The sequence below is a fragment of the Xanthomonas sp. 3058 genome (assembly GCF_014199765.1).
GTDB lineage: Bacteria > Pseudomonadota > Gammaproteobacteria > Xanthomonadales > Xanthomonadaceae > Xanthomonas > Xanthomonas campestris_B.
Genome location: NZ_JACHOF010000024.1, coordinates 1 through 57,671, shown reverse-complemented (window position 1 = coordinate 57,671; position 57,671 = coordinate 1). Strand labels below are relative to the sequence as shown.

General features: G+C 63.9%; 42 protein-coding genes, 1 other RNA gene and 3 pseudogenes (1 of these 46 running past the window's edge). 23 read left to right on the top strand and 23 right to left on the bottom strand.

Annotated features, from left to right (window positions below):
• The 3 genes from GGR61_RS19065 to GGR61_RS19055 form a co-directional block, all read right to left on the bottom strand.
• Nucleotides 1-277: the 5' portion of an acetyl-CoA C-acyltransferase gene (locus GGR61_RS19065; protein ID WP_184408520.1), read on the bottom strand. The gene continues 929 nt to the left of window position 1, outside the view; the window shows 277 of its 1,206 coding nt (coding positions 1-277); the start codon lies at nucleotides 275-277; its stop codon lies beyond the left edge, outside the window.
• A 163-nt stretch (nucleotides 278-440) separates the two neighbouring features.
• Nucleotides 441-2,813, bottom strand: a complete 2,373-nt coding sequence (locus GGR61_RS19060; protein ID WP_184623341.1) for a 3-hydroxyacyl-CoA dehydrogenase/enoyl-CoA hydratase family protein — start codon at nucleotides 2,811-2,813, stop codon at nucleotides 441-443.
• A gap of 25 nt (nucleotides 2,814-2,838) precedes the next feature.
• A complete protein-coding gene (locus GGR61_RS19055; RefSeq protein WP_184408578.1) occupies nucleotides 2,839-3,471 on the bottom strand; it encodes a TetR/AcrR family transcriptional regulator in 633 nt (210 codons plus the stop codon).
• Between the two features lie 216 nt (nucleotides 3,472-3,687).
• Between GGR61_RS19055 and ndk the strand changes: the two genes are divergently transcribed.
• The 8 genes from ndk (at nucleotide 3,688) to glp (ending at nucleotide 11,717) form a co-directional block, all read left to right on the top strand.
• Nucleotides 3,688-4,113 (top strand): nucleoside-diphosphate kinase, encoded by a 426-nt coding sequence (gene ndk, locus GGR61_RS19050; RefSeq protein ID WP_184408518.1) that lies wholly within the window; start codon nucleotides 3,688-3,690, stop codon nucleotides 4,111-4,113.
• An 18-nt stretch (nucleotides 4,114-4,131) separates the two neighbouring features.
• Nucleotides 4,132-5,337: a 23S rRNA (adenine(2503)-C(2))-methyltransferase RlmN gene (gene rlmN / locus GGR61_RS19045; RefSeq protein ID WP_184623339.1), complete on the top strand. Its 1,206-nt coding sequence runs from the start codon at nucleotides 4,132-4,134 to the stop codon at nucleotides 5,335-5,337.
• A gap of 10 nt (nucleotides 5,338-5,347) precedes the next feature.
• On the top strand, nucleotides 5,348-6,136 hold the full coding sequence (gene pilW / locus GGR61_RS19040; protein WP_184408577.1) for a type IV pilus biogenesis/stability protein PilW: 789 nt from the start codon (nucleotides 5,348-5,350) through the stop codon (nucleotides 6,134-6,136).
• On the top strand, nucleotides 6,133-6,993 hold the full coding sequence (locus GGR61_RS19035) for a RodZ domain-containing protein (RefSeq protein WP_184408516.1): 861 nt from the start codon (nucleotides 6,133-6,135) through the stop codon (nucleotides 6,991-6,993). Before pilW ends, GGR61_RS19035 begins: the two co-directional genes overlap by 4 nt.
• A gap of 70 nt (nucleotides 6,994-7,063) precedes the next feature.
• The gene (locus GGR61_RS19030) at nucleotides 7,064-7,702 is read left to right on the top strand and encodes a tetratricopeptide repeat protein (protein ID WP_184623337.1); all 639 of its coding nucleotides are present in this window, start codon (nucleotides 7,064-7,066) and stop codon (nucleotides 7,700-7,702) included.
• Nucleotides 7,702-8,919, top strand: coding sequence for an outer membrane protein assembly factor BamB (gene bamB / locus GGR61_RS19025; protein WP_184408514.1), 1,218 nt, complete (start codon nucleotides 7,702-7,704; stop codon nucleotides 8,917-8,919). Before GGR61_RS19030 ends, bamB begins: the two co-directional genes overlap by 1 nt.
• 10 nt (nucleotides 8,920-8,929) lie before the next feature.
• Nucleotides 8,930-10,327 (top strand): ribosome biogenesis GTPase Der, encoded by a 1,398-nt coding sequence (gene der / locus GGR61_RS19020; RefSeq protein WP_184408513.1) that lies wholly within the window; start codon nucleotides 8,930-8,932, stop codon nucleotides 10,325-10,327.
• 169 nt (nucleotides 10,328-10,496) lie between these two features.
• Nucleotides 10,497-11,717 (top strand): gephyrin-like molybdotransferase Glp, encoded by a 1,221-nt coding sequence (gene glp, locus GGR61_RS19015; RefSeq protein WP_184623335.1) that lies wholly within the window; start codon nucleotides 10,497-10,499, stop codon nucleotides 11,715-11,717.
• Between the two features lie 114 nt (nucleotides 11,718-11,831).
• Here glp and moeB read toward each other — a convergent pair whose 3' ends face one another.
• The 4 genes from moeB to GGR61_RS18995 form a co-directional block, all read right to left on the bottom strand.
• The gene (moeB, locus tag GGR61_RS19010; RefSeq protein ID WP_184623333.1) at nucleotides 11,832-13,031 is read right to left on the bottom strand and encodes a molybdopterin-synthase adenylyltransferase MoeB; all 1,200 of its coding nucleotides are present in this window, start codon (nucleotides 13,029-13,031) and stop codon (nucleotides 11,832-11,834) included.
• A gap of 143 nt (nucleotides 13,032-13,174) precedes the next feature.
• A non-coding RNA gene (locus tag GGR61_RS19005) (sX9 sRNA) lies at nucleotides 13,175-13,249 on the bottom strand.
• A 90-nt stretch (nucleotides 13,250-13,339) separates the two neighbouring features.
• Nucleotides 13,340-14,197 carry a hypothetical protein gene (locus tag GGR61_RS19000; protein ID WP_221237458.1) on the bottom strand — a complete coding sequence of 286 codons (858 nt, stop codon included), beginning with the start codon at nucleotides 14,195-14,197 and terminating at the stop codon, nucleotides 13,340-13,342.
• Between the two features lie 17 nt (nucleotides 14,198-14,214).
• Nucleotides 14,215-14,451, bottom strand: coding sequence for a helix-turn-helix transcriptional regulator (locus GGR61_RS18995; protein ID WP_184623329.1), 237 nt, complete (start codon nucleotides 14,449-14,451; stop codon nucleotides 14,215-14,217).
• Nucleotides 14,452-14,507: 56 nt separating this feature from the next.
• On the opposite strand from GGR61_RS18995, the gene GGR61_RS18990 reads away from it, so the two are divergent.
• The 4 genes from GGR61_RS18990 (at nucleotide 14,508) to GGR61_RS18975 (ending at nucleotide 17,941) form a co-directional block, all read left to right on the top strand.
• Nucleotides 14,508-15,377: a Dam family site-specific DNA-(adenine-N6)-methyltransferase gene (locus tag GGR61_RS18990; protein WP_184623327.1), complete on the top strand. Its 870-nt coding sequence runs from the start codon at nucleotides 14,508-14,510 to the stop codon at nucleotides 15,375-15,377.
• A 357-nt stretch (nucleotides 15,378-15,734) separates the two neighbouring features.
• Entirely contained in the window at nucleotides 15,735-16,988 is a 1,254-nt protein-coding gene (locus GGR61_RS18985; RefSeq protein ID WP_184623325.1) for a molybdopterin molybdotransferase MoeA, read from the top strand.
• A 37-nt stretch (nucleotides 16,989-17,025) separates the two neighbouring features.
• Nucleotides 17,026-17,595 (top strand): molybdenum cofactor guanylyltransferase, encoded by a 570-nt coding sequence (locus tag GGR61_RS18980; RefSeq protein WP_184623323.1) that lies wholly within the window; start codon nucleotides 17,026-17,028, stop codon nucleotides 17,593-17,595.
• Nucleotides 17,579-17,941, top strand: a complete 363-nt coding sequence (locus tag GGR61_RS18975) for a hypothetical protein (protein ID WP_184408507.1) — start codon at nucleotides 17,579-17,581, stop codon at nucleotides 17,939-17,941. The genes GGR61_RS18980 and GGR61_RS18975 overlap by 17 nt, the downstream gene beginning before the upstream one ends.
• Before the next feature lie 38 nt (nucleotides 17,942-17,979).
• Here GGR61_RS18975 and GGR61_RS18970 read toward each other — a convergent pair whose 3' ends face one another.
• Entirely contained in the window at nucleotides 17,980-18,978 is a 999-nt protein-coding gene (locus GGR61_RS18970; RefSeq protein WP_184623321.1) for an NAD(P)-dependent oxidoreductase, read from the bottom strand.
• Between the two features lie 84 nt (nucleotides 18,979-19,062).
• Here GGR61_RS18970 and GGR61_RS21410 point away from each other — a divergent pair.
• From GGR61_RS21410 to GGR61_RS18945, 4 genes and pseudogenes are all read left to right on the top strand, one after another.
• Nucleotides 19,063-19,200 (top strand): annotated as a pseudogene (locus GGR61_RS21410) (response regulator); the annotation flags it as partial.
• 178 nt (nucleotides 19,201-19,378) lie between these two features.
• The gene (locus GGR61_RS18960) at nucleotides 19,379-19,636 is read left to right on the top strand and encodes a KGG domain-containing protein (RefSeq protein WP_184408504.1); all 258 of its coding nucleotides are present in this window, start codon (nucleotides 19,379-19,381) and stop codon (nucleotides 19,634-19,636) included.
• A 900-nt stretch (nucleotides 19,637-20,536) separates the two neighbouring features.
• On the top strand, nucleotides 20,537-21,457 hold the full coding sequence (locus GGR61_RS18950) for a M14 family metallocarboxypeptidase (protein WP_184623315.1): 921 nt from the start codon (nucleotides 20,537-20,539) through the stop codon (nucleotides 21,455-21,457).
• A 48-nt stretch (nucleotides 21,458-21,505) separates the two neighbouring features.
• Nucleotides 21,506-22,096 carry a DUF1349 domain-containing protein gene (locus tag GGR61_RS18945; protein ID WP_184623313.1) on the top strand — a complete coding sequence of 197 codons (591 nt, stop codon included), beginning with the start codon at nucleotides 21,506-21,508 and terminating at the stop codon, nucleotides 22,094-22,096.
• Between the two features lie 108 nt (nucleotides 22,097-22,204).
• Here GGR61_RS18945 and GGR61_RS18940 read toward each other — a convergent pair whose 3' ends face one another.
• A complete protein-coding gene (locus GGR61_RS18940) occupies nucleotides 22,205-24,016 on the bottom strand; it encodes a GGDEF domain-containing phosphodiesterase (protein WP_184623351.1) in 1,812 nt (603 codons plus the stop codon).
• A gap of 708 nt (nucleotides 24,017-24,724) precedes the next feature.
• Between GGR61_RS18940 and GGR61_RS18935 the strand changes: the two genes are divergently transcribed.
• A complete protein-coding gene (locus GGR61_RS18935) occupies nucleotides 24,725-34,921 on the top strand; it encodes an autotransporter-associated beta strand repeat-containing protein (protein ID WP_184623311.1) in 10,197 nt (3,398 codons plus the stop codon).
• Between the two features lie 293 nt (nucleotides 34,922-35,214).
• On the opposite strand, the gene GGR61_RS18930 is transcribed toward GGR61_RS18935, so the two are convergent.
• From GGR61_RS18930 to GGR61_RS18880, 11 genes are all read right to left on the bottom strand, one after another.
• Nucleotides 35,215-35,826 carry a response regulator transcription factor gene (locus tag GGR61_RS18930; RefSeq protein ID WP_184408498.1) on the bottom strand — a complete coding sequence of 204 codons (612 nt, stop codon included), beginning with the start codon at nucleotides 35,824-35,826 and terminating at the stop codon, nucleotides 35,215-35,217.
• Nucleotides 35,823-36,845, bottom strand: coding sequence for a HAMP domain-containing sensor histidine kinase (locus tag GGR61_RS18925; protein WP_184623349.1), 1,023 nt, complete (start codon nucleotides 36,843-36,845; stop codon nucleotides 35,823-35,825). Before GGR61_RS18925 ends, GGR61_RS18930 begins: the two co-directional genes overlap by 4 nt.
• A 118-nt stretch (nucleotides 36,846-36,963) precedes the next feature.
• Nucleotides 36,964-38,442 (bottom strand): efflux transporter outer membrane subunit, encoded by a 1,479-nt coding sequence (locus GGR61_RS18920; RefSeq protein ID WP_184623310.1) that lies wholly within the window; start codon nucleotides 38,440-38,442, stop codon nucleotides 36,964-36,966.
• A complete protein-coding gene (locus GGR61_RS18915) occupies nucleotides 38,439-41,531 on the bottom strand; it encodes a CusA/CzcA family heavy metal efflux RND transporter (RefSeq protein ID WP_184623308.1) in 3,093 nt (1,030 codons plus the stop codon). The genes GGR61_RS18920 and GGR61_RS18915 overlap by 4 nt, the downstream gene beginning before the upstream one ends.
• Nucleotides 41,524-42,639 carry an efflux RND transporter periplasmic adaptor subunit gene (locus GGR61_RS18910; RefSeq protein WP_184623306.1) on the bottom strand — a complete coding sequence of 372 codons (1,116 nt, stop codon included), beginning with the start codon at nucleotides 42,637-42,639 and terminating at the stop codon, nucleotides 41,524-41,526. The genes GGR61_RS18915 and GGR61_RS18910 overlap by 8 nt, the downstream gene beginning before the upstream one ends.
• Nucleotides 42,640-43,094: 455 nt before the next feature.
• Nucleotides 43,095-45,842 carry a S8 family serine peptidase gene (locus GGR61_RS18905; protein WP_184623304.1) on the bottom strand — a complete coding sequence of 916 codons (2,748 nt, stop codon included), beginning with the start codon at nucleotides 45,840-45,842 and terminating at the stop codon, nucleotides 43,095-43,097.
• Nucleotides 45,843-46,951: 1,109 nt separating this feature from the next.
• A complete protein-coding gene (locus tag GGR61_RS18900; RefSeq protein WP_184623302.1) occupies nucleotides 46,952-47,638 on the bottom strand; it encodes a glycosyltransferase family A protein in 687 nt (228 codons plus the stop codon).
• Nucleotides 47,635-48,231: a class I SAM-dependent methyltransferase gene (locus GGR61_RS18895; RefSeq protein ID WP_184623300.1), complete on the bottom strand. Its 597-nt coding sequence runs from the start codon at nucleotides 48,229-48,231 to the stop codon at nucleotides 47,635-47,637. The genes GGR61_RS18900 and GGR61_RS18895 overlap by 4 nt, the downstream gene beginning before the upstream one ends.
• Nucleotides 48,228-48,989 (bottom strand): PIG-L deacetylase family protein, encoded by a 762-nt coding sequence (locus GGR61_RS18890; RefSeq protein ID WP_184623298.1) that lies wholly within the window; start codon nucleotides 48,987-48,989, stop codon nucleotides 48,228-48,230. Before GGR61_RS18890 ends, GGR61_RS18895 begins: the two co-directional genes overlap by 4 nt.
• A complete protein-coding gene (locus GGR61_RS18885; protein WP_260288760.1) occupies nucleotides 48,977-49,972 on the bottom strand; it encodes an acyl-CoA dehydrogenase in 996 nt (331 codons plus the stop codon). Before GGR61_RS18885 ends, GGR61_RS18890 begins: the two co-directional genes overlap by 13 nt.
• Before the next feature lie 9 nt (nucleotides 49,973-49,981).
• Complete coding sequence (locus GGR61_RS18880) at nucleotides 49,982-50,341, bottom strand: hypothetical protein (protein WP_184623296.1); 360 nt, start codon at nucleotides 50,339-50,341, stop codon at nucleotides 49,982-49,984.
• A gap of 226 nt (nucleotides 50,342-50,567) precedes the next feature.
• Between GGR61_RS18880 and GGR61_RS18875 the strand changes: the two genes are divergently transcribed.
• From GGR61_RS18875 to GGR61_RS18865, 3 genes are all read left to right on the top strand, one after another.
• A complete protein-coding gene (locus tag GGR61_RS18875) occupies nucleotides 50,568-50,984 on the top strand; it encodes a hypothetical protein (protein WP_184623347.1) in 417 nt (138 codons plus the stop codon).
• A complete protein-coding gene (locus GGR61_RS18870; RefSeq protein WP_184623294.1) occupies nucleotides 50,981-52,291 on the top strand; it encodes a sorbosone dehydrogenase family protein in 1,311 nt (436 codons plus the stop codon). Before GGR61_RS18875 ends, GGR61_RS18870 begins: the two co-directional genes overlap by 4 nt.
• Nucleotides 52,292-52,591: 300 nt before the next feature.
• The gene (locus GGR61_RS18865) at nucleotides 52,592-53,278 is read left to right on the top strand and encodes a thermonuclease family protein (RefSeq protein ID WP_184623292.1); all 687 of its coding nucleotides are present in this window, start codon (nucleotides 52,592-52,594) and stop codon (nucleotides 53,276-53,278) included.
• A gap of 175 nt (nucleotides 53,279-53,453) precedes the next feature.
• Here the strand turns inward: GGR61_RS18865 and GGR61_RS18860 are convergent, their stop codons facing one another.
• The 3 genes from GGR61_RS18860 to GGR61_RS18850 all read right to left on the bottom strand — a co-directional run bounded on the left by GGR61_RS18860 (nucleotide 53,454) and on the right by GGR61_RS18850 (nucleotide 55,048).
• Nucleotides 53,454-54,212, bottom strand: coding sequence for a hypothetical protein (locus tag GGR61_RS18860; protein ID WP_184623290.1), 759 nt, complete (start codon nucleotides 54,210-54,212; stop codon nucleotides 53,454-53,456).
• Between the two features lie 291 nt (nucleotides 54,213-54,503).
• Nucleotides 54,504-54,776, bottom strand: a complete 273-nt coding sequence (locus GGR61_RS18855; RefSeq protein ID WP_184408486.1) for a hypothetical protein — start codon at nucleotides 54,774-54,776, stop codon at nucleotides 54,504-54,506.
• Entirely contained in the window at nucleotides 54,773-55,048 is a 276-nt protein-coding gene (locus tag GGR61_RS18850; RefSeq protein ID WP_184623288.1) for a hypothetical protein, read from the bottom strand. The genes GGR61_RS18855 and GGR61_RS18850 overlap by 4 nt, the downstream gene beginning before the upstream one ends.
• A 329-nt stretch (nucleotides 55,049-55,377) precedes the next feature.
• Between GGR61_RS18850 and GGR61_RS18845 the strand changes: the two genes are divergently transcribed.
• The 3 genes and pseudogenes from GGR61_RS18845 to GGR61_RS18835 form a co-directional block, all read left to right on the top strand.
• The gene (locus GGR61_RS18845; RefSeq protein WP_260288737.1) at nucleotides 55,378-56,289 is read left to right on the top strand and encodes a type II CAAX endopeptidase family protein; all 912 of its coding nucleotides are present in this window, start codon (nucleotides 55,378-55,380) and stop codon (nucleotides 56,287-56,289) included.
• A 329-nt stretch (nucleotides 56,290-56,618) separates the two neighbouring features.
• Nucleotides 56,619-57,278 (top strand): annotated as a pseudogene (locus tag GGR61_RS18840) (IS3 family transposase); the annotation flags it as partial.
• Between the two features lie 60 nt (nucleotides 57,279-57,338).
• Nucleotides 57,339-57,671 (top strand): annotated as a pseudogene (locus tag GGR61_RS18835) (IS481 family transposase); the annotation flags it as partial.

Here is a 57,671-nt window from a genome sequence, read left to right as displayed (position 1 = left end):
GATTGATGGTCTGACCAGCCACGGTGTTGGGCAGGCCGGCCAGCAGCACGCCGATGCGCGCCACGTTCATGCCTTGCTCGCCCTCGGGCATCGCGCAGCCGATGATGGCATCGTCGATCCGCGACAGATCGATACCCGGCGCCTGCGCCACCACCGCGCGCAACACGTGCGCCAGCATGTCGTCGGGACGGGTATTGCGAAACACGCCCTTGGGCGCCTTGCCGACCGGCGTACGCGTGGCGGCAACGATGTAGGCTTCTTGAATCTGCTTGCTCATGGCTATCTCCGATAGCCGGGATTGGGGATTCGATATTGGGGATTCGTCAAAGCGAATCCCGATGCCCGAATGTGTCCTGCCCGGCGGATGAATTTGGTGGAGGCGAGAATGTTGGAGGGCAGGGGAGCCGCTGTTACGAATCCCCAATCCCGAATCCCGAATCTCAGTTCCTCAGCGGCTTACCCGTCTTGAGCATGTGCCCAATCCGCGCCTGGGTCTTTTCCTGCTGGGCCAGTTCGACGAAGTGCTTGCGCTCCAGCTTGAGCAGCCATTCCTCGTCGACCAGCGCGCCGCGATCGACTTCGCCGCCGCACATCACGGTGGCGATGCGGGTGGCGATTTCGTAGTCGTATTCGCTGATGAAGCGGCCTTCCAGCATGTTGACCAGCAGCATCTTGAAGGTGGCGATGCCGACGTCGCCGGCGACCTGGATGCGGCGTGCCGGCAGCGGGGCGCGGTAGCCGCCCTCGGCCAGCGCGCGCGCTTCGGCCTTGGCGATGTGCAGCGCCTCGAAGCTGTTGAACACCACCTTGTCGGTGCCGCGCAGCAGGCCCAGTTCCTGGGCGTTGACCGCCGAGTTGGAGACCTTGGCCATCGCGATGGTTTCGAAGGTCTTCTTCAGTTCGGCGAACACATCGCCGCCCGGACCCGCGGCTTGCGAGGCGCGCACGGCGATTTCCTTCAGTCCGCCGCCGGCCGGCAGCAGGCCGACGCCGGCCTCGACCAGACCGATGTAGCTTTCCAGCGAGGCCACGGTCTTGGCGCTGTGCATCTGGAACTCGCAACCGCCGCCCAGCGCCAGGCCGCGCACGGCCGAAATCACCGGGACCTGCGCGTACTTGATGCGCTGGCTGGTGGCCTGGAAGTTGGCGACCAAGGCTTCGAACGCATCCACCTTGCCGGCCTGCAGCAGGCCCAGCGCGCCAGCCAGATCGGCGCCGGCGGAGAAGGGTTCCTTCTGCTGCCAGATCACCAGCCCGGCGAAGTCCTTCTCGGCGCGGCCAACCACGTCCTGCAAGCCGTTGAGTACGTGATCGGACACGGTGTTCATCTTGGTCTTGAAGCTGACCACCGCGATGTCGTCGCCGTCGTGCCACATGCGCACGCCATCGTTTTCGAACACCGTCTCGCCCGGCGAGAACTGCTCGCCCAGGAGCGGATCGGGGAAGCGCTGGCGCTTGTAGACCGGCAGTGCCGAGCGCGGCAGCTTGGCGTCGCGCGCAGGGCTGTACGACCCTTCGGCCGCATGCACGCCATCGCGGCCATCGAACACCCAATTCGGCAGCGGTGCGCTGCTCATGCTCTTGCCGTTGGAGATATCTTCGGCAATCCACTGCGCCACCTGCTTCCAGCCGGCGGCCTGCCAGGTTTCGAACGGGCCAAGCGACCAGCCGTAGCCCCAGCGGATCGCCAGATCCACGTCGCGCGCAGTCTCGGCGATGTCGGCCAGATGGAAGGCGCTGTAGTGGAACAGGTCGCGGAAGCTGGCCCACAGGAACTGCGCCTGCGGATGCTGGCTTTCGCGCAGTTTGGCGAACTTTTCGGCCGGATTCTTGATCTTGAGGATCTCGATCACTTCCGGTGCAGCGCTGCGATCGGCGGTTCTGTAATCCTGTTTCTCCAGGTCCAGCACCACGATGTCCTTGCCGACCTTGCGGAAGATGCCGGCACCGACCTTCTGGCCGAGCGCGCCCTTGCCAATCAACGCCTCCAGCCACTTCGGCGACTTGAAATACTGATGCCACGGATCGTCCGGCAGGGTGTCGCCCATGGTCTTGATCACGTGCGCCATGGTGTCCAGGCCGACCACGTCCGAGGTGCGGTAGGTCGCCGACTTCGGGCGCCCGACCAGCGGACCGGTCAGCGCATCGACTTCATCGAAGCCCAGGCCGAACTCGGCGGTGTGGTGGATGGTGGACAGGATCGAGAACACGCCGATACGGTTGCCGATGAAGTTGGGGGTGTCCTTCGCATACACCACGCCCTTGCCGAGCGTGGTCACCAGGAAGCTTTCCAGCCCTTCCAGCACGGCCTTGTCGGTGCCCTTGGCCGGAATCAGCTCGGCCAGATGCATGTAACGCGGCGGGTTGAAGAAATGCACGCCGCAGAAGCGGTGGCGCAGTTGCTCGGGCAGCACGTCGGAGAGCTTGTTGATGCCCAGGCCCGAGGTGTTGGAGGCCAACACGGCGTGATCGGCCACGAACGGGGCGATCTTCTTGTACAGGTCCTGCTTCCAGTCCATGCGCTCGGCGATCGCTTCGATGATCAGGTCGCAATCGCGCAACTGCTCCAGGCCGCTTTCGTAGTTGGCCGGCGTGATCGCCTCGGCCAAGGCCTTGCTGGCGAGCGGGGCAGGGCTGAGCTTGCCGAGGTTGGCAATGGCCTTGAGCACGATGCCGTCGGCAGGACCTTCCTTGGCGGGCAGGTCGAACAGCACGGTGTCGACACCGGCGTTGGTGAGATGCGCGGCGATCTGCGCGCCCATGACGCCGGCACCGAGCACGGCGGCACGACGGACTAGCAACGGATTGGACATAGCAATTAGCCTCTTGGTCGAACGTTTACTGTGTGGAATGAGCGCGGAAACCGGGTTCCGCGAAACGAATGAGTTCGCGCGCGGCCCGCGCACGATGGTCGGCCTCGCTGACGCCGGCCGGGCGCTTGATCAGCCCGAAGTCGGCCATGGCGTAGGTGAGCGCACCGGCCAGAAAATCCAGCCGCCAGTACAGCTCTTCCTTGCTCAGGCCCGGCACGCATGCGGCAATGGCCTTGCCGAATTCACGCAGCACATGGCCGTAGTGGTCGGACAGGAACTTGCGCAGGTTGTCGTTCTTTTCGGCGTAGGCGCGTGCGATCACACGCACGAACGCACCACCGTTCTGGCGGTCCTGCGCCATCGCCAGGGCCGGCTCGACGAACGCGGCCAGCACCGGCGTCAGTTCGCCGGGGTGCAGGCGCTTGGCGGTCTCCAGCTGTTGCAAGCGGGCTGCGGTCATTTCGTCCATACGACGACGAAAGACCTCGTTGACCAGGTTTTCCTTGGAGCCGAAGTGGTAGTTGACCGCTGCGATATTGACGTCGGCCTGGGTGGTCAGCTGGCGCAGCGAGGTCCCGGCGAAGCCATGCTGGGCGAACAGCTCCTCGGCCGCGCCGAGGATGCGGTCCTTGGTGGAGAAGTGGGCGGGCTTGACCATGCGCTGGGTGGAACTCAATCAAACGATTGTTTGAGTCTACGGGCTGCCGGCAGGCGGGTCATGCGGCAACGCAGCACGATTCAGGGGGCGGTGTGCAAATCCAATGCCAAAGAGATAGAATTGACCATCGCAAAGAAGCCTAAGCCCGCGTTTTGACGCGGGTTTTTTTCATGTTAACCTCGGGTCTTCAGTGGCCCGCCCAACGGAGATCTTCCCATGGCGCTGGAGCGCACCCTGTCCATCATCAAGCCCGACGCCGTTGCCAAGAACGTCATCGGCGAAATCTACAGCCGCTTCGAGAAGGCTGGCCTGAAGGTCGTTGCCGCCAAGTACAAGCAGCTGTCGCGCCGCGAAGCCGAAGGCTTCTACGCGGTGCACCGCGAGCGTCCGTTCTTCAACGCGCTGGTCGAGTTCATGATCTCCGGCCCGGTGATGATCCAGGCGCTGGAAGGCGATAACGCCGTTGCCGCACACCGCGACCTGCTGGGCGCGACCAATCCCAAGGACGCTGCGCCGGGCACCATCCGCGCCGACTTCGCCGATTCGATCGATGCCAACGCCGCCCACGGCTCGGATTCGGTCGAGAACGCTGCCAACGAAGTCGCGTATTTCTTTGCCGCTACTGAAGTGGTCTCGCGCTGAGGCCGAGAGAGTCGAATCGTGAATGAGGTCGTGATCCCCTCCGTGCTGCAGGACGTTCCCGTCCGTGCCCCGGACCTGCGCAAGCAGAACCTGCTCGACCTCGATCGCGAGGGACTGGAGCGCTTCTTTGCCGACACGCTCGGCGAGGCGCGTTACCGTGCCCATCAGGTGATGAAGTGGATCCATCATCGCTACGTCACCGATTTCGACCAGATGACCGACCTCGGCAAGGCATTGCGTGCGAAGTTGCACCAGCATGCCGAGGTCCTCGTCCCGAATGTCGTGTTCGACAAGCCTTCTACCGACGGCACCCACAAATGGCTGCTGGCCATGGGCACCGACGGCAAGAATGCGATCGAAACCGTCTACATCCCCGACAAGGGTCGCGGCACGCTGTGCGTGTCCTCCCAGGTCGGTTGCGGCTTGAACTGCACCTTCTGTTCGACCGCCACCCAGGGCTTCAATCGCAACCTCACCACCGCCGAGATCGTCGGGCAGGTGTGGGTGGCCGCACGCCATCTGGGCAACGTGCCGCACCAGCAACGCCGTCTCACCAATGTGGTGATGATGGGCATGGGCGAGCCGCTGATGAATTTCGACAACGTCGTGCGCGCGATGAGCGTGATGCGCGACGATCTGGGCTATGGCCTGGCCAGCAAGCGGGTGACGCTGTCGACCTCTGGCCTGGTGCCGATGATCGACCGGCTCTCGACCGAGAGCGATGTGTCGCTGGCCGTTTCGCTGCATGCCGCCAACGACGCGCTGCGCGAGAGCCTGGTGCCGTTGAACAAGAAATACCCGATCGCCGAGTTGATGGAGTCGTGCGCGCGTTATCTGCGCGGCAACAAGAAGCGCGACTCGGTGACGTTCGAATACACCTTGATGAGGGGCATCAACGACCAGCCGGAGCATGCGCGCCAGTTGGCGCGGCTGATGCGCCAGTTCGACAATGCGGTGCAGTCCAAGGACGCCGGCAAGGTCAACCTGATTCCGTTCAACCCGTTCCCGGGCACGCGCTACGAGCGCTCGGGCGAAACGGAGATCCGCGCATTCCAGAAGATCCTGCTCGACGCGCAGGTGCTGACGATGGTCCGCCGCACGCGCGGCGACGACATCGACGCGGCATGCGGGCAGCTCAAGGGGCAGGTCATGGACCGTACCCGTCGCCAGGCGGAATTCCGCCGCACATTGGAAGGGCAGGCCGATCGAGATGCGGCAGCGTGATCTCGCGTTAATGGCGGCCGTGGCGATCGCGCTCAGTGCGGTCGGCTGCGGCGGTCGCAATGCCAAGGCCGGCTCGGTCAAGAGCGTGGAAGAAGTCGCGCCGATCTATTCGTTCCGCGACAGCAGCGCCACCAAAGACCGTCTGGCCGTGCAGGAAAAGCTCGGTCTGGCCGGCAACCGGCTGCAGACCGGCGATTACGTCGGCGCCGAACAGCAGGTACGCGCGGCCTTGAAGAAGGATCCGCAATCGGTAGATGCCATCGGCATGCTGGCCTTGATCCAGGGTGCCAGGGGCGATACGGCTGGCTCGGGCGCGTCGTATCGGCGGGCCGCAGAATTGGCCCCGCAACGTGGCGATGTGTTGAACAACTATGGTGCGTGGCTGTGCGCGAACGGTTCACCTGCCGAGGCGCTGACATGGTTCGATCGCGCCTTGGCCGACAGAAATTACGCATCTCCAGCCTCCGCGCTCGGCAACGCCGGTGGCTGCGCACTCAAGGCGGGCCAGCCCGAGCGCGCGGTCAGCGACCTGCGCAAAGCGCTCGAGCTGGATCCAACCAACGCGTATGCGCTCGAATCGATGGCGCGCTCCGAAGCGGGGCGTCGCAATTATTTTGAAGCGCGTGCATTTATCGAACGACGTCTGGCGGCTGCACCGGCAACTGCTTCCGTGTTACAACTCGCCATTCAGATTGAGCAAGGGCTCGGCGACAAGGTAGCTGCCGGCCGTTATCAACAGCGGTTGGTCAAGGAATTCCCTGACGCAGCGACCGCTAACTCCGGGGCCAATGCATTGTGACCAGTGATTCCAACCCGAACCTTTTCGAGCAGGAAAAGGGCTGTGGACAGCATTTGCGCGAAGCGCGCGAGGCAGCAGGCCTGAGTCTTGACGATGTCGCCGGCAAGCTGCACATGCCCACGCATGTGGTGCGTTCGCTGGAGCAGGAAGAATGGCAGCGCCTGGGCGCGCCGGTCTTCGTGCGCGGCCAGTTGCGCAGTTATGCCCGCTTGCTGCAGGTCGATCTGGCGCCATTGCTGCAACAGGCGACCATCGCGCCGATCGAGCCGGTCAAGCTGGTCAGCCACACCCATACCCCGCGTGCACGCCGCATTATTGAAAGCACCGCGCGCAAGGCGATGTATGTGGTCATCACCTGCGTGTTCGCGGTGCCGGTCTGGTATGCCACCCGTTCGCATCTGGACGGCGGCGCGCCCAGCACGGTCTCGCTGGACAGCATGCCGGAGACAACCAAGGCCGGAACGCCGGCGGATGCCGCAGCGCAACCGGCCGCCGTGCCGCGCGAACAGCCGGCGCCGTATATCGCGTCGATGACGCCGGTGCCGCGCGGCGACACCGCAACCGAAGTTCCTGCGGCCGATCCTGCCAAGCACGGCAGTCTCTCGCTGCGGTTCAGCGGCGACAGTTGGGTGCAGATCCTGGCACCGGATGGCACGGCGGTCGAAAAAGCCCTGATCCATGCCGGCGAGCAGCGTAGCTACACGCCCGGTCAGGTAGGGCGCATCGTGCTGGGCAATGCCTCGGCGGTAGAGGTTCAGCAAGGCGGCAGTATCGTCGATGTGAAACCTTTCCAGCGCGCTAATGTGGCGCGTTTTGCGGTATCCTCCGACGGCTCCGTGGTACCTGCTTCCGAGTGAAGCGGACTGCGGTTTTTCATTTTCCCCTTTTGATGTTCCGCGCCTCCGGGATGACGGAGCGAGAGTACGCATGGCGATCGACGATCTGCTGGACGAACACGAACAAGGCGAACGCGTTCGTTCCTGGTTGAGAAAGAATGGCGCAGGGCTGTTAGGCGGCGTCGTGGTGGGTCTGGCACTGATCCTGGGCTGGCAGTGGTGGCAGAAGCACACCAACACCGCACTGGTGGAAGCCAACACCCGTTACGAGTCAGTGGTGAAGTCGATCCAGGGCAAGGACCTGGACAAGGCGGCCAAGGACATCGTGGCACTCGACGACGGCAAGGGCGGCATCTACGCCGAGCTGGCGGCGCTGCGACTGGCCAAGGCGCAAGTGGACGCTGGCAAGCATTCCGAAGCGATCAAGACCCTGCGCGACGTACCGGCCGAAGGCGAGCTCAAGCAGATCGTGCAGCAGCGTCTGGCACGTGTGCTGACCGAAAGCGGCAAGCCCGACGAGGCGATCAAGCTGCTGGCCGATGCACAGGATCACAGCAGCCTGGAGATCCGCGCCGATGCGCTGGTCGTGCAGGGCAAGACCGATGAAGCGCGTGCGTTGTACGCCAAGGCATTGACCACGGTGGATGTGGCCTCGCCGCAGCGCCGGTTGCTGGAAACCAAGCTGATGGATGTGGGCGGCAAAGTGCCCGATCCGGCGGAGCAGATTTGATGAAGCAGGACACCATGTACAAGCGCATTGCGTTGATCGCCCTGATGGGCATGTCGTTAGCCGGTTGCAGCACGGTCAAGGGCTGGTTTGCCGGGAAGGACGCTGCAGCCAAGAAGGCGCAGGAACCTGCCGAGCTGGTCAAGTTCGAGCCGTCGGTCAAGGTCGACAAACTCTGGTCCACCGGCGTCGGCAAGGGCGAAGGTCATATCGGCGTGCGTCAGCGTCCGGCCGTGGCCGATGGCAAGGTGTATGCCTCGGCGATCACCGGCGGCGTGCAGGCATTGGACCTGCAGACCGGCAAGCGCGTGTGGGAATACAAGCCCAAGAAAGAAGAGCGTAACGATCGCAAGTTCAAGCAACGCCTGTCCGGTGGTCCCGGCGTAGGTGAAGGCCTGGTCGTGATCGGTACGCTGTCGGGCGACGTGATTGCGTTGAACCAGGCCGACGGCACTGAAAAATGGCGCGCCAAGGTGCCCAACGAAGTGATCGCCGCACCGGCCATTGCACAGAGCCTGGTGCTGGTGCGCAGCAACGATGGTCGCGTCAGTGCTTTCGACGCCGCAACCGGCGAGCGTCGCTGGTTCCATGCCGAAGAAGGCCCGACCCTGTCGGTGCGCGGCAATGCGCCGATCGTCACCGGCCCGGGCGTGGTGTTCGTCGGTAACGACAGCGGCACCTTGAGCGCCCTGGCGTTGCAGGACGGCCGCCCGTTGTGGGAACAGGCCATCGGCGTGCCGGAAGGTCGTACCGAGCTGGAGCGCATGTCCGATGTGGACGGCGCACCGGTGCTGGACGGCACCACGTTGTATGCGACCAGCTTCAAGAACGAGACCCTCGCACTGGAAGGCCCCAGCGGTCGTCCGCTGTGGACGCGCGACCACGGCGGCGCCGGCGGTGTCGGCGTGTCTTCCAGCATGGTGGTGGTTTCGGACAATGCCGGTTCGGTGTGGGGCCTGGACAAGAGCAGCGGTGCGGCGATGTGGTCGCAGGCTGCGCTGGCCCGCCGCTCGCTGACCGGAGTGGCCATCCAGGGCGATTACGCCGTGGTCGGCGATTACAAGGGTTATCTGCACTGGCTGAAACTCAGCGACGGTGCACTGGCCGCGCGCGCTCGCGCTGGACGCGACACGCTGCTGGCGCAGCCGGTGGTCGTCGATGGCATTCTGCTGGTACAAAACACCGACGGCGATCTCACCGCCTTCCGGTTGGCACAATAAGGACCTTGCGATGCTGCCCCTGGTCGCCCTGGTTGGACGGCCCAATGTCGGCAAGTCCACCATCTTCAATGCGCTGACGCGCACCCGTGACGCGCTGGTCCACGACCAGCCCGGCGTCACCCGCGACCGTAACTACGGGGTCTGTCGTCTCGACGAGGAGCGCCCCTTCATCGTCGTCGATACCGGCGGTATCGCCGGCGACGAGGAAGGCCTGGCCGGCGCCACCGCGCGTCAGGCACGCGCTGCCGCTGGCGAAGCCGATCTGGTGTTGTTCGTGGTCGATGGACGCGAAGGCGCTTCTTCGCTCGACGACGAGATCCTGGCCTGGCTGCGCAAGTTGGCGCGGCCGACCGTACTGGTCATCAACAAGATCGACGGCACCGACGAAGACACTGTGCGCTCGGAATTCGCGCGCTATGGCTTCTCCGATGTGGTGGCACTGTCTGCCGCGCATCGGCAGGGCATCGACGAACTACTCGAGGAAGTCGGCGCACGCCTGCCCGAGGAAGGTGCCGGCGAGCTGCTGGATACCGACCCGGCGCGCGTGCGCATCGCCTTCGTGGGCCGCCCGAATGTGGGCAAGTCGACGCTGGTCAATCGCCTGCTCGGCGAAGAGCGCATGATCGCCTCGGAAGTGCCGGGCACCACGCGCGATTCGATCGCGGTGGACATGGACCGCGATGGCCGCCAGTACCGCTTGATCGATACGGCCGGTCTGCGTCGCCGTGGCAAGGTCGAGGAAGCGGTGGAGAAATTCAGCGCGTTCAAGACGCTGCAGGCGATCGAGCAATGCCAGGTCGCGGTGCTGATGCTCGATGCCGGCGAAGGCGTGACCGATCAGGACGCGACCATTCTCGGTGCGATTCTGGATGCCGGTCGTGCACTGGTGGTGGCGATCAACAAGTGGGACGGGCAGAGCGATTATCAGCGGGCGCAGGCCGAAGACCTGCTGTCGCGCAAGCTGGGCTTCGTCAGCTGGGCCGAGGCGGTGCGGATTTCCGCGTTGCACGGCTCGGGCATGCGCGAGCTGTTCCAGGCGATCCATCGCGCGCACGCCTCGGCCACGCACGAATTCAGCACCAGCGAAGTCAACCAGGCGCTGGAAATCGCCTACGAGACCAATCCGCCGCCGAGCATCCGTGGCCATGTTTCCAAGCTGCGTTACGTGCATCCGGGTGGCGCCAATCCGCCGACCTTCATCGTGCACGGCACGCGCCTGAAGGTGCTGCCGGAGTCGTACAAGCGCTATCTGGAAAACTTCTTCCGCAAGCGCTTCAAGCTGGTTGGCACGCCGGTGCGTTTCATCTTCCGCGAAGGTGCCAACCCGTTCGAGGGCAAGAAGAACACGCTCTCCGAGCGTCAGGTCGCGCGCAAGCGGCGTTTGATGCGGCACGTCAAAGGCAAGTAGGCAGGAAGATCACGCCTGGCGAGCTATCGCCAGGTGCAGACCGGTGGTTGCGCCTGTAGTACTGCAGCGTGGTCGGGTCATCGATGATGGTTGCCTCTGTCTGATCACAGCGAGGCTGTTTGCGGGTCGTCGCTCGGGGCCACCGTGGCGCGCTGGTATCCTTCGCGCCATGAACGATTATCCCTCCCGCATTCCCTACGCGCAGGCGCTGCAGATCCTGCGAACCGTTGCGGCCAATAGCCGTCCGCCCGATGAGACCATCGCCACCTCGCGCGCCGATGGGAGGATTTCCGCTGCCGATCTGATTGCTCCGCTGGCCTTGCCGCCGTTCGCCAACAGCGCGATGGATGGCTTTGCGTTGCGGCATGCCGATGTCGCTGGCGGCGATGCGGCGTTGCAACTGGTCGGCGAACAATTCGCTGGCGAACGTTGGACCGGCACGTTGCGTGCGGGTCAGTGCCTGCGCATCACCACGGGCGCACCGCTGCCCGATGGCGCCGATACCGTGATTCCAAAGGAAGATGCCGATGCGCGCGACGGCGTGGTGCGCTTCAGTAGCACGCCTGTATCGGGTGCGGCTGTGCGCCTGGCCGGCAGCGATGTGCGTGCTGGTGATCTGGTAATACAGACCGGCCAGGTGCTGACGCCGGCGCGGATCGGGCTGGCGGCCGCGCTTGGTGTATCGCGGCTTGCGGTGGCGCCACGGCCCACGATTGCGGTGCTGGCCACCGGCGATGAGTTGGTGGAGCCGGGCATGCCGCTGGGGCCGGGGCAGATTTACAACAGCAACCGCGACATGCTGATGGCGCAGTTGCGCGCATTGGGATATGCGCCAACCGCATGGCCGACCTTGCCGGACGATCCGCAGCGCATTCGCACCATGCTGGAAGACGCGGCGGCGGCATTCGATGTGGTGATTACCTGTGGCGGCGTGTCGGCTGGCGAAAAGGACTATCTGCCGCAGCTGATCGGCGAACTCGGCCGCATCCATTTCTGGCGTGTGCGCATGCGCCCGGGCATGCCGGCGGTGCTGGGGCAGATCGGCCGCTGTCTGGTGCTTGGTCTTCCCGGTAATCCGGTCTCGGTGCTGGCGACGTTGATCGCCTACGGCGTGCCGTTGCTGGATGGCTTGCAAGGGCGTAGCGAGCCGCGTCCGGTATGGCATGCGGCGCTGGCGAGCGCTTGGGAAAAACGCCACGAACGCCTGGAGTTTCTGCGTGGGCGATTGCAATGCGGCGAAGACGGACGTCTGACTGCGCTGCCGCATCGTGGCGATGCATCGCATCTGCTGCGCGGTGCCGCCGACAGCAATGCCTTGATCGTGCTGCCGGAGCAGGCGCGGCGCTTCGAGGCAGGCGAGATCGTGCGCGTGATTCCCTATGCGCTTTGATCGCTGGTTGCGTTAGAGACAGATCTCGTCATGCGCTTGCCGTCTGCAGTGCCTGTGTGGGGCGATGCTGCGAGCGTCAACCATATCCACCGGCGCATGTGCAGATCGCCGCTCTCAGCCGATGGCGCTGCCGCAGAACACGGCGTAATCGGCATAACCGGGAAATGCAACGCCGGGCGCGCAGACCGGGCAATGCGGATCGGGTGGCAGGCGGATCTCGCGAAAACGCATCGCCAGCGCGTCGAAGCTGAGCAGGCGGCCGGCCAGGCTGTCGCCAACGCCCAGCAGCAACTTGATTGTTTCGGTGGCTTGCAACAGGCCAATCACCCCGGGCAACACACCGAGCACGCCGGCCTCGGCACAGCTGGGTGCAAATTCCGGCGGCGGCGGTTCGGGGAACAGGCAGCGATAACACGGCGCGTGGCCGCGATTGCGGCCGGCATCGAACACGCTCAACTGCCCTTCGAACTGCTGCACGGCGCCGTAGACCAGCGGCTTGCCGAGCTTGACGCAGGCATCGTTGAGTAGATAACGCGCAGGAAAGTTGTCGGCTCCATCGACCACCACATCCACGTCCTGCAGCAGTGCTTCGACATTGCTGGCGGTGACGCGTGTCTGCAGTGCTTCGACCTGCACGCGCGGATTGAGTGCGGCGATGCGCTGCGCCGCCGAGCTGACCTTCGCAACGCCGACACTGTCTTCGGTGTGCAGGATCTGGCGTTGCAGATTGCTGCGGTCCACCAGATCGTCATCGGCGATACGCAGATGGCCGACGCCAGCGGCGGCTAGATAAAAGGCAGTCGGCGAACCAAGCCCACCCGCGCCGATCAGTAGAACGCGCGAGCGTGCCAGCCGTTGCTGACCGGCGACCCCAACCTGTGGCAGGCGCAGATGGCGCGAATAACGTTCGAGAAAGTCCTGTTCGTCTGCGGGAAGCGTCGGGCGCACCAGCGGCAGGCCGTCGCTCGCCCATGCGGTGGTGCCGCCGATGACCGAAGACACCCGTGTGTAGCCCTGCGCCCGCAACAAATCGGCGGTGTGTGCCGAGCGTTTGCCGCTCTGGCAGATCAACACGATCGCGCGGGTCTGCTCGGGCAAGTGCTGCGCAGGCGCCAGTTCCAGATCGTTTTGCGCAATCGCCAACGCGCCCTCGGCCTGACCGCTGGCACGCTCGTGCAGCTGGCGGATGTCGATCAGCAAGGCGCCTTGCAGCGCAAGCGCGCGGGCGTCGGCGGCGGAGAGATGATGGCTGCTCATGGGCATATTGTCGCGCAAAGTCGAACGCCGGGCAGTGTGGTGCGCGGGCATTGGCATCAGGCTCGGCTTTGCCAGATTGGCGACGCCGGGCAGCTTGCTGCTGTCAGATCGTTGCAGGTGGTATGAAGGGCAGCAGAGCACGCTGAGGCAGCTCCGCAATGCTGGAAAACCGCGACGTCCCTCCAAGTCTGGTTTAGGGTAGCTAAAAAGCTTAGCCAGCAGTCGTCAGGCGGGTACGGACGGCCCCAAGGAGCCGGAAAGTACGGGGCGCACATTCCGGGCACCGAACGCGCCGGCATGTCGGCTGCGCAGTAATTTTATTTGCCGTTCTTGGATCAAGAACTAAAATAATTGAGGTTCGCGCATCAATATTGCGCGAAGTGTGCTTTTTCCATCCACCCACGTGCCAGGATCGGCATGCGATCGACGACTTCGCGGCCGAAGATCACTTCAGACACAAGTCCCATGTTCAGCATATCGATCATGCGACACAAATAAGATTTTCCGCATACCCACCAAGTAAAGTGAGAGTCCACAATTAGCACATGTTCGGCCCGCACTTGCTCGTTCTGCTCTAACTCATCAAGTTCAAGACCGTCCAGCAATGTTTCATACACGCCATCGGCGACACGGCTACCGAAGGTAGTGGTGTAGTAATACTCTTTGATTTCCCATACTGCTATGGGATTGACCGCCGAAGGAAAGGCGCCATCAACGCGGCGGGCCAGAGTGCGTAGCGGGACGCCATTACGAGTGAAGGTTGTCAACTGGCCTGGTGCGTAGTCGCACACCGCGTTGCCAATGGCTTCATACACCAGCATATTGACCAAGCCCGTCAGAAAGGCTGGGGCGGCCATCGCGCCCCTCTGCTTGTTCATTGGGATTGGGCAGCACCTCGGCGGGTTCACGCGTGCATACAATTGGTCAAAGAGTGCCCTGGCTGCAGGGCCGTCCATGAGGTTAGGCTCCACCTCATTGATGAGAGCACAGGCGCGATAGGAGAAGTAGTATTGGAGTCGCGTGCCCAGCTCGGTTGGGCGACCATTGAACAGTACCAGTGACGGATTGAGTCCCAGATTAGCCAGCCCTGCGGCCATCTGTTCAACGGTGTGAACCTTCACTGTGCTGGAACCCCTGGGCGCTCCCCAGACTGCCCTGTTCGTGTATCCCAGTTTTTCTGACAGCGTGCGAACCAGCGCCCAAAAACTCTGCGGCTGCTTCATGAACTCTGGATTTCCCCTCACCGCTCCCCCTTCTCGAATAATGAAATCAAATCATGGAGACTGACGCCCAGGACTACACACAGATCAGCCAACTCAACAAGGTCCAGTCGGCGTTCGCCGCTTTCATACTTGCTTACATAGGATTGCGGCTTGCCCAGGGCGTTTGCCACATCGGTCTGAGTCAGGTCGGATTGATTCCGCAGATCGCGAAGCAGGTGAGCAAGCAGCGCGTGGCGGTCTTGAGCCTTAGTCATTGGTACAACTGTAGAGCGGGCTTGCTATCTATCCCAATTCAGGATATTCTTTGCGCATGAATAGACTGACCCGCTTGTCCATGCCGAACGGCAACTTCAAGGGCCAACTTCTGAAATGGGTGGGCAACAAGCAGCGGTTCGCTGGGGAGTTGATCTCTTACTTCCCCCGCACCTTCAACACCTACCTTGAGCCATTCGTCGGCAGCGGCGCCGTGCTGGGCACGCTCGCGCCCAAGCGCGCCATTGCTGGCGATGTCTTCGGGCCGCTTATCGATATCTGGACGACTCTGAAAGACGATCCGGAACGAGTGATTGCCTGGTATCAGGAACGGCATGATCTTATCGATGAAATGGGCAAGGTCGACGCATATAAATCTGTCTTAGCCTCATATAATCGTGCTGCCAACGGTGCTGATCTGCTGTTTCTTTCACGTACCTGCTATGGTGGCGTTATCCGCTTTCGGAAGTTTGATGGCTTCATGTCCACTCCTTGCGGTCCCCATCGTCCCATGCCGCCCGATAATTTCGCGGCTCGCGCGTACAGTTGGCAACAGCGCATCAAAGGGACGCAGTTTCACCATGCTGATTATCGCGAATTGATGGAGCGCGCTAGACCTGGGGATTTAGTTTACTGTGATCCGCCCTATGTGGACTCGCAGTCGATCCTGTATGGCGCGCAGAGCTTTCGGCTGTCGGATTTGTTTGACGCCATCGCGGCGTGCAAGCGGCGCGAGGTCTATGTGGCCTTGAGCATCGACGGTACGAAAAAGTCAGGGAATAACATCGTGCGAATTGAGCCGCCCGCTGGCCTGTTTGAGCGCGAAGCGCTGGTGAACTGCGGCCGATCCATGCTGCGCAGGTTTCAGATGGACGGCCGAACGCTTGAGTCCGAATTGGTGGCAGACCGTCTACTACTGACCTACTGATTTGTTAGCAACCTAGTGGCCTGTGTTGCCAGAGTGGTGGGCTGGCGTGTTGGCGATTTCCCTCACGAGTTTGTGTGCTTTGCGGCTCACGATTTGGAGTTTCCCAAATGGACTGCAGGAGATGTCAAACGTCTGCCTCCAAGGCAGAGCCGGGAGAGTTCTCACAATTTCAAAGCCATTTGCGTTGCGTGATCGTCAGCAATCCGTAGAAGGTTGTGGCGCATCACACATGCCGGGTGAGACGTCAAAAATGCTCCGGATCATTGCGCTGCGATGCCGCATTGCCACGCATGCACGCGGCGCCCTGGAGGCCGGTATCCTAGCCATGTCATCCATTGGTCGGACGTCGCCTCGCCCATGATCAGCTACGCCCATGCCCTTGCCCTGGTCCATCAGCAAGTCGCCGTGCTTGCCAGCGAGTGGGTGGACAGTGCCGATGCCGAAGGGCGTGTGCTTGCGCAGCCATTGTCGAGCCCGGCCGAACTGCCGGCCTTCGATAACAGCGCGATGGATGGATTTGCCTTGGCCACTGCCGGCTGCGGCGCGCTAGCCGGCAGCACGCATGTGGTCGGCGGCGCCATTGCAGCAGGCGAAGATGCCTTCAGCGCTGCGGCGGGTACGGCGTGGGAGGTGATGACGGGTGCCGGCTTGCCGCTGGGCGCCGATACGGTGGTGCCGATCGAGCACGTGGACATTCTGGAGCATACGCAGACACGGCCCAGTCGCATCGTATTGCGTGCGGATGTGCGCGCAGGGCAGCACATCCGTCGTCGTGGCGAGGATGTGGCGTTGCACGATCGCGTAATCGAGGCCGGCACGGTGCTGCGCGGCGCGCATGTGATGTTGCTTGCGGGAGTGGGATGCGAACGGGTACAGGTGGTGCGACGCCCGCGCGTGGCGTTGATCGCCACCGGGCGCGAGTTGGTCGGCGATGCCGCGCAGCCGTTGCTGCCAGGCCAGATCCGCGACGGCACCAGCAGTTACCTGCGCAGCCAGTTGCAGGCTGCCGGCGCAGAGCTGGTGTGGCAGGGCCAGGTAGGCGATGACGATGCCGCGTTCGATGCGGCACTCATGCGGGCGCGTCAGGCCGGCGCCGATCTGATTCTCAGCACCGGTGCGGTGTCGCGTGGTCGCTACGACTTCGTGCCGGATGCGTTGGCGCGGCATGCGGCGGCGTTGCTGTTTCACAAGGTCGCGGTGCGGCCCGGCAAGCCGGTGCTGTTGGCGCGGTTTGCCGATGGTGTCTTGTACCTCGGTTTGCCGGGCAATCCGATGGCCAGTGCTGCGGGGTTGCGTTTTTTCGCGGAGCCGGCGTTGCGCGGAATGCTCGGCATGCCGGCCGAACGCGGCCTGCGCGTGGCGCTGGACACTCCGCTGGATGCTCGGCCGCTGTGGCGCCAGCATCTGCGTGCGCGTCTATGTTGCAGCGAGGCAGGCGTGCTTGCGGTGCAGGTGTTGCCGCAGCAAGAATCGTTCCGCGTGGCGCCATTGCTGCAGGCCAATGTGTGGGCGGTGGTGGAGCCACAGGACGATGCGGCCGTGCCGATCACGATGGCCGAGGTGTTCGGTTTGGGCCATCTGCAGCCTGCCGCGCCGGTCTTGATGCCGTGATCGCTGCCACGCACCGCACTGCATGGGCGTGCGCCGTATGAGCGCCGCACCCCCATGGACAGGCGTGGTGCTGGCCGGTGGCCGCTCCTCGCGCATGGGCCAGGACAAGGCGTTGCTGTCATGGCGTGGACGTCCGCTGCTCGAGCACATGCAGGCGGTGCTGCGCGAGGCTGGCGCGCACGCCGTATTGATCAGCGGTGCGCGTGCCGGTTACGCCGGTATCGCCGACACGCAACCCGATCTTGGCCCTCTGGGTGGCCTGGTCAGCGTGATCGAGCGTGTCAGCGATACGACGACCCTGGTGGTGGTGCCTGTCGACATGCCGCTGCTGTCCAGGTCATTGCTGGACCGTTTGCTGGCGCCATCAGCGCAGCGCTGCGTCGCGTTCGAGGACGAGATGTTGCCGATGCGTCTGTGCGTGGATGGCGCCGTGCGCGGCGCGCTGTCCCTATTGATGGACGGTGATGCTTCGTCGCGTTCGTTGCGCGCCCTGCAGCGCTCGTTGCAGTGTCATCGCGTGGCTGTCACCGCCAGCGAACGCGCTGCGTTCGTCAATTGCAATACGCCCGAGCAGTGGAGTCAGCTCATCCATGAAAATCCAGCTTGAAGGTCAGCATGTGCGGTTCCGCATCGACGAGGCCGAACTGGCCGAGTTGCTCGCCGGCCGCCGCGTCGAGAATCTCAGCCGCTTGCCGAGTGGGCAGGGTGCGCGCCTGGTGCGCCACAGCGTCAGCCTCACCGGCGGGCACGCCGCCTGCAATTGCGCCAACGATCATTGGCAGTTGTCGGTACCGCGCGATGCGTTGGAAGCGCATGCGCGACAGTTGCCGAGCCGTGACGGCTTGAGTTTCAGTTTCGACGCAGGTGCCGGGCATGCCGAACCCACGGTGCTGCACGTGAGCTTCGATATCGATGTGCGCGACAGTGCGCGCAAGCGATTTCCGAAGGCATGATTTCCGAGCGTGCGATCGGGCCAATGCGTGCGCGTGGCTTACGCGGCAGTCTGGGTTGCTGCTGCAACGCCTGGTACACGGTCGCAGGCCAGGCCACGCTCGCGTAGCGCAGCTTCAATTGCAACAGCATCGGCATCGTCGTAGCCGGCACCGCTACGCAATGCCACCACGTGCAGGCCGTCGTTGGCCAGTTCGAGAAGGAGTTGGTGTTGGGCGTTGGCCGATTGCGGCAACACGCGGCGGGAGGCATCGCGTCGTGCCAGTTCGAGCACGGCGTCGGGGATATCACTGTCGATCAGCAGCACGTCGGCCAGATTCATCGCACGCAGCGCCTTCAAGGTCAGCAGCCCGGGATCGCCCGGGCCGGTGCCGACCAGTTGCACGCTGCCACGTGCCGGCACCGCGCCGGCATCGTCCAGTGCCGCGGTGAACGCGGTTTCGGCGGCGTCATCGTTGCCAGCCTGCAGCAGCAACGGCACCTCGCCATCGATGACGCGATCGAACCAGCGCCGGCGCCGATTCATGTCGGGGAACTGGCTGCGGATGCGTTCGCGGTGGCGTGCGAACAGTCCGGCGAAGCGGCCGACCGAGGCATCCAGTTCACGCTCCAGCCGTTCGCGCAGGCGGCGTGCCAGCATTGGTGCGGCGCCTGCCGAGGAAATGGCGATGACCAGCGGGTCGCGGTCCACGATCGCCGGCACTTGATAGGTCGAGAGCTCCGCGTCGTCCACCACATTGACCAGGCGCTGACGCGCGCCGGCAGCGGCGGCGACACGGTGATTCAAATCGCCGTCGTCGGTGGCGGCGACCACCAGCCAGACGTCATCGATCCAGGCAGGATCGAACTCGCCGCCCAGTTGCTCGAAGCGGCCGGCCTGCATCAACACGGCAAGCTCCGGCGACAGCGCGTGTGCGTACAGCCGGATATGCGCACCGGCCTTGAGCAGCGCCAGCACCTTGCGCGTGGCGACCTCGCCACCGCCGATGACCAGCACGGCACGGGCTTGCAGGTTTGCGAACAGCGGAAACAACGGCATCAGACGGACTCCGAAAAGATGGCTCGCACCGGCGGCATGGTGCATGGCTCCCTCAGGCCACGTCCACACGCGTGACCGCCGCCACTGCGTGGTTTGTTGATCAACGATACCGAAAGGCAGATCGGCGAACTGTGCCGTGCCTTGGCGCGCGACGATATGGCCGCGGTCGGTGGGTTGGCACATGCGCTGCAGTGCCGGCGAGCGGACGTGGTGGAGATCGATGCGGGCTGGACCGATGCACACGGCGAGCAGGGCAGGAGTGCAATATTTGCACGGCGAGCGCAGCTGTTTTTTCCGCATGTGCCGGCCGTGCACCGGATTGCTTGAGTTTGCGAGTTGGCACGATTGTTGCGTTACCTCAATCACCAATGGCGTAACCGAAGCATCGAGAGGAGGCACAGTGGAAGACGTACAGAACGTTACTCGTAGCCGGCGCGGCTTTGCCGCATTGGATCCTGAAAAGCGCCGCGTGTTGGCCAGTAGCGGCGGCAAGGCAGCGCACGCCAGCGGCAATGCGCATGAATTCACCAGCGACGAAGCACGTGAGGCAGGTCGCAAGGGCGGCCAGGCAGTGAGCCGCGACCGCGATCACATGTCGCGTATCGGCAGCAAGGGAGGCCGCTCCAAGCAGGCCAAGCCGCAGGAAGAATCCGCGTAAAGCACGCAATCGGCACGCCACTGGCGTGTGGCTCTTTAGCGCGCTGATACACGGCTGATACACGAGGGAGGGGCACGCCCCCGCACCGCTACGGGGCGGGGGCGTGTCGTTATGAACGCCATGTTTGTACGGTTCGATGACGCCGGTGCAGGCAATCGATTTCATGGCACGTGTGGCAATTTCTGAATGGATGCACAGCTGGCGCGAGATGGCCGCCGACAGTCCGATGCGCAACGCATTCCCGGCCGGTCGGAAATTTTTGCATTCACTCCCAGGCATTGAGATCGATTGCAGGGAAAATTTTCACTCTTGTCATGTATGCCGGCACGGTGTCGGCAAGATATGTACGCATCGGTCCATCGCAGACATCGTTGATCGACCCCCTGACGTGCTACCTCGCGCATTCGGATCGTCCGCCAAGCATTTGCGTTCGGTAAGGCGCTGCCAGTCTGCCCAACAAACCTTGGAAATTTTCCAGCTCCGACGAGATCATCGACGGTGCGATGACCCGTTGTGGGTTCGAACACCGGGCGATCGCCACCTGCACGACATTGCTCGCTGCCGGAAGGACGGTGGGCGATAGCGAAACGTCGTGCGTGTGCGAGCTGCTGCTGCCGCAGGAACAGGCGATGGCCGACTGTCGCTGAAGCATGTTCACGCATTGAGCGAAAATTTCTGGTGCGCGATGCGATCCCGGGCGTCACCGCAAACACGTGATCGGCTGACACAGGCTGGGTCGGCAAACTCGGCATCTCCAATCGGCTTGGCACTGCGGGGCCTTGCGATGTCTGCGCCATGTCCGGGCAAGCGTCAGTGTCGGGTGCGCACATGCTGCGTGGGGCTGACGCGCTGCTGCGTTGGGTTTACTCTTTCCGGTCTTCTGGCAGACGGTTGCTCACGATGACAGCGCACCTGACTTATCCGATCGGCACACCCGGACGTGCGTGGGGCGAGCAGGAACGCGCCGCATGGTGCGCGCGTCAACTGCAACAGCGCAGCTATGCAAGCGATGTCCTGCAGCCGATCGATGCACTGGATGCACGCTACACACGCGTGCGCTACGGCACGATCGGCCAGGCGCCCGAGCAATACCCACTGATGGCACTGCGCAGTGCCAACTGGGATCCATCGCTGCCCTGCGCACTGGTCACCGGCGGCGTGCACGGTTATGAAACCAGCGGGGTCCACGGTGCATTGCAGTTCCTGCAGCAACGCGCAGCGGACTATGCCGGCCGGATCAATCTACTGGTGGTGCCCTGCGTCAATCCGTGGGGGTATGAGCGTATCCAGCGCTGGAATGCCGAGGCGATCGACCCTAACCGTGCATTCCGCGACAACAGCCAGGCCGCGGAGTCGGCCGCGCTGATGCAGTTGGTCGCCGCAACCACCGGGCAGATGTTGGTACATATCGATCTGCATGAAACCACCGATAGCGACGAAAGCGAATTCCGGCCCGCGCTGGCGGCACGCGACGGGCTTGCCTTCGAGCCGGGCAGCATTCCCGACGGTTTCTATCTGGTTGGCGACAGCGAGGACCCGCAGCCGGCATTTCAGCAGGCGGTGATCGCGGCGGTCGCAGAGGTCACCCATATCGCGCCGGCCGATGCGCAGGGGCAGATCATCGGCGCGTCGGTCGTCGGCCACGGCGTCATCAACTATCCGGTGCGCCGCCTTGGCCTGTGCGCCGGGGTCACCGATGCGCGCTACCGCACCACCACCGAGGTGTATCCGGACAGCCCGCGCGCGACGCCTGCGCAATGCAATGCAGCCCAGGTGGCGGCGATCTGCGCAGCGCTGGACCATGCGCTGGCGCACAACTGAAGGGCAGGGTGGCAGCGTGCTGCCCGGCTCACTTGCTTGGAGAACGCGATGACGCAGGACACAGGCTGGCACGGCGGGATCTGGCTCAACCGGCCGAAAACGCTGCAGATCAGTGGCGACACGCTGGATGTGGTGACCGAGCAGGCAACCGATTTCTGGCGCGAGACGCATTACGGTTTTACCCGCGACAGTGGCCATTTTCTCGGCATGCAGGCACCCTGCCGCTTCACTGCGCAATTGCGGGTGCGTGCGCACTACGAATCGCTTTACGACCAGGCCGGCATCATGGTGCGCGTGGACGCGCAGCATTGGCTCAAGGCCGGTATCGAACTCAGCGATGGTCGCGCCATGCTCAGCAGTGTGTTGAGCAACCCGCTGTCGGATTGGTCAACAGGCCCATACGAGGCCGACCCTGAGGATTTCTGGATGCGTGCGACCGTTGCCGACGGGGCGCTGCGCCTGCAGGTATCTGCCGATGGACACAGCTGGCCGCTGGTCAGGCTGTGCCCGTTTCCGGTGGCAAGCGGCTACCTTGTCGGCCCGATGTGTTGCACACCTGAGCGCGCCGGCCTGAAGGTGGGCTTCTCGGAGTGGGCATTGACTGCACCGCTCGGCAAGGATCTGCACGATCTGAGTTGAGTGCGCGTTTGCCGCTTACTGAAAGAAGCTGTGCGCTCTGTGCCGGTAGCCTATCGCGCCAGCACCCGACGGCGCGGGCGCGGCTGTCCCCACGCCGTCAGCCGCACATCACGGCAGGCATTTGCGGCGTGCCGCATCGCGCACGTAGTCCGCAATCAGGTGGGCTTCCATCGGTTTGGAGAGCAGATAGCCTTGCGCCTCGTCGCATCCCCAACTGCGCAGCAACGCGATCTCGTCGGCATGTTCGATGCCTTCGGCCACGGTGCGGTACCCCAGTGCACTGGCCAGGCGTACCACCGCTTCTGCACGCACCTGCATGCCCGCCTTGTTGCCGATACCGGTGACCAGCGAGCGATCCAGTTTGAGCACGTTGACCGGCAACTCGGTGAGATAGCCGAAGTTGCTGTAGCCGGTACCGAAATCGTCGATGGCCACGCTCACTCCGGCATCGCGCAAGGCGCGCAGCCGTGGCACTGCCTCGACATTGCTACGCAACCAGCGGCCTTCGGTGATTTCCAGTTCGATCCGGGTGGTCGGAATCGCCAGCGTATTGCAGCGATTGATCACGTCCGCAGCGAGATTGAGGTTGCCGAAATCGCGCGACGACAGATTGATGGACAAGCAGACATCAAGCCCCTGTGCGCGCCATTGCGCCAACTGCACCAATGCGCTTTCGATCACCCAATTGGTGACGGTACACATGAGCGCGGTCTTTTCGAACAACGGGATGAATTCGTCCGGGCCGATCGGGCCCAGCATGACGTGATGCCAGCGCAGCAGGGCTTCAAACCCTGTGACCGACAGATCCTCCAGGTTGATGCGCGGCTGGTAGACCAGGCGGAAATCGCCTGCTTTCAATGCCTTCTCGGCGTCCTGCGCCAGCCGGTAGGAGCGTTGAATGGCATCGTCGTGGGAGGCGTCGTACCAGCACACGATGGCGTGGTGATTGATTGCATCGCCTAATGCAACCAATCCCTTGCGCATCACATCGTTGGTGTCTGGTAGCTGCGGTGCGAAGCGCACGACGCCGGCATGGAAGGTCAGCGACATCGGGACACCGGCGGCATCCACCGGCAGCTGCAACATGTCGCGCAGATCGAGCAACAGGTCTTCCATCTCGTCGGGTGCCGAATTCAGCAGGAAAAATGCAAACCGCATCGAAGCCACGTGGTACACGGTGGCCTTGCCGCGCAAGGCGCGCGTCAACACGTAGCCGGCATGACGAATCAGCTCTTCCAGCGGCTGCATGCCCAGCGCCTGATGCGCCTCGTTGGCAGCCTGGTTGTCGTAGACCTCGATAAAGGCGGCAATCGTCGGCAGGCAGTGGCTACCGAAGGCCAGTGCGTCCAGGTCCGATTGCAACTGCCGGGCATTGAGCAGCCCGCTGTGCGGTTCACGGCGGCCGGCGCCAAACTGCAGTTCGAGTTGCGCCGCTGCCACGTTGGCAAACATCAGCAGCTGTTGATGCTCCTGACTGGCCAGGCGACGCTCGCGCGTATCGATCACGCACAACGTGCCGGACACGCCGGTTTGTGGCGTGCCGACCGGCACGCAGGCAATGAACCGTGCCGGCAAGCCGGGAAATGCCGCATCGCCCAGTTGAATCGGTTCCAGCGCTGCACCCTCTATCAACTCGGACACGCCATTGCTCGCGGCAGGAACCTGTTGGCACAGCGCAATTGCCTGTTGCACATGCTCGGTGCTGATGCCTCGTGCCGCCAGCACACGCAACCGACCGCCTTCGGTAATGGTCAATGCCGCCGCAGGCGCCACCAACGCGTGGCAGAGCAGACGTGCGATCTGCTCCAGCGGCTCCATTCCGCCGAGATCGATCGGCACTCCCGACCAGTCGAATTGACGGCCCTGTGTTTTGTCGTCCAGCACAAGCGTCATGTCGTCAGGTTCCGTGTTGAGGATCACATACCACATGGCCACTAGAAACAAACCGAGGTCATCGATAAGTGATGAGCGTCAAAAACACAAGTGCAAATTCGCTCACCGGCGACGATGAAACGTGCCGTTACAGCGGGGCGGGCTCGACAATAAAATGACTCGCGACGATGACGATATACACCTCAGGGACGTGGATCGATGGCTTTTTTTTTGCATTGGTATTATCTCTATAATTTGCAGGATGGGCTGGCAGTAAAACGAACACATCCGGAATAAAACGGGCTCAAGGGGGAGGTGCTTCTCGTTGCGTCACTTTATTGTTCCGTTCGTTTAAGGCTGTAGTGGTTGCATGAGGTCGCTTTCGCGAAGCGGGATGACTCATTCGATTGCATGAAAATCGACATATATCCCGGTGTTTTACGCCGATATTCTGTGATCAAGTGGCAACTCGATGTCGGGGCAGGAACTGGCGGGCGCAAGCAAACAGGCTCACATATTGCGTATTTATAGCGGAAATCGGCGTGGTTAGTGATATCCGGCACATTTCGGTAACATCGCTTCGTGTGTTAATCCGCCGTGATGACGAATAAAAAAGTGGTATTAAACGGCATGCACTGATTGATCTGCGTGTGTGTGGACGTCGAATTAAACAGACGCGGCAGTAAATCCAAATCTTGTCTTGGCGGGTATGCACGGGGTGCATGTCCGTCTCTACGTGGCAATCAGGGGGAAGCAATGAATCGTGCATTTGCGCTGGTCTGGAATGCAGCAATCGGCAATTGGGTCGTGACGCACGAGTTGGTGCGTCGGCGGCGCAAGCCCGGGGCAACCCGCCGCAGTTTGCCGTGCCTGGTCGTCCTGGCGGTGGGGGCCGCCGCACCTGTCCTGGCCTGGGGGGCGTGCACGCCAGCGCTCCCTGCGGCGGGCGCAACCGTCAACTGCACGGGGCTGCCAATCACCAGCAACAGCTTCGCAAGCGGCGCAAACAGCCTGACCGTGAACGTTGCCGCAGGCACGCAAATGACCGCCGGGCTGCTTGGGGGCACCGCCGTTGCGCTCAGCGGCACCAATTCCACGTTCAACAACAGCGGGACGGTCGATCCGTCGGTGCTTGGCCTGTTGTCGGTATTGAGCACCGGCGTCACCATGGGGAACGCCAGTTCCACAGCGGTGACCGCCAACAACCTCGCAACTGGCGTGATTTACGGCACCGGCGGCGTGCTTGGAGCAAACCTGCTCAATCTCGACGGCATGGCGCTTGGCATCACCTCGGCCAACACTGGCGTCGTGCAGATCAACAACGCCGGGCTGATCGATAGCCGTGCATTGTTGGATGTGTCGGTACTGAGTTCCGATACCCCGGTGATTGCGGTGACCGGCGGCGGCACCGTCAATGCAGTCAACACCGGCACCATCAACGGCCGCGTGGGCTTCCAGAGCTCGACCACAGGCAATACCTTTGTCAACGCCGGCACCATCAACGGCAGCGTGTCGATGGGTGCGGGCAGCACCAACAGCTTCACTGCCGTGACGGGCGGCAGCGTCAACAGTGGCGGTGGACTGGCGCTGGAATTGCTGGGCCCCGGTGGCTTGCTCAGCTTTGCGCAGACCGGCGTGGTGGATGGCGGTGCAGGCGGAACCAATACGCTGATCCTACAAAACGCGGCAACGGGGACCGGCAGCGGCAGCACCGGCGTCGGATCGCTGAGCACGGCGCAATACATCAATTTCGGCAGGTTGCGGGTCAATAGCGGCACCTGGTCGGTGGGGGGCGGCAGCAACTTCGGCACCAGCGCACTCAATGGCGGCGTCTTGCAGTTCGTCAATCCCGCGCAGCTGGGGACCAGCATCACCGCCAACGGTGGCGCGCTGGAGGCCACTGCTGCCGGGCTCACCCTCAATCCCACAGCCGGTATCGCGCTGGGTGCGGGAGGCTTGACCCTGCAAGGCAGCAACAGTTTGACGGTGTCCAGCCCGATCACCGGCACTGGCGCACTGACCAAGACCGGCACCGGCGGCGTGAGCCTGACCGGCGCAAACACCTTCAGCGGCGGCGTCAATCTGGTCGGCGGCGCGCTCACTGTCAGTAACAACAGTGCATTGGGCACAGGAACCGTCAACGCCTCCGGTGGCAGCCTGCTGGCAGGTGCGGCAGTGAACCTGGCGAATGCGTTTGTGCTCAACAACGCCGTCAGCATCGGTGGCGCAAACGCGATACGGCTTGGCGGCACGGTCAGCGGGACCGGCGCGCTGACCAAGGTCGGTGCGGGCACGCTCACGCTGGGTGGCACCAACACCTATGCCGGTGGCACCACGCTGGGTGCAGGCACGGTGCTACTCGAAACAAATACGGCGCTGGGTGCCGGTACGGTGACAGCTGCCGGTGGGCAGTTGGATACCACCACTGCGCTGACCCTGGCCAACAACGTTGCGCTGACCAATACCCTGGGCCTGGGCGCCAGCGGCAATGCGCTGACCTTGACCGGCACGCTTGCCGGCGCTGGCGGTATCAACAAGACCGGCAACGGCACGCTCGCACTCAACGGCAGCAATACCTTCACCGGCGGGACCACGCTGGCATCGGGAACCTTGCAGCTCGGCAACGCCAGCGCCTTGGGTACCGGTGCATTGAATGTCACCGGTGCGTCCAACCTCAGCAGCAGTGCTCCGTTGAGCGTTGCCAACAACATCAGCCTTGATGGGCCGTTGAACTTCACCGGCGCGCAGGCGCTGACGCTGAGCGGCACCATCAACGGCGGCGAGGGCCTGATCAAGAGCGGCGCAGGCGATCTCACGTTGACCGGTAACAACGCCTACACCGGCGGCACCACGCTGAGCACCGGGCGCTTGGTGGTCGGTGCGAATGCGGCACTGGGCACCGGCACGCTGACCGCAAGCGGCGGCCAACTGGATGCAATCGCTGCCACGACACTGGGCAATACGATTGCGCTCACCGGCACGCTGGACGTGGGCAGCAGCGGCAACGCATTGAACCTGGCTGGCACCATTGGCGGTGCCGGCGCATTGAACAAACTCGGCACCGGCACGCTCACGCTGGGCGGCCTGAACACCTACACCGGTGGCACCGGTCTCAATGCCGGCACCTTGCAGGTGGCCGGCGGCGCGGCACTCGGTACGGGCGCGTTGAACGTCACCGGCAACGCGACGCTGCAAAATACGGCAGCCACCTCGCTGAGCAATGCGATTGCGCTGACCACCGGCGCATTGACCCTCAACGGTGCGCAAGCCCTGACGTTGAGCGGCGCTGTCACCGGTAACGGGAGTCTGATCAAATCCGGCAGCGGCGATCTCCTGTTGAGCGGCAACAATCTGTATAGCGGCGGCACCACGCTCAGCGCGGGCAAGCTTACGGTGGGCAGCGACACCGCACTCGGTACCGGTGCACTCACTGCTGCGGCCGGCACCACGCTGGACAACGCAACCGTGAGCACGCTCGCCAATGCGATTGCGCTGGCAGGACTGGTCAATGTGGGCGGCAGCAACGCGCTGACCTTGACCGGTGACATCAGCGGCGTCGGCAGCTTGAACAAGCTTGGCCCGGCCAGCCTGACCCTTTCGGGTAACAACGGCTACACCGGCGGCACGCGCCTGAGTGCAGGCAGCCTGATCCTGGGCAGCGACACGGCGTTGGGTCTGGGCACCTTGACGGTGGCCGGCGGGTTGCTCGACAGCACCGCCGCACGCGTCGTCGCCAACAACGTTGCGCTGGAAGCGGATCTGCAGCTCGGCGGCAGCCAGAATCTCACGCTCAACGGCGTGGTCAGCGGCGTAGGCGGTGTTGTCAAGGACGGCACTGCTGCATTGACGCTGGGTGGCGCCAATACGTTTGCCGGCGGCGTGGATCTCAATGCAGGCAGCCTGCTGATCGGCAATGGCGCAGCACTGGGCAGCGGCGTCCTCACTGCGGCAGGCGGCACGCAACTACAAGCCACCACTGCAACGACCATCGGCAACGACGTCGTGGTGAATGGTGCGCTTGCGGTCACCGGCAACAACGCTCTGGGCATGACCGGCGTCGTGAGTGGCGCAGGCAGTCTGGTCAAGCAGGGCACGGGTGCGCTCACGTTGAGCGGCAACAATGTGTATGCGGGTGGCACGTTGCTGGACGCCGGCACCTTGGTGGTCGGCAGCGATACCGCGCTCGGCACCGGCACGCTCACTGCTGCCGATGGCACGCAGCTCACTGCAAGTACCGCAGTGACCTTGCGGAACGCGCTCAGCGTCGCCGGTCAACTCGGCATCGATGGCCAGAACCTCACGCTCGATGGCGCGATCGACGGTGCCGGCAGTCTGATCAAGAACGGCACGCAAACGCTCACGCTCAATGGCAACAGCAGCTGGGCCGGCGGATTGCAGTTGCAGAGCGGCGCATTGGTGGTCGGCAGCGACACCGCATTGGGTGTCGGCACGCTGACCGCCGCAGCTGGCACCTCGCTGGATGCGAGCACCGCCGTGGCCTTGGCCAATGCGGTGGCGCTGGATGGCGCAGTGACGCTGCCCGGAACGCAGGACATCACGCTCAATGGCGTCGTCAGCGGCATCGGCAGTCTCGATAAACAAGGCGCGGCCACGCTGACCTTGAGCAACGCCAATACCTTCAGCGGCGGTGTTGCGCTGAATGCAGGGCGTGTGGTGCTTGGCAACGACAGTGCGTTGGGCGTCGGTGGCCTGCTAGTTGGCGGCGCTGCCGAACTGGATGCCACGACCGCGCTGAGCTTGGGCAATACGGTGCAGTTGAACGATCAGCTCACGCTGATCGGCAGCAACGATCTCAGTTTGAACGGCGCCATCGCCGGCACCGGCAGCCTGATCAAGAACGGCACGACCACGTTGTCGCTCAATGCAACCAACACGTACAGCGGCGGCACCACGCTATCGGGTGGCACCATTGCCGTTGGCGCGAACGATGCGCTTGGCACCGGCAATCTCTCGGTCGTTGGCAATGCGACGCTGAGCAATGCGATTGCGGTGGCCTTGGGCAACGGTATCGATCTGGGCGCAACGCTCAGCGTGGACACCGCAGCCGACATGCTGGCCAGCGGCACCATCAGCGGCGCGGGCGACTTCATCAAGACCGGCGCCGGCACCTTGACCTTGAGCGGCAGCAATACCTACACCGGCCCGCTGGCGATCCAGGCCGGCACGTTGGTGGCCAGCACCGGCGCGGCGCTGGGCAATGCCAGCAACGTGGATGTCGCGGCAGGGGCGCTGTTGAACCTCACCAACGGTGGCCTGATCAACGTGCTCAGCGGCGCCGGGAATGTCGACACCGATGCGGGCGGCACATTGCAGCTGGGTGGCGGCGACTTTGCCGGCAGCCTGGGCGGTGGCGGCAATCTGGACAAGGTCGGCACCGGCACCGTGCGCTTGCTTGGCACCAGTGCGATCGGCGGCACCACGCAGGTCAGCGGCGGCACGCTGGATGTCATTGGCAGCCTGGGCACCAGTGCGTTGAACGTGGCGCTGGGCGGCACCTTGACCGGCACCGGCACCACCGGCAGCGTGGGCAGCAACGTGACCATCGCCGACGGTGGCCGGCTTGCGTTGACCAGTGGCTCGTCGCTCAGTGTGGGCGGCTTGTCGCTGGCGTCGGGTGCGTTTGTGGATGTTTCACTGGCAGCACCGAGCAACACGCGGCTGTTGGAGGTCAATGGCAATCTCACCCTGGACGGCACGCTCAACATCACCGACATCGGTGGCTTCGGCACTGGCGTCTATCGCCTGATCGATTACACCGGCCTGCTCACCAACAACGGCCTGGCTATCGGCCTGTTTCCCGGCAGTGTGGATATCAGTCAGCTCGCCTTGCAGACCTCCATCGGCCAGCAGCTCAATCTGGTGGTCACCGCGCCCGGCAGCATCGTGCAGTTCTGGGATGGCGTGCAGACCACCGCCAACGGCACCGTCGATGGCGGCTCCGGCACGTGGGGCGCTGCGACCAACTGGACCGGCCAGGACGGCAGCGCCAACAGCACCTGGCAAGGCGATTTCGCGGTGTTTTCCGGCACTGCCGGCACGGTGGGGGTGCAGGGCACGCAAAGCATCGGCGGCCTGCAGTTCGTCACCGATGGGTATCGCGTGACCGATGTCGGCGCAGGTGGTCTGGCGGTGACCGACCCGCTGACCGCGATTCGCGTCGATCCTGGTGCCACTGCCAGCATCGATGTCGCCATCTCCGGCGTGGGCGGGCTGCAGAAACTCGACACCGGCACCCTGGTGCTGGATGCGGCCAGCAGCTACACCGGCGGTACCGCGCTCAGCGGCGGCACCCTGGTGCTGGGCGATGCGCAGGCGCTTGGCACTGGCACGCTGACTGCGTCAGCTGGCACCAGCCTCGATAGCAATCAGGCATTGGCGATTGGCAATGCAGTGGTGCTCGATGGTGCGCTGAGCTCTGTCGGCAGCAACGATCTGACCCTGGCAGGCACGATCAGCGGCGTCGGCAGCCTGATCAAGAACGGTGCGTCCACGCTGACCCTGGACGGCGCCAACAGCTACGTCGGTGGCAGCGTGTTGAACGCCGGCACCCTGGCGGTCGGCAGCAACACTGCGTTGGGCGTGGGCAGCTTGTCGGTGCTGGGCAATGCCACCTTGAGCAATGCGATTGCGCTGGCATTGGGCAACAGCATCAACCTGGGCGCCAATCTGACCATTGCCAGCGCGGACGATCTGGCATTGACCGGCGTCCTCAGTGGCGCAGGCGCGTTGACCAAGACCGGCGCGGGCAGCTTGACCTTGTCCGGCGCCAACAGCTTCAGCGGCCCGGTATCGGTGCAGGCTGGCGTCCTCGCCACCGCTGCCTCCGGTACCTTGGGCAACACCGGCACCGTGGACGTCGCGGCAGGTGCTGCGCTCTCGCTCGGCAGCAATGCGGCGCTGGGCGCGGTGACCGGGCAGGGCAATGTCGCGGTGTTGGGCGGCAACACGCTGCAGCTTGGCGTCAACAATGTCAGCAGCACCTTTGCAGGCACCTTGAGCGATGCCGGCAATCTGGACAAGGTCGGTACCGGCACGCTGCAGCTCACCGGCAGCTCCTCGCTCGGCGGCACCACGCAGATCACCGCGGGCACGCTGGACGTGGATGGCACCCTGGCCAGCGCAGGCGGCCTGACCGTGGGCACCGGCGGCACGCTAAGCGGTAGCGGTGTGGTCGATGCGGCAGTTACGGTGAACAACGGTGGCCGTCTGGTGGTGACCAGCGGGTCGCAGTTGACCACTGGCAACCTGAGCCTGGCGACCAACGCCACGCTCGATGCCTTCCTCGGGGTGGCCAGCCAGACCGGCGTATTGGCGGTCAATGGCGACCTCACCCTGGACGGCACGCTCAACATCACCGACATCGGTGGCTTCGGTACCGGCGTCTATCGCTTGATCGACTACACCGGTGCCTTGACCAACAACGGCATGGCCTTCGGCACGCTCCCCGGCACGCTGGACCCGACCCAACTGGCGCTGCAGACCGCACTGGCCCAGGAGGTCAACGTGGTGGTGCTGTCGCCCGGCAGCAACGTGCAGTTCTGGGATGGCGCGCAGACCTCGGCCAACGGCAGCATCGAGGGCGGCACCGGCGTATGGGTCGCAGGCGCGACCAACTGGAGCGCGATCGATGGCCTGACCAACAGCGATTGGCAGAACGGTTTTGCGGTATTCGCCGGTACCGCCGGCAATGTGGGCGTGCAGGGGACCCAAGGCATCACCGGCATGCAGTTCGTCAGCGACGGCTATGTGCTGAGCGATGCCGGCGCCGGTGCGCTCAGTGCCAATGCAGCCAACACCATCATCCGTGTGGATCCCGGCGTCACCGCCACCGTCGATGTGAGCATCGGCGGCACCGGCACGGTGCAGAAACTCGATACCGGCACGCTGGTGTTGAGCGCCGCCAATACCTATACCGGTGGCACCGCGCTCGGTGGCGGCAGTTTGATCCTGGGCGATGCCCAGGCCCTGGGCACCGGTACCCTGACTGCGGCAAACGGCACCAGCCTCGATACCGACCAGGCATTGGCAGTGGGCAATGCGGTGGTGCTCGATGGCGCGTTGACGGTGCTCGGCAGCAACGACCTGACCCTGAGCGGCGCGATCAGCGGCGCAGGCAGCCTGCTCAAGACCGGTGCGTCCACGCTCACGCTCAGTGGCAACAACAGCTATGCCGGCGGCACTGTGCTGAGCGATGGCACGGTCTCGGTCGGCAGCGACAACGCACTGGGCACCGGCACCGTGTCGGTGATCGGCGATTCGGTGCTGAGCACTGCGGTGGCAGCCGCACTGGGCAATGCGGTCACATTGGGCGCAGCGCTCACGGTCGACAACCCGGCAGACCTCACCCTTGCCGGCAACATCAGCGGCAGCGGTGCGTTGATCAAGACCAACACCGGCACGCTGACGCTGGATGGCAGCAACAGCTACACCGGCGGCACCACCCTCACTGCCGGCACATTGGTGGGCGACAGCGCCAGCTTGCAGGGCGCCATCGTCGACAACGCCGCGTTGGTGTTCAACCAGACCGCCAATGGCGTGTTCACCGGTTCGATCACCGGCACCGGCAGCGTCACCAAGGAGGGCGCAGGCGCGCTACTGCTCAACGGCGCCAATGGCTATACGGGCGGCACCACCATCGCGGCCGGCAGCTTGATCGGCGACACCACCAGCCTGCAGGGCGATATCGCCAACAACGCGGCGCTGGTGTTCAACCAGACCACCGGCGGCGTGTATGCCGGCACGCTCAGCGGCACCGGCTCGCTGGAGAAGGCCGGCACTGGCGCGCTGCAATTGCTCGGGCCCAACACCTACACCGGCGGCACCATCATCAGTGCCGGCAGCCTGATCGGCAACACCACCAGCCTGCAGGGCAATGTGGTGGACAACGGCACACTGGTGTTCGATCAGGCCGCCGATGGCGTGTTTGCCGGGGCGGTCAGCGGCACCGGCAGCGTGATCAAGCAGGGGACGGGGACATTGACGCTGGTCGCCCCCAACACCTACAGCGGTGGCACCACCATCGCCAGCGGCAGTCTGGTCGGCAACACCACCAGCCTGCAGGGCAACATCGTCGACAACGCCACCCTGGTGTTCGACCAGGCCGGCGACGGCACGTTTGCCGGCAACATCAGCGGCAGCGGTGCATTGATCAAGACCGGCACCGGCGCAGTCACCCTGGACGGCGTCAATGGCTATCTCGGTGGCACCACCATCAACGCCGGCACGCTGATCGGCAATACCACCAGCCTGCAGGGCACTATCACCGCCAACAGCGCGCTGGTATTTCAGCAGAACACCAATGGCACCTACGCTGGAACCTTGTCGGGCACCGGTAGCCTGCTCAAGGATGGCGCCGGGACCTTGCTGTTCACTGCAAACAGCAGTGGTTTCACTGGACCGACCACGGTTGCCGCAGGCGTCTTGAGCGTGGGCAACCCAGCCAATCCGGGCGCGGCCTTGGGCGGGCTGGTCACGGTGGCGCCGGGCGCCACGCTTACCGGCAGTGGCAGCGTCGGCAGCCTGGTCTCAGGGGGAACCGTGGCGGTGGGTGGCAGCAACGGCACGCTCAGCGTCGGCGGCAATGCCACGGTCGGCTCCGGCTCCACCTTGCAGGTGACCCCGAATGCCGGCGGAACGATCACGCCGGTCACCGTGGGCGGAACGGCCACGTTGGTACCGGGCAGCACCTTGCAGCTGATTCGGGCAACCGACTTGCCGTTGTTCACGCAGATTACGGTGATCAATGCGGCAGGCGGACTCACCGGCCAGTTCACCAACGTCGTCTCCGACTACGCCTTCGTCGATCCGAACGTCAGCACCACCGCGACTACGCTGTCGGTCTCGTTCGGCCGCAATACCGATGCGATGGTCGATGCAGTCACCGCGCCCAACCATCAGGCGACTGCAGCGGCCGTGGATGGACTGCCGACCACCAGCCCTGTCTACCAGGCGGTAGTGCGGCTACCCGACGATCCGGAAGCGATCCGCACCGCGTTTGCCTCCCTGTCCGGCGAAAGCCATGCCAGCACGGCAACCGCATTGCTGGACAGCCGCTTTTTGATGAGCGGGGTCGGCAACCATCTGCGTGGCGACAGTCAGGACACCCGGGTCGGCGACACCACGGTGTGGATCACCGGGCGCAGCCTGCCCAATCGCATCGACGGCGATGCCGATACCGCGTCGGTGCGGCGCGAGGACAACGGCATCATGGCTGGTGCGGAACGCCGCGTCGGCGAGCGCAGCGTGGTCGGCATTGCAGTGGGCAATCAGGACATCGAAAGCGTGTCGCGCGCGTTGGGCGATCGTGCCGATGTCGATGGCACCCACGTTGGCGTGTACGGGCAGGCCGATTGGTCCGCGTTTTCCCTGCAGGGTGCGGTGGACTATGCGGATTACAACGTGGACAGCACGCGTCGGGTGATGTTGCCCGGCGTGCTCGAAGAGCGCTTGACCAGCAACTACGACGCACAGGCCGTCACCGTGTCGCTGGAGGCGTCCTGGAACCTGCGCACCGGCAACGCGGTGTACAGCCCGTTCGTCGCGGCCGAGTACACACGTCTGAAGACCGACGGCTTCAACGAGCGCGGCGGCATTGCCGGGCTATCGGTGGACAGTGCCGAGGACGACTACACCAACAGTACCGTGGGTGTACGTGGTCGCTGGGAACTGGGCACGCGTACGTCGATGTACGCCGCGGTAGGCTGGCGGCATGCGTTCGGCGACCGTTTCGTGCAGCGTTCGGCAGGCTTTGTCGACACCGACGCGAAGTTCACCGTGCAAAGCGTCACGCTTGCCAAGAATGCGCTGGTCGGCGAAGTGGGGGTCAGCCTGATCACCTCGCCCAACAGCCGCTTGGCGTTGTCGCTGCAGGGACTCAACGGCGATGGCCAGACTGCGTATGGCGGCCAGGCGACCTGGGGGGTGAGTTTCTGATCGCTCGCCGGTAAGCAGGAAAAAAGAACGCCCCGGCATGCCGGGGCGTTCTTTTTCCTGTGCGCTCGCAGAGCGATTTACGCATCGCTGCGTGAGTAGGTTGACTGCAGTGATGGCGTGCAACGAGAAGCACGTATCGCGCGGTCTGCGCTGGTTGCGGATTGCATCGCTGCCGAAGTGACCCTCACACCGCGGCGCGTGGCTTTGCCTGCTCGCATCCACACCTGCTGCACGTGGCAGCCAGCGGCGATGCAACGCAGGCATCGCCATCACGACCGCGACGCCTCATCGCCTTACAGCCCGATCCGCTCTGCCAGACGCACCAGCTCGGCCAGCGAACCGGCCTGCATCTTGCGCATGGCCTGGCCGCGTCGCACCTTCACGGTAATCTCGCTCAGGTTCAGGCGCGCGGCCACCTGCTTGTTCAACAGGCCTTGCACCACCAGCCGGGTGACGTCCTGTTCGCCGGCGCTCAAGGCATCCCACCGCGCACGCAGTTCCGCTGCAACGGCCTGGCTCTGGCGCCGTGCGCGGTCGCGGCGAATGCCGTCCTGGATCGCGTCCAGCAAGGCCTGGTCGCGGAACGGCTTGGTCAGGAATTCGATCGCGCCGTTCTTCATCGCTTCCACGCCCATGGCGATGTCGCCGTGCCCGGTGATGAAGATGGTCGGCAAGGTAAAACCCGAATCGACCATGCGTCGATGGAACTCCATGCCGCTCTGGCCGGGCATGCGGATATCCAGCACCAGGCAGGCCGGTGCGTCTGGCAGAGGATGGGCAAGAAACTGATCGGTAGAACCGAACGCGCTGACTTGCAGTCCGACCGAGGCGAACAGATCCTCCAGCGCGGCGCGCATCGAGGCATCGTCGTCGATGAGATAGACGATGGGTGCAAGCTCGCTCATGCGTTGTGCTCCGTGTTGACCAGCGGCAGCCGCAGGCCGAAGCGCGCGCCGCGCGCGCCGGCCGGCTCGGCCCAGATCTGCCCGCCATTGGCCTCCATGATGGTGCGGCTGATGCTCAGGCCGATGCCCATGCCATCGTCCTTGGTGCTCCAGAACGCATCGAAGACATGCGCCAGTGCCTCGTCCGACAAGCCGGGGCCGGAGTCCTCGATGCGCAGACATGCCCATGCACCGTCGATATGCGAGCGCACATGGATGCTGCGCGTTTCGTCGGGCATGGTCGCCAGTGCCTCCACTGCGTTGAGCAGCACATTGCCGATCACCTGCTGGATCTGCACGCGATCGGCAAGCACGGCGGGCAGGGTGGGGTCGAGCTCCAGCGACAGCGCAATGCCATTGCGTTCGGTTTCGCCACGGGTGAGCGCAATCATGTCCAGCAGCGTGCGATTCAACTCCATTGGCTGGCGCTGGCTAGCCTCGCCGCGGGCCAGGGCGCGCATGCGCGCGATGATCGCGCTGGCACGGCCGGCGTCGGCAAGCATGCGTTCGACTGCGGCATCGGCCTTGGCCAGGTTCGGCGGTTGCTGCGCCAGCCAGCGTTGACAGGCGTTGCCGCTGGTCACGATCGCGGCCAGCGGCTGATTGACCTCGTGTGCAATCGACGCGGCGAGCCCGCCCATGCTGCCGCTGCGGGTCAATCGCAACAGCCGTGCCTGCGCGGCGTGTGCGCTGGCTTTTGCCGCTTCCATCTGCACCGCAAGATAGGTGGTCACGGCCACCACCACCGCGCTGATGCAGGAGTTGATCACGCCCACGCGGTAGCTGCCGGCCGGGGTGAGATGGAAACTGAGCACGATCAGCGCAAGGCAGGTGGCCGCCAGCGCCACAACACCGGGACGCGTCAGCAAGCGCACCGACAGCAACACCACTAGGGTGTAGAACAACGCTGCGGCCACCGCATAGTCGGTGATCGTATCGGCGACGAAGATCGCCGCCATGCCGGCCGCCAGCCCGGCCATGCCGAGCAGGTCGGTGCGGGTGGGCGGCGAACGGAACAGGGAGGTCAGGCGCATGCGGGCGATTGTCTCAGCTGCCGGTTGCAGCGTTCCACAACGCCCGCTGCACGTCGGGTTCGGTTCACGGAGCGGCTGCGGCAGCCGGCGACCACCAGGCGCCGCCACCCAGCGCCTGATACAGCGCCACGGTGTCGGCATACCGTGCCGCCTGCGCCTGGATCGTGCTGGCCTGCGCCGTCCGATAAGCCTGCTGCGCCTGCAGCAGGTCGGCCATGCCGACCGCGCCCACGGCCTGCTGACGCTGCACCGCTGCCAGGCTACGTTCGGCCAGCGTTTGCGCATCGGCGGTGGCGCGCACTGCCTGCGCATCGCTCTGCAAGGCCGCCAGCGCATTGGCGACGTCGCCGAACGCACCCAGCACCACGCTGCGGTATTGCGCCATCGACTGATCGTAGGCAGCCTCGGCGGCATGTTGCTGATGCGCCAACGCACCGCCATGGAACACTGGCTGCAACAGGCTAGCGGCCACCGACCACTGCGTATTGCCGGCGGCAAACAACCGGCCGAATGTCGCTGCCGAGCCACCGGTCGCCGCACTCAAGGTGATCGCCGGCAAGCGTGCGGCCACCGCCACGCCGACCAGTGCGCTGGCCGCATGCAACTGCGCTTCGGCCGCACGCAGGTCCGGGCGTCGATCGACCAGTTGCGAGGGCAGCGACAGCGGCAGTTGCGCAGGCAGATGCAGCGTGTCCAGCGTAAACGCCGCGCCGGCGCCTTCGCTCGGCAAGCGACCGACCAGGATGGCGAGCAGGTTGCGCTGCTGCTCAAGCTGTTTTTCCAGCGCAGGCACAATCGTCCGCGCCTGAGCAAGCGCACTGCGTTGCGCGAGCACCTGCGCCAGGCCGACGGCGCCCAGCGCCTGTTGGCGTTCGGTGATGGCGCAGAGCCGTTCGGCGATGGCGACCTGCGCATGTGCGGCATCCAGTTGCGCGCGCAGGGCAGCGTCCTGGATGGCGGCGTTGACCACGTTCGCGGTCAGACTCAGATACGCCGCATCGCGCTGATAGCGCTGCGCCTGCACTTGTGCACCGGCCGCTTCCAGTTGCCGCCGCGTGCCGCCGAACACATCCAGCGTGTAGCGCACGTTGAGTTGTGCGGTGCGCAGCGCATACGGTGTGTTGTCGCCGGTTTCCGGCGTGGGCACAGCGGAATCGCGTTGACGGCTGGCATCCACCTGCAGATCGGCCTGCGGGGACAGCACGCCACGTTGCGCAGCCAGACTCTGTTGCGCCTGCCGCAGCGCGGCATCGGCGGCCTGCAGATCGGGGTTGGCCTGCAGCGCCTGATCCACCAATGCATCGAGTTGCGGCGAGCCGAAGGCGCGCCACCACGCCGCCGGGACGTCCTGTCCGGGCACGAACTGCTGCACTGCGCCGCCTGCCACATCGGCCGCTGCGGTACGGGCCGGCATTGCGGCAGGCGTGTAGCGATCGGTGTCGGGTGGAGCGGGGCGATGAAAGTCCGGGCCCACCGCGCAGCCGCCAACCGACACGGCAGCGGCCATCGAGATTGCAATGCGCAAGCTGCAAAACCGGCTCATGCAATCTGCTCCCGGCGGGGCTGACGCGAGGCGACGAAGGTTTCCATCAAGTAGTACAACGAAGGCAACAGGACCAGGGTGAGCACCGTCGCGGTGACAAGACCGCCGACCACCACCGTGGCCAACGGACGCTGCACATCGCTGCCCAGGCCGGTGGCCAGCATGGCCGGCGTCAGCCCCAGTGCCGCCACCGTTGCGGTCATCAACACCGGACGCATACGGCTGACTGCACCGGCCACCACCGCCTCGCGTAGCGGCATGCCGGCGTGCTCGCGCAGCCGATTGATCTGCGCCAGCATCAGCACCGCGTTCAGTACCGCCACCCCGAACAGCGCAATGAACCCGACGGCGCTGGAAACGTTGAGCGTCATCCCGCGCAACTGCAGCGCGGCCAGCCCACCGATCATCGCCAACGGGACCGCCGCCAGCACCAGCGATGGTTGGCGCAGATTGCCGAATGCTCCGAACAGCAACACGAACATGATGCACAACGTGGTCGGCAGCACCACCATCAAACGTGCCTGCGCACGCTGCAGGTTCTCGAACTGCCCACCCCACACCAATTGCAGATGTTGCGGGTCGACATGCACCCGGCGGGCGAGGGTGGCCTGCGCATCGTCGAGGAAACTGGACAGGTCGCGGCCACGCACGTTCAAACGCACGATGATGTTGCGCCTGCCCATCTCGCGCACGATCACGCTCTGGCCGCTGGTGGTCTCGATGCTGGCCACCGCCGACAACGGCACTTCCGCACCGCTGGATGTGCGCAGGCGCAACCCACCGATCGCTTGCGGATCGTTGCGGTAACGCGCAGGGAACCGCACTGTGAGGTCGTAGCTTTTTTCGCCCAGATACAGTTGCCCGATCGGGCTGCCTCCGATGCCGGTGGAGATCAGGTCGGAGACATCTGCCGCATTGATGCCATAGCGCGCAGCCGCCGCACGGTCGAAGCGCACCCGCAGATTCGGCAACGGCGGCTCCACATCCACGGCGATGTCCACCGCACCCGGCACGTGTTTCAGCGTGGCCGCGACCTGTTCGGCAACACCGCGGACCTGCTGCAGATCGTCGCCGAACACCTTGACGGTGAGATCGCTGTGCGCCCCCGACAACTTGTCCTGCACCCCATCGATCATCGGTTGCATCATGCTGACCGTGTAGCCGGGCATCTGTGCATAGCGCTTGCCCAATGCAGCGATCAGCGCCTGCTTGTTCATCCCCGTTGGCCATTGGTGATACGGCCGCAGTCCCACGCTGGCTTCGATATGCGACGGCGTCCAGTAATCGGTGCCATCGTCGTTGCGCCCGGTCTGGGTCACCACGTACGCCACTTCGGGAAATTCCAGCGTGGCCTTGCGCAAGGCATTGGCCATCGTCGCGGCCTTGTCCAAGGTGATGCCCGGTGGCATCTGCACCTGCAGCCACAGCGAGCCTTCGTCGATATAGGGCAGGAAATCGCGGCCGATGGTGCTGCCCAGCACTGCAAGCACGCTCAAGGCAACCGCAGCGGTTACCAGCAGCCACGGGCGCCGGCCGACCGTGTGCTCCAGCAAGCCGCGATAGCGATGGCCTACCACTTCCAGCACGCGGTTGTGAAACATCTTGCGCGGTTTGCGGAATGCCAGCCACGCCAATGCCGGAATCAACGTCAACGCCACCACCAGTGCGCCGATCAGGGCGGCGCCCACGGCGTAGGCCATCGGCGAGAACAGCTTGTACTCGATCCGCTCGAACGCCAGCAGCGGCAGATAGGCACAACCGATCACAGCCATGCCGAAGGTGATCGGACGCGCCACCTGCAAGGTGGCTTCGATCGCATCGAACGCCGTCAACGCACGCTCACTGTGCTGCTCGCGCAGGCGCAGGACGTTTTCCACCAGCACCACCGCACCATCGACCAGAATGCCGAAATCGATCGCCCCCAGCGACAGCAGATTGGCCGGGATCTTCAGGTGGTGCATGAAGATGAAGGCGATCAACAGCGATAGCGGAATCGTCAACGACACGATCGCCGCCGCACGCGGGCTGCCCAGGAACAGCAGCAGTACCACGCATACCAGCAACATGCCTTCGGTCAGTGTCGCGCTTACCGTGTGCAGGGTGGCATCGATCAACCCGGTGCGATCCAGGTACGGCACCAGCCTGACGTCCTTGGGCAACAGACTGCCATTGAGCTCGTCCACGGCAGCGTGGATGCCGTTCAGGGCGATCGACGGGTTGCTGTCCTTGAGCAGCAGCGCGATGCCTTCGATGGTGTCGGGGTTGGCGTCCTTGCCCAGGATTCCGCGTCGCTCCACGTTGTCGTAACGCACCTGGCCCAGATCCTTGACCAGCACCGGCACGCCATTGTTGCTGCTCACCACCACATTGCCGATGTCCTGCAACGAGTGCAGCAGGCCGACGCCGCGAATCACATAGCTCTGCTCGCCGCGGTCCATCACGCTGCCGCCGCCATCGGAATTGTTGCTGGTGATCGCGGTCTTGACCTGCTGCAGCGACACGCCATACCGGGTCAGACGATCCGGCTCCACCGCCACGGTGAACTGCGTGGTGAGCCCGCCGAAGTTTGTGACATCGGCCACGCCTTGCACCTTTTGCAGGCGCGGAATCACCGTCCAGAACTGCAGGTCGGATAACTCGCGCAGACTGCGCGTTTTCGATTCCAGCGTATAGCGGTAGATCTCGCCGGTCGGCGAGGTATACGGATCCAGTCCGGGAACTGCGCCATAGGGCAGGGTGACGCCCTGAATGCGTTCGAGCACGCGCTGGCGTGCGAAATACCCATCGGTTCCGTCGTCGAAGACCAGGGTGATCAGCGATAAGGCGAACAGGCTGCGCGAGCGCACCACGTGCAAGCCGGGTGTGCCCATCAAGGCGCGTTCCAGCGGAACGGTGATCTGTTGTTCTACTTCTTCCGCACCCAGGCCCGGCACCTGGGTGACGACCTGCGAGGTCACATCGGCGATATCCGGATACGCCTCCACCGGCAGCTGCATCCAGCTCCAGGTGCCATACAGGGCCACCAGCGCAAAGACCAGCCAGACGATGCCGCGCCGATGAAAACAGTTGGTGATCATCGACTCAATCATTGAGCAGCGCCCCGTCCTTGACCACCACGCGCTCGCCCGCACTCACCCCGGACAGGAGTTCGGTCTGCCCGCCCAACGTGCGTCCGGTCGATACGATGCGCGAGACATAAACAAACGGCGCGGTTTCGACAAACACCCGTGTATACAAGCCGATCTGCAGCAGGGCGGTATCCGGCACCACCAATGCCGGCTGCGGATGCGATTGAAAGTCGGCGCGCGCAAACATGCCCGGTTTGAGCAGCCCGTCTTGGTTCTTCAATGCCACCCGCACCTTGAGCGTGCGGCTGCCGGTATCCAGCAGATCGTCCACATGTTGCACCTGGCCAACGAAGCGCTTGCCCGGGTACGCATCCAGCGTCGCGCTGACCGGTTGGCCTTCAAAGACCTGGCCGACCTCGTGCTCCGGCACGCTGGCGGTCAGCCACACGCGCGAAATGTCGGCCACCGTCATCAGCGGGGCCGCGGTGTCGTTCCAGAACCCGCCCAGCGATGCGCTCATCTCCACGACGCGGCCGGCGATCGGTGCCCGCAGCGCGTAGCGCCGATGCGAGGCGGCCTGCGTCGGCACGCCGAGTTGCGCCAACCGGTCGCTGGCGGCACGTGCCTCGTTTTGTGCACTGTCGAAGGCTTGCTGCGCGCTTTGCACATCCTTGGCCGCGGAAATCCTGTCGGCATCCAGTGCCTGTTGCCGCAGCAACTCCTGGCGCGCCTGATCCAGCGCCGCACGCGCCTTGCCGGCATCGCTGTAGGCATTGGCCAGTTCGGCTGAGTCGATCACGCACAGCACATCGCCCACCTGCACGGTGTCGCCCAGCGTTTTGGGAAGCTCGACCACACGCCCGCCCAACGGCGGCACTAGCCGCATCAGCCGTTCGGGCAGCGCGTCGATCACCGCCGGCATCTGCAGTGTCGGTGCGATGGTCTGGCTGCGCACAGCCTGCACGCGCAGGCTGGCGCGCAGCGGCGAGTGCGCCGGCACGATCACCTGATTGCCGGTGTGGATCAGCAGTGCAAGCGGTGCGGGCGGCGGCGGTGTGGCAGTGCAGCCAGTCAGCAGGCTGCCGACGCAGGCCGATGCCAGCGCGGTACGCAGGAAGATGGACGACATGCTGTGACTCGAACGGGAATGGGCTAAAGCGGTGCGACGACTCCCTGACGTTGCGGCAGCGGTGCGGCAACGTCGCGCGGAGGTGTATGGCGATCAGCGCGAATGGGTGCGACGCCTGCGCATTCCACCGACAATGCCGACCATCGTTGCGTTGCCGTGCGTCCTGCAAGTCGTCTCGATGGCGTGCATGGTGCCATGCAGCAATGCGGCAAAACCAGGGGTTTTCAGCTGTTTTCGGCAGTCCATGCACATAGCCCGGATATACCTTCGTATCGTCCGTGTTCCGGCATGGCGGCAGGCGCTGCGGCCGCAACGGGACCATTCGCCTCGAGGTTCGCGCTCAACCGACGACCAACAAAAAGGCCCCGGACATGCCGGGGCCTTTCGTTCACTGCTGACACGCCATAGGGTTAGCGGAACATGCGTGCATGCTCACACGTGTCCCGCTCCCGCACTCAGAACTGCCAGCGCACACCGATATTGGCGTTGGTGCTGTTGGCATCGGAACGACCGCGCTCGGCGCCCACATTGCCGTAGATGGAGAAGGCATCGTTGAGCTGGTAACGCACGCCGACCGATGCACGCAGCGACTGCCTGGACACCGGCTCGCCGGCCACGTTGAAACGCGCTTCCGGCAGGCCGGTGAACCACGCGGTGAAATCCGAGCTCGGGTTGCCCAGCAGCGAGCGGTAGGCGATCAAACCGTCCAGGCCCCACTTGCCGCGCGCCAGATGGCCACGCACACCCACCTCGCCGTAGCCGGCGCGCAGCGTGTCGCTGTTGGCGCTCAAGCCCAGCCCGGTGATCGAGGCCTCGCTGAAGGCATCCTGGGTCTGGCTGACCACACCTGCGGCCACGAACGGCGACAGCCCCGCATGCGGCATCAGGCCGACTTCGGCGCGCAACGACCAATTGGTGTCGTGGCGACGATCCTGCAAGCGCTCGCCAATGCTGCCGGCCTGCACGTTGCGTTCGGTTTCCACGTTGCTCATGCCGTACGAACCGATGCCCGACACGTACGCCTGGCCGATCGGCTGATACAGGTATGCGGTCATCGCATAGCGATCAGACCGCAGGCGGCTGGCCGATGCCGCGATGGTTGCGCGGTCCTGGCCGGAGCTCAGTGCCGCACCGACGATGGTGCCGGCGTTCCCCATCGGCAGGTCCACACCGATGGTGGTCGCCTGCTGGGTGTAATCGGCCGACGCAAACCCGCTGCGGCTCAGATCACCGTCCAGGTAGCTGCCCTGCATCCACGTCGTCAACGTGGTGGTGTCGGCAAGATAGGGCAGGCGGTCGGCCGCCACACGGGCGTCGTTGAGCGCGGACTGGAAGCCCAACGTGCGCTCGATCCCGTGCACCTGGCCGGCCAGGGTCGGCAGCGACGCGGCAACCTGTGCATCGGTGGCGCCCAGCAGCGAACCGGTGGCGCTGATCAAACCGCCCAGGTTGTCGGTATCGCCGGAAGCCACACGCGTATCCAGCACCTTCACCAGCGCATCGGCCTGCGTGGCACCGTTGACCACCGCTTGCGGCGCACCGGCCGCCTGCGCGCTGGCAGCGGAAGCATTGCGGGTCAGCGTGGCGGTGACCGTGGTCGGGTCGTAGGCCAGCGCGGCCGTCCAGAAGAAATTGTTGGCGTACTGCACACGATCGAACGTGCCTTGCACGACGCCGGCCTTGACGATCTTTTCGCTGCTGCCGACGCTGTAGCCCGCCGCTTCCGGCAGCAACAGCAGATTGCCCTTCAGGCTGGCCTGGCCGGTGACGGTCAGACCCTTGCCCAATTCGAGGGCGGTGGTGCCGGTCGTGTTGACCAGGCTGTAATTACCGTTGATGACACCGCCGCGCGATTCGAACGTGGCCGAGTTGAGCACGAGCACGTCCGAGCGCAGGCTGCCGGACAACGCCAGCACGCCGTCGCTGATGCTGGTGCCGCCGGTATAGGTGTTGTTGCCGCTCAGCGTGAGCTTGCCGGCACCGTTCTTGGTCAGGCTGCCCGCGCCGGCGATGTCGTTGCTGAAAGTGCTGTCGTAGCCGGAGCTCACGTTCGCCGACCAGTTGCTGGCGAATTGGCCCGGACCCTTGATCGCCTTGGCCGCATTGACCAGACCAAAGCCATACAGCGCATCCACGCCGGGATCGCCCAGGTCGGTGGCGGTGGTCAACAAGGTCTGCTGCAGGTTGGAGGCGCTCATCCACGGATACACGCCCAGCACCTGCGCGGCGATACCGCTCACTGCGGCGGTGGAGAACGAGGTGCCGGCGATCTGGCCCTGCAACTCGGTCCCGGCCAAGGCCGGCGCGGTGTAACTGCCCGGCGCCACCAGGCACCACTGCGCGGCAGCGCCGCAATGGTTGGAGTAGCTGGTCAGCCCGGCGGCATTGCCGGCGGCGTCGATGTTGATCGCGCCCACCGCCAGCCAGTTGTTGCGCAGGCTGGCTTCCTGCACCGGCGTGGCTGCCGGATAGGATGCTTCGCTCGCCCCTTCGTTGCCGGTGGAGGCCACGATCAACGCATCGGCCTGCACCAACGGGCTCAATGCGTATTTCCAGGCCAGTGCAGCGTTCGCACTGCTGGCCGCATCCGCATACGAGGCACCGATCGACAGGTTGGCGATGCGCACGCCGGCTGCAGCCAGATCCACCGCTGCGCTGCGGGTCTGCTGGGTGCCGCAGGAATTTTCGGCGCAGATGCGCGCATAGAACAGGTCTGCATCAGGCGCGACACCGCCGGCAAAACCGTCTTGCGCGGTGCCCAGCACCAGTGCCGAGATGACGGTGCCGTGGCCACGCAACGCGTTGGAGGACGACTCCGGCGTGCCGGGGCTGGCGGTGTAATCGGTGAATCGATCGACCTTGCCGCTGATCGGCGCGTAACTGGTGACCAGGTTGTCGTCCAGCACCGCCAGCTTCACGCCCTTGCCGGTCGCACCGGCCTGCTGGGCCAGATCCGCATTGGTCGGCACCAGCAGGTTGCTGCCAACACCCTGGTAGCGAGCCGGCGCCGGGGTTGGCGTCGGCGTCGGGGCCGTTTTGGGCAGCGGATCGGCGGTTGTTCCCGGCGTGGTGGGCGCTGTAGGGGTGGGTGCGACCATCGTGCTCTGCGGCGGGTCACTGCGGACGTTGCCACCACCACCGCCGCCACAAGCGGTCAGGACAAGGCAGGATGCGATGGTCGTTGCGAGTAGCGAGCGATTCATAAGTTGGTCGGTTCCAGTCATTTGGTGCGCCGCTACAGCTGAATATTCGAATTTGGCGCAAGAGGTTCCAGCGCCGGCAGTTCGCAGGCGAGGCGTTTAATTTCACGTCTTATTCACTTTTTATTGCCGGCACCTCCTTCCCTTAGGAGATGCGCTACGGTGAACCTGGCAATCCTGCGGAGTGGTTTGCGGACTGCTTACGAGATTGTTTAACGGCGCTGGCCAATAACTCTAAAATCTGAATGGTCAGTTGCAATTCAGAGAAAAAGTCAATCGATAGTCACTTCCGACTTAATCAATAGCCAAACGCAATTAAAATCCGCCTAGCAATCTCTACGGCATAGAAACGTGATAGCGAACGCTACAATAAACCATCACATTTCTCAGAGGGCGGCAATCCTAAATGCGACGTGTAGTGCAGGTAATCAGGGAATCACGTCTAGGATGTCGGAAACTTTCTGACGGGCTGTAGCGGATTCAAGCGTATGTCAGTGGTTCTAACGGACTCTGCCGTAACAGCGTTCGATCTTCGCATGTTATTCAGACATGGCTTGAATTGCCTGCCTCGATACTTGCGGGTTATCGATAACTGAATCGGAATTTATACTAGGCAGTCGTTAGCGGCGTCAGCCATTGTGCGTAATTCAATGCTTTTCCTACAAGGATTCCCCAGAGTGCATGGCTTGGGAATCAATTCGGATTGTGAATATTCAACAAAGCGCAAGACTGGACCGCGACGGTTGACGTCACCGCAACAGGCAATTGAGCGGAAACTTATTCAATACAGATAGGGCGCTGAAATGCACCACCAAGACGCAGGGCGCTGCGGCCGATTGCTGGAATGGCGTACACATCCGTGGGCATGGCTGCTGCCGGACCGGACAACGCGCCGGCTCAAGCAGCGTGCGTACGCGGTGCAGCGGCCGAGACGCCGTGATTGCGTCCGTCGATCAAGGCCAAGAGCGGTGGCACACGCTGTCGGCGCATATCGGCGGTTGTTTCAGTGCCCTGGGACAACACAGCCGCAGTGCGCCGGTTCCGCAGCACCGTGCAGAACCACGGCGACGCCGCACAGATAAGCAACAACCGCAGGCGGTACCGTAACGCCGTTACGAATTCTCGATCGGCACCGGCGTGGTCGCCAGCATCTGCGCTTCCAGGCGCAGCAGATATTCGCTGAACCCGCCGGTGGCGCGGGCGTTGCGGCGGGCGCTGGTGTTCACCACGGGCGCGACCAGGCGCGCGATCTGCATGCCGGCGCGTTCCAGCGCGCTGACAAGTTCGACATCTTCGCTCGACGTCACCGCAGAGAACCCGCCAGCGGCCAGATAGGCGGCAGCGCTCATGCCAAGGTTGGCGCCATGGACGTGCGGATGCCCATCCTGGCGGATTTCGCTCTGCAGGAAGGCGTGCTGCGTTTCCGGCCGGAAGTCGTGCCAATCGGTCACCTCCACAACGCCGCAGAACACATCTGCCGCACAACCGAGCTGCGCCGTCAGCCAGTCCGGCGGTACGCAGCTGTCGGCATCGGTAAAGGCAAGCCAGCGCGCACCGCGTGCGATCGCCACCGACGCTGCTGCGCCGCGCGCCATGCCCACGCCGCCGCTGGTCTTGAGCGTCATCACCCCATGTGCGCGCGCGATTGCGCCGGTCATGTCGGTGCAACGGTCGAGCGCGACATGGATTTCCACCGGCTCTCCACCCAACTGCGGATGTCTGGCTGCCAGCAGGACGGATTGCAGGCATTGTCCGATCAACGCTGCCTCGTTGTGCGCCGGAATGGTCACCGCAATCATCGCAGGCGCTCTTGCTGGGCGATCGAAGGGCCCGCCATCCATGCCTGCAGGAGGAAATCGGCATCCTGGTAGGTACATAGCGTCGGCAACGCCAATCCGTTGTCGAGTGCGTGGTGTATCTGCTCGGCGCTGCGCAGCGCACCTTCAAAATCATGTCGCCAATGGCAGGCGATCAGGCAACCGCGCGCGCTAAGCGACTGGGCAAAACGCGAGATGGTGTTTTCAAAGGCTTGGTCGTCGAGGTAGTAGCCCACTTCGCTGAAGACGATCAGATCGAAGCTGCCCTCAGGCCATTGCAGCGGATGCGCCGCTTGCCGCAGTACCACGTTGTGCATCTGCTCAACGCGCACGCGCGCCAGCTCGACCGCCTGCTGCGAAACATCGGTGCCCAGCAATGCCGCGCAGCGCGCACCCAGTGCTGCGGTCAGTTCACCATTGGAGCAACCGAATTCCCAGCCATGTTCAAACATGCGATAGGGCAGGGCGCCAAGCAGGATGTCGCGCTTGCGCTGCTCGTACCATCGGGAGCGATAGCCGAACGGATCTTCATCGGCATAGAGCGCATCGAAATGCGCCACGTTCAGCGCGGTCATCGGAAGAAGACCTCAAACCGGCGTTCAAAACGTTCCAGCACATGCGGCGGCAGGATGGGATTGGCGATAGCAGGCGTGCACTGGCCGGTTTGCGTGGCGAACCGGGCGATGGCGCGCGTCTTGGCATCGGCAATGTCTGCCGACAGGTCGAAGCGCAACGCGCGCGCGTCCTCGAAGACGCCGTCGCCGGGGCGCGACCAGTGCCAGGCCCAGACCGGATACTGCAGCAGACTTGCCGCGTGCCGGTTACATGCCGTCTCGGCCGCACGGGCGGCCGCTTCGTGGTCGGGATGGCCGTCGCGTCGCCAGGTCACCAACACCAGGTCGCCTGGCTGCAACAAGGTGCCAAGCGCATCGGCAATGCGATCCTGCAGGGAGGACAGCGCGCCGTCGCCCAGTCCGAGATGCACAACCGACGCCACCGGCAGGCCGAGCTCGCCCACGGCGTCTTCCAATTCGCCGCGGCGGACAGGAGCGAGCAGACGCGGCGCCCAGCCAGGCGCGTCGGGATAGGCCAATTCGCCGTCGGTCAGCGAAACGATCCGTACCGGCAGGCCGGCAGCCTGCGCGGCGGCAATCAGTCCACCACAGCCGAGCACCTCGTCGTCGGGATGCGGCGCGACAACCACCAGGCGCGCACTGTCCTGGATGAGCTGGGCGAGCGAGGCGCGCGGCATGTCTTGCAGGCAGGAGGCCTGTCGCCACTCCTGTTCTGGCGTGCCCGTGCCGTGGATCTGCTGTCCCATTAGAGGGTCCATGTGCGGTCCTCCGCATGGCATAGCTCACCCAGTGCCTGCAGGTCGCGCTCGGCATGATGCTGTCGAATGAACACCGCCAGATCTGCACACCGCTGTGCGTGCGCGCGGTTGCCGCACAGCGGGCCTGGCCCGAGTGCGCGTGCGACACGGTCGATGGTGTCGCGCGCCAGCGTTTCGACCACGCTGCGCGCCTGCAGCACCGCACGCAGATGCGGTCGACCCGGATGCGTATCGATGTGCTGGGCCAGCTCGCGCAGCAAGGCGCCGGCAGCAGCCAGGCCGGCATCGATGGCGCCCAGGTGTGCCGCCGCATGCGGGTCGCGGCCGCTGCGCGGCGCGGCACGCAACAGCTCGGCGACAGCGGCGGTCGCGCCGAACCAGCAGGCCGCGATGCCCGCGCCGCCGTGCCAGAAGCCGGGGCGTTGCAGATAGCTGCCGGGTGCTCCGACCTGAGTTGCGGGTGTGGCGGCGAAGGTGACGGTCGCGGTCTCGATGTCTTCCATGCCGATCGCCTGCCAACCGCTGGCATCGATGCGGATGCCCGGTCGATCCAGCGCTACGGCGAACAGGCAACTGGCGCCATCGTGCTGGGTGGTTACCAACGCATGGGTCACCGACGCGGCGCCCGAGCACCACGCCTTGGTTCCTTCCAGCGTGCTGCCGGTGAAACCTAGATCGACGCCGGGAGGCTCCGCCGCCCACACCGCCCAGCGTTGTCCCGGCGCCATGACGTCGGCGGACAGATCCGCGCAGATCGCTTGCGCGTCGTAATGGGCTTCCAGCAATTTCGCCACGCACAGGTCTTCGGCGGCGATGGCGGCCAGGGCCTTCCAGCGTTCGAGTGTTTGTCCGCGTCCTGGCAGGGGCAGGGACGGATGCGAGGCAAGCCAGCGATCGGTCAGTGCATGGTCGAGGCCGTTGCTGCGTGGCGACGTGTCCGGTTCGGCAGACACCGGATGGTGCGAAGGAATACATACGCTCATCGCAAAAAACTAAGCAGCGCGCAGTGCAAACAGTGTGATGCAGCGCGAGAAATTGCCGCGGCGCGGCGCTTGTGCGTGCGATGGCTGCGGCGCGGCGCAGGCCTTGCGCAATCCGGGGTTTGCAGCGCTCGCTTGGGCGGCAGGCAGATCGCAGCAAACATTGCGGGAACGGCGTAGAAAAACGCAAACCGGCGGGCATCGCTGCCCGCCGGTTTGCGTCGTCGTGATCGCTGCCGATGACTGCAGGCAGGTGCTCACGGTGTTCTGCACCGAGCTGCGGAACGCGGCCACGCCATCGAGATAAGCGAAGCCGGTCGGCAGTGCCGGACGCGTGCTGGAGTTGTGGAAGATGCCGAACAGATCCTTCAACGACTGGATATGCGCAGCGCTGCCGTTGCCACTGGTGTAACCGGTGCGCGCGGTAGCCCTTGGCGTGGAACCCTATCGCACCGTCGCCAATACCGCGCATATTTGCGGTGGCGATGAAGGCACACCGATTCCACGTCAGGTGGAAAGATCCTCTCATCACCGTACCCATCACATGACAGCTGGCAGCATCGGGCCATGTTTCGACAACGCCCCAAATGAGTCCGCTATGAATTCAACCGCCATGCCTGCCCGATGCTGGGCCATCCATCCGTTCCATGCAGCCGTGCTCGGCGGTGTGTGGCCGCTGTTTCTTGGTGCATTCCTGAGCGATTACGCGTACTGGAGCAGTCATCAGATCCAGTGGGCCAATTTCGCGGCGTGGTTACTGATCGGTGCGATGGTACTGACGACCATCGCACTGCTGTGCGCAATCATTGGCTTGGTTCGCGGCAGCCGCAACGTCATCTACCTCATCGCACTCGGTGCGGCATGGATCGCTGGCTTCTTCGACGCGCTGCATCATGCGCGTGATGCCTGGGCCATTATGCCGGCAGCGTTGGCCTTCTCCGCGATCGCAACCCTATTTGCGCTGGTGGCCACCTGGTCAGGCCTGTCCGGGCTGCGCGTGGGAGGTGCACGATGAAGCACACCATCTCCGTCTTGAGCGTCTCCATCCTTGCGACCGCGCTTGCAGGCTGCGGGCAGGCGCCCGATCTCAAGCAACACGGTGCAAGCCCGGAATTGCCCGTGCCGGATCGGGGCTTATTGCCCGACATGACGATCGCCAAGCCCACAGCGTGGGGCGAGCGTAAACCCACCGTGCCTGCGGGCTATCGCATCTCGGCAATCGCCACCAATTTAGGCATTCCACGCCAGACGCTGGTGCTGCCAAATGGCGACATCCTGGTGGCCGAAGGGCGGGGCGGTGGCGCGCCGAATCTCAAGCCCAAGGATGTGATTGCCGGCGCGATCAAATCCAAGGGCAACACCTCGGTCAAGAGCGGCAACCGCCTGACGCTGCTACGCGATGCCGATGGCGACGGCACCTACGAGCTCAAGACCATATTCGCGGACAAGCTCAACGCGCCATACGGGCTTGCACTGATCGGCAACGCACTCTACGTCGCAAATCAAGATACCCTGGTGCGATTCGACTATCGCGACGGCCAGACCAAAGCCAGCGCTGCGCCGAGCAAGGTCACCGATTTGCCGGCAGCCATCAACCATCACTGGACCAAGGCCCTCACCGCCAGTGCCGATGGGCGCTATCTCTATGTCGCCATCGGCTCCAACAGCAACATCACCGAGCGCGGCATGATTGCCGAGGTCGATCGCGCGCAAGTCTGGCAGGTGGATCCGGCAAGCGGCGCGCACAAGAGCTACGCCACCGGCTTGCGTAATCCCACCGCGTTGGCAATCCAGCCCGGTAGCGGGACATTGTGGGCAGTGGTCAACGAGCGTGACGAAATCGGTCCGAACCTGGTTCCCGATTACCTCACGTCGGTGCGCGAAGGCGGATTCTATGGCTGGCCATATAGCTACTGGGGCAAGAATGTGGACACCCGCGTGATGCCGCAGGATCCGCAAAAAGTGGCCTCGGCGCTCGTGCCCGATTATGCATTGGGCTCGCATGTCGCCGCATTGGGCGTCGCATTTTCATCCGCTGCGATGGGCGCAGCGTTTGCCGATGGCGTGTTCGTCGGCGAACACGGCAGCTGGAACCGCGCCCCGCCGGTTGGATACAAGGTGGTGTTCGTGCCGTTCCGCGACGGACGCCCGGCAGGTGATCCGATCGACTTCGTTTCCGGCTTCTACGGCGACGATGGTTTGACCCGCGGCCGTCCGGTGGGCGTCAGCGTCGACCCGCGCGGCGCGCTGATCGTTGCCGACGATCTGGCCAACACGATCTGGCGCGTCACACCGGAGACTGCGGCCGCTTCGCCGCAATAAGCGCTGCAATGGACGCTTGCCTGCCCGGCTCCTTGAGGAGTCGGGCAGGTTTGCAGCACGGCTGCTGGCGTGTACTGCTTAGTGCGTCGGCCATGAACGCATACAGCGTGCTTCCTGCGCACGAGCACTGGCGCGATAGGCAATTTCATCGCGTTCGCCTACAGTGCGTCCCCCGCGCTGCATATCTGGCGTGGGTGTCATGCGCAGGATGTCATTGGCAACGCAATCGGCTGACGAGCTGAAGACAAGGCAAGCGCAGACGGACCTGGCTTTGCCGATCGCCCAGGGAAATTGTTGTTGATGTTGTCCAGATGTTTGCTGTTTCTTTGCATCGCGCTATTCGCTTCACCCGTTGCTGCAGTAGCGCTTGTCGGCCGGGTCACCGTGACCGATGGCGACACCATCACCTTGGCGCACACGCGTATTCGGTTGTGGGGCATCGATGCGCCGGAGAGCGCCCAGCAATGCACCTCCCGCGATGGAACCGCGTGGCCATGCGGTCGTCGTTCGGCTGCGGCACTCGATGCCTATGTAATGGACAAGACGGTGCACTGCCAACCAAAGGACACCGACCGCTATGGACGCATCGTTGCCGAATGCTTCGTGCAAGGGCAGTCGGTCAACGGCTGGATGGTCAGCGCGGGCTGGGCGGTGGCGTACCGCCAATACGCCACCGCGTTCGTTGCAGACGAACGCGTCGCGCAAGGACAAAAACGCAATATCTGGCAAGGAGCCTTCCAGATGCCGGTCGACTATCGACGCGGCAAGCGCAACCAGCCTACCGCTCGCGCTAGCGCCAAGGTGCAAACGCTCGCGCCTGGCAACTGCGCCATCAAGGGCAATATCTCAAGCACGGGCAGCAAGATCTTCCATGTGCCGGGACAGCGTGATTACAACCGCACCAGCATCTCTCCCAGGAAGGGCGAGCGCTTTTTCTGCTCCGCGCAGGAAGCGATCAACGCGGGATGGCGACGTGCGGCACGCTGAAGCAGCGTACGGTCCAGTGGGTGCCAAAACGCGGGGGGATCTCACTGCAATCAGCGCTCGGCCGTGGGCAATACACGCGACATCGACATCCTGTCGCTCCGAATCTTACAGCCAAGGCATTGAATTCATCAGCGAAAAGTCTGCTCTCAGCTGCGCCACGTCTTAATCGTCCAAATCAATCATCCAACCAGCCTGCGATCGAGGCATGTTCAGCTACACCGTTGTAATCGTGATCCTTGTATTTGTAACCTTCGGCCCTAACCCACGCTTCTGGAAGAAGATTCAGAGTCTCCATCAGCTGGCTGTCGCTGCAGTGTTCTTTCAGGCATTGCAGAAAGATAAACTGACCTCTCATGCAGGTGAATAGCAAAAGCGGATCCACAAAATCATCGTGGAAATCGAGATGAACTTTTTCTTTTATCCTCTCGTCCACGCGTGTGTCGTCGTGATTCCGGACTGCCTCAAGGATGGCAATATGTTTGTCAGATCGCCGCTCGTGCGACAGCTTCCACAAAAATGCCTGTGTGCGTTCTACTCGCGCCGCATCAAGGTGCTTTGCCCACGCATGATCGTGTTTGGCCCAATGCAGCGTGCTATCCCAAAGATGAGGCAGCAAATCAGGCGAGTAGATCCCGTTGTAGCCGTTCTTGATCCACCCTCTCAGGGCATTCCCATCGTCTTGCGGCGCCGCTTCAAAATAGGAACTGCGAAAGCTCAGGGCGATACCGGTCCAGTCGACGCTCCAGGCATGAATGTCGGGATGGAATACGGCGTCCGGAATCGTATCCAGGGCTAACCGACACTGGCTCCTGAACAGGCGTTTTTCTTGAATGTTTAGGAAGGACGTCTCGAACAGGTCGTCTGAATAGCTCAGGGCGAATACGGAAAGCATCTGGCCAAGGTCGTGTTCGCCAATCATGGTGTCGGATCCCATCCACCTTTCATGGAAACATTGGACGTCGCAAGAACACACGTGGGTGTGTCAGGCGTGGGGCAGGCCATTGCCGCAACACGTCGGAGACGAGAAGTCGGGAGGGAGAAATGCACAGACTCATTTGCCGGGATGCAGGCAGAGCAGCGCAGCACACTTCAATGACGCCTGGCCGGCGATCGCTGCACATCGAAGAAAAAGACACAACCCCGCCAGGAGCGAGGCCGTGTCTTAGGCAACGTGACGCATGTCTAGCTCATGCCTGTGCGGTCTTGCGCGTGGCGAACTCAGGATTTACGGCAGATCGCACTTAAGCTTTGCATCCACATAGTAGGGCTTGGGAACATCCGGATTCTTGCTGGTCCGTTCGAACACCACTTCGAACGATTCCATATCCGGCTTGCCCTGACGTTCGGTGCAGGCATCCTGCAATTTTTTCTTGACCGCCGCGATACCCGCATCGCGGTTGGCACCGTCGGCGCTGTTGGTCAACTGGCCAACCTCTGCGAATGCCAACGGGCTGGCGCCCAGCAATCCAGCGACCATGAGAACGTGCAGCTTCTTCATACAATCTCCTTTGCTATGTCGATATCCGTCGTGTCCGGCGATGCGGTTTGCCACACGGCCCTGGCTGGGCTGGCTACCTCATCCGGCGCGACGACAGGATAGGGCAGGCGAGTTAAGGCTCCGTGGGGATGCGACCGCTTGCCAGCGTTGGTGATCGCAACGCCGGCTTCGGCTTCGCGCAGGAAGCCAATGATCTGTTCCTTGGAAAAGCCTTCTTCACGTCCAATCTCCTCCGGGTAGGGAATTGGACTCCAAACTGAGGCGCTACTCAAAATCGGGGGGACGTCGCAGCCTCGCAATCTGGTGCAACGACTCGCCCTGCCGCCAGCGGTCCCACATCAGGGCCTTGTGGCTGTCGGTGTACTGAATCCTTGTCCTTCGCTTCATCCGCAACACTCCTGCTGCTTGGGCAGCTGTCTGTGTTTCATCGAACATATGAAACCGCCACCCAAAGCGGACACCACGGGCGACGACTCAGCGCCATTTCGTCGGCGATCCGGGTGATTCATCGGCGGCTTCTGTGGCTTGGTCGCAAACGGATCGCCACGCCCCCGCGCGGATGGCAACTTGCAGCGGCCATCACGTCGACCTGGAGCCCCGCATGACCCCCGTTGCCCTGTATTCGCCCGATCCGGCCCGCGGCTGGCTGCCCTGGGCCTGGCTGACGCCGATCCTGATGATCCTGTTCAACGCGGTACCGGTGATCGCGCTGGACGGGTGGATGCAGTCGCAGCATTGGTCGACGCCGCGCGGCGATCCGATCGGCCTCGCTGGCTTGTATGCGCTGCTGTGGATCGGCTTCGCGCCGACGCTGGCGGCCGTGCTCGCCTGGGTACGCTTCGTCGAAGGGCGCTCGCTGGCGAGTATCGGGCTGACCGGTCCGTCGCCGCTGAAAACCTTCCTGCGCGGACTGGCCGTTGGATTCGGCACGATCGCGCTGGTCGTAGTCGCGATCTGGATGGCTGGCGGCATGCAGGTGGCGGGCTTGGGGCAGGCCTGGCGGTCGCCCGTCAGTCTGCTGCACATCGGTCTGCTGCTATTGAGTTTCATGTTCCAGGCGAGCGTGGAGGAAGTCATCTTCCGCGGCTGGATGCTGTCGGTGGTGGCGCGCAAGACCAATGTCGCGGTGGCAGTGCTGCTGGTGTCGCTCGTTTTCTGCTTCCTGCATTTCAGTCCGCACCAGCCGCCCCGGGTCATGCTCGGCACGTTCCTGTTCTCGCTTCTCGCCTGCGCCTGGGCGCTGCGGACCGGCAATATCTGGGGCGTGATGGGCTGGCACGCGGGGTGGAACTGGTTGCTCGCGACCGGCTTCGAACTGCCCGTCACCGGCATGGATGCGCACTTGCCGGCGCTGCTGGTGGCGCTGCGCCCGCAAGGCCTCGACACCCTGACCGGTGGCGCGCAAGGGCCGGAAGGCAGTTACCTGTGCAGCGTCTTCCTCGTCGCCGCGATCGCGTGGATCCAGTGGCGAAAGACGCGCGGAGCTCAGAACTTCTCGCCGACCAGCAGGTAACGCCACTGCCCGGGCGGCATCGCCCCGTCCGGGCCCTTGCCGATCGGATGCTGGTTCGCGCCGTACCGGCGACGACCAAGCAATGGAGCGTCTGCTAGCGCTCGGTGGGCCGATCGACGCTCCGCTACGGGGCTTCTCGGTATCGACCGACCCGCGGCCGGGCCCTCGCTAATCGAGAAGGCCTTGCGTCTGCGGCGGACGCGCCAGATCGCTCCACTCATCGCGCGCGGCGCCCTCGAAACGGAGGTTGCTACGAAGCTGCAGACTGATACGCCCAGGGTTTCCTAGACATCTCATAGCCATGGAAAATGGCAGATTCGGAGGTGTCCATAAGCAGCAAGCGGTATACGGATGAGTTCAAGATCGAGGCGGTCCGGCAAGTGACCAATCGTGGTTCAAGGTGGCAGAAGTCGCGGAGCGACTGGGTGTCACCACGCACAGCCTCTACGCCTGGCTGCGCACGTTCGGCAAGCCTGGCGTGGTGCAGCGCGCCGAGGTGAACCAGAGCACCGAGGTTCGGCGGCTGAAGGCAGAGTTGCGTCGAGTGACCGAGGAGCGCGACATCCTAAAAAAGGCCGCCGCGTACTTTGCCAAGGGGTAAAGGCAAAGTACGCCTTCATGCAAGCCCACTGCGGGGAATTCAGGGTGTGTGCGATGTGCCGGGTGTTGCGGCTCAACCGGGCGGGTTATTACGCCTGGTTACGCTCGCCCGACGGTAAGCGCGCAAAGGAAGACCAACGCCTGCTGGGATTGATCAAGCACCACTGGCTGTCCAGCGGCAGTGTCTATGGGCATCGCAAGATCACCATGGATCTGCGCGATTTGGGTGAGCGTTGCAGTCGCCATCGGGTGCATCGGCGGATGCGCACCGAGGACTGCGTGCCCAGGTGGGCTATGGTCGCAAACCGCGCTTCCATGGAGGAATGCAGTGCAAGGCGGCGGCCAACCTGCTTGACCGGCAGTTCGACGTGACGGAGCCGGACACGGCCTAGGTGTTTGATCCCAGGTTTTGATGGTGCATTATTTTCCCTCAAATGGAAGGAAGCACTATGGGCCAGGTTCTGCACGGGAGCGCCACCACGACAGAGGCGATCCGTCGAGCGATACAACATAGTCAAGAGAGCCTAAGAACGCTTTCCAAGCGCTACGGCATCAATCAAAAGACAGTGGCGAAGTGGAAGAAGCGGACCTCGGTCGCCGATTTGCCAACTGGGCCGACGCAGCCGTGTTCCACCGTGTTGTCCGTTGAGGATGAGGCGGCGATCATTGCTTTCCGCAAGCACACCTTGCTGCCGCTGGACGACTGTCTCTACGCACTGCAGCCTAGCATCCCGCATCTGACACGCTCCTCGTTGCACCGCTGTCTGCAGCGCCATGGCATC

What these genes read in the sequence shown, in the direction of transcription:
- ndk (WP_184408518.1), top strand. Translation starts at nt 3,688, where the DNA reads ATGGCGCTGGAGCGCACCCTGTCCATCATCAAGCCCGACGCCGTTGCC.
- GGR61_RS18845 (WP_260288737.1), top strand. Translation starts at nt 55,378, where the DNA reads ATGACCCCCGTTGCCCTGTATTCGCCCGATCCGGCCCGCGGCTGGCTG.
- glp (WP_184623335.1), top strand. Translation starts at nt 10,497, where the DNA reads ATGAACGATTATCCCTCCCGCATTCCCTACGCGCAGGCGCTGCAGATC.
- bamB (WP_184408514.1), top strand. Translation starts at nt 7,702, where the DNA reads ATGAAGCAGGACACCATGTACAAGCGCATTGCGTTGATCGCCCTGATG.
- pilW (WP_184408577.1), top strand. Translation starts at nt 5,348, where the DNA reads ATGGCGGCCGTGGCGATCGCGCTCAGTGCGGTCGGCTGCGGCGGTCGC.
- GGR61_RS18920 (WP_184623310.1), bottom strand. Translation starts at nt 38,442, where the DNA reads ATGAGCCGGTTTTGCAGCTTGCGCATTGCAATCTCGATGGCCGCTGCC.
- GGR61_RS19030 (WP_184623337.1), top strand. Translation starts at nt 7,064, where the DNA reads ATGGCGATCGACGATCTGCTGGACGAACACGAACAAGGCGAACGCGTT.
- GGR61_RS18945 (WP_184623313.1), top strand. Translation starts at nt 21,506, where the DNA reads ATGACGCAGGACACAGGCTGGCACGGCGGGATCTGGCTCAACCGGCCG.
- GGR61_RS18935 (WP_184623311.1), top strand. Translation starts at nt 24,725, where the DNA reads ATGAATCGTGCATTTGCGCTGGTCTGGAATGCAGCAATCGGCAATTGG.
- GGR61_RS18970 (WP_184623321.1), bottom strand. Translation starts at nt 18,978, where the DNA reads ATGCCGTTGTTTCCGCTGTTCGCAAACCTGCAAGCCCGTGCCGTGCTG.
- GGR61_RS18910 (WP_184623306.1), bottom strand. Translation starts at nt 42,639, where the DNA reads ATGTCGTCCATCTTCCTGCGTACCGCGCTGGCATCGGCCTGCGTCGGC.
- GGR61_RS18950 (WP_184623315.1), top strand. Translation starts at nt 20,537, where the DNA reads ATGACAGCGCACCTGACTTATCCGATCGGCACACCCGGACGTGCGTGG.
- GGR61_RS18915 (WP_184623308.1), bottom strand. Translation starts at nt 41,531, where the DNA reads ATGATTGAGTCGATGATCACCAACTGTTTTCATCGGCGCGGCATCGTC.
- der (WP_184408513.1), top strand. Translation starts at nt 8,930, where the DNA reads ATGCTGCCCCTGGTCGCCCTGGTTGGACGGCCCAATGTCGGCAAGTCC.
- GGR61_RS18875 (WP_184623347.1), top strand. Translation starts at nt 50,568, where the DNA reads ATGAATTCAACCGCCATGCCTGCCCGATGCTGGGCCATCCATCCGTTC.
- GGR61_RS18995 (WP_184623329.1), bottom strand. Translation starts at nt 14,451, where the DNA reads ATGACTAAGGCTCAAGACCGCCACGCGCTGCTTGCTCACCTGCTTCGC.
- GGR61_RS18930 (WP_184408498.1), bottom strand. Translation starts at nt 35,826, where the DNA reads ATGAGCGAGCTTGCACCCATCGTCTATCTCATCGACGACGATGCCTCG.
- GGR61_RS19000 (WP_221237458.1), bottom strand. Translation starts at nt 14,197, where the DNA reads ATGAAGCAGCCGCAGAGTTTTTGGGCGCTGGTTCGCACGCTGTCAGAA.
- GGR61_RS18925 (WP_184623349.1), bottom strand. Translation starts at nt 36,845, where the DNA reads ATGGCCGGGCTGGCGGCCGGCATGGCGGCGATCTTCGTCGCCGATACG.
- GGR61_RS18975 (WP_184408507.1), top strand. Translation starts at nt 17,579, where the DNA reads ATGAAAATCCAGCTTGAAGGTCAGCATGTGCGGTTCCGCATCGACGAG.
- GGR61_RS18895 (WP_184623300.1), bottom strand. Translation starts at nt 48,231, where the DNA reads ATGACCGCGCTGAACGTGGCGCATTTCGATGCGCTCTATGCCGATGAA.
- GGR61_RS18985 (WP_184623325.1), top strand. Translation starts at nt 15,735, where the DNA reads ATGATCAGCTACGCCCATGCCCTTGCCCTGGTCCATCAGCAAGTCGCC.
- GGR61_RS18905 (WP_184623304.1), bottom strand. Translation starts at nt 45,842, where the DNA reads ATGAATCGCTCGCTACTCGCAACGACCATCGCATCCTGCCTTGTCCTG.
- GGR61_RS18885 (WP_260288760.1), bottom strand. Translation starts at nt 49,972, where the DNA reads ATGAGCGTATGTATTCCTTCGCACCATCCGGTGTCTGCCGAACCGGAC.
- GGR61_RS18860 (WP_184623290.1), bottom strand. Translation starts at nt 54,212, where the DNA reads ATGGGATCCGACACCATGATTGGCGAACACGACCTTGGCCAGATGCTT.
- GGR61_RS19060 (WP_184623341.1), bottom strand. Translation starts at nt 2,813, where the DNA reads ATGTCCAATCCGTTGCTAGTCCGTCGTGCCGCCGTGCTCGGTGCCGGC.
- GGR61_RS18980 (WP_184623323.1), top strand. Translation starts at nt 17,026, where the DNA reads ATGAGCGCCGCACCCCCATGGACAGGCGTGGTGCTGGCCGGTGGCCGC.
- GGR61_RS18990 (WP_184623327.1), top strand. Translation starts at nt 14,508, where the DNA reads ATGAATAGACTGACCCGCTTGTCCATGCCGAACGGCAACTTCAAGGGC.
- GGR61_RS18890 (WP_184623298.1), bottom strand. Translation starts at nt 48,989, where the DNA reads ATGGACCCTCTAATGGGACAGCAGATCCACGGCACGGGCACGCCAGAA.
- moeB (WP_184623333.1), bottom strand. Translation starts at nt 13,031, where the DNA reads ATGCCAATGCCCGCGCACCACACTGCCCGGCGTTCGACTTTGCGCGAC.
- GGR61_RS18865 (WP_184623292.1), top strand. Translation starts at nt 52,592, where the DNA reads ATGTTGTCCAGATGTTTGCTGTTTCTTTGCATCGCGCTATTCGCTTCA.
- GGR61_RS19055 (WP_184408578.1), bottom strand. Translation starts at nt 3,471, where the DNA reads ATGGTCAAGCCCGCCCACTTCTCCACCAAGGACCGCATCCTCGGCGCG.
- GGR61_RS18855 (WP_184408486.1), bottom strand. Translation starts at nt 54,776, where the DNA reads ATGAAGAAGCTGCACGTTCTCATGGTCGCTGGATTGCTGGGCGCCAGC.
- GGR61_RS18870 (WP_184623294.1), top strand. Translation starts at nt 50,981, where the DNA reads ATGAAGCACACCATCTCCGTCTTGAGCGTCTCCATCCTTGCGACCGCG.
- GGR61_RS18900 (WP_184623302.1), bottom strand. Translation starts at nt 47,638, where the DNA reads ATGATTGCGGTGACCATTCCGGCGCACAACGAGGCAGCGTTGATCGGA.